Below are 55,692 nucleotides of genomic sequence, written 5' to 3'. Positions count from 1 at the left end.
CGTAGGCGGTGCCGTGGTTCAGTTCGGCGGAGGCCCGCAGAAAGGTCTCCACATACGGCGCCGCCGCGGCGGGCAGGTGGATGTCGACTCCGCCGGGCCTGACCGCCAGGTAGTCGAGGTCCTTGGAATGGTCGTGGTGCGTGTGGGTGAGGAAGACGGTTTCCGGCTGACGCCCTTCCGCCAGTCCGGCATCGAGCGCGCAGCGCAGTTCGGGGATGTGGAAGAACGTCTTGTCGTTGGCGCGCGAGTACCCGGTGAGGGTCAGCTCGGTGCCGGGTATGCGCCAGGTCTTCCACTGGCGGAACGGGTGTCCTCGGTCCAGCCGTTCGGGGTGGGCGGGTGTCCGCGAAGGGGCCGGTGTCATCGGTGCCTCCGTCGGACCGTCATGATCGGGTGAAGGCCCGATCGTAACGGGCGGCGCCCTGTCGCGGCCCGCCCTTTTCCTCCCTCGTCCCACCCTTCCCGATGCACCGGAACCGGTGGACGCCCGTTTCCCGAGGACCCGGGGACCGGGCCGGCCGGCCCGCAGAGCCCGGCCAACGACCCGGGCATGGACTTCGACCCCGACACGGAGCCGGCGCCGGGCGGCCCGGGCACCCGTCGGATGGACGCCGTGTCGGTCGCGCCCAAGGAGCGGGAGCTGTACCCGCCGCCGCGCGAGCAGTGGGTGTACGACTCCACGACCAAGCAGAACCTGCGCAAGGGCCTGACCCCGTTCCCGACGCCCGAGCAGGGCCGGCGCCTCTTCGTCGCGGCCCGGTCGAACGCGCCGCCGATCGCCCCGTACGCCGCCTCCGGGGCCACCGCCGCGACCGCCACGGCCCTCGCCACGACGCTGCTGCCGGGCATCGGGCGCAGCTGTCCGCGCGAACCGGACCGCACGCTGGGCACCGTGGCCAAGGCCGCCGACCGGCTCGACGAGGTGCTGGAGATCGCCAACGAGGAGGCCGGCGGCCGGCTCGTCTTCTACAACGTGCAGTTCACCGAGGCGAACGGCACGGACGCGGCTCCCGCCGTCGAGGCCGTCATCGAGTCGTTCGCCCCGGACGGCTCCGACGGTCCGGGGTTCACCCGCGGGGACCTGGACCTCATCGCTCATCGCCGGCAGCCGTAACGCCGGGCACGGACCGTCCCCTCCCCCGCCGTACCCTGAATCCCGTGCCGCCCCGCTCCCGCCTCCACCGTGTAGCCGTCCTCGTCCTGGAGGGCGCGAAGCCCCTCGACGTCGGAATCCCCGCCCAGGTGTTCACGACCCGCGCGAGCATGCCGTACGAGGTACGGGTCTGCGGCGCTGCTCCCGGCCTGGTCACCGGCGGCGACGGCTTGTCGTACCACGTCACCCACGGGCTCGACGCGCTCGCGTGGGCCGACATCGTCTTCGTCCCCGGCTACCGCTTCCCCGACCGCGAGGACCCGCCGCGGGCGGTCATCGACGCGCTGATCGCCGCGCACGAGCGGGGGGCGCGGCTCGCCGCCATCTCGACCGGCGCGTTCGCGCTCGCCGCCACCGGTCTGCTCGACGGCAAGCGCGCCACGACCCACTGGCACTACACGCGGGCCCTGGCCGCGAAGCATCCGCTCATCCGGCTCGACGAGAACGTCCTGTTCGTCGACGAGGGCAGCGTGCTCACCTCGGCCGGCGCCGCCTCGGGCATCGACCTCTGCCTGCACATCCTGCGCCGCGACCTCGGCGTGGCCGCCTCCAACCACGCGGCCCGGCGCCTGGTCGCGGCCCCCTACCGCAGCGGCGGCCAGGCACAGTACGTGCCGCGCAGCGTGCCCGAGCCGCTCGGGGAGCGGTTCGCCGCCACCCGTGAGTGGGCGCTGCACCAGCTGGGCGAACCGCTCACCCTGGAGGCGCTGGCCCAGCACGCGGGGGTCTCGCCCCGGACCTTCTCGCGGCGTTTCGCCGAGGACACCGGGTACACGCCGATGCAGTGGGTCATGCGGGCCCGGATCGACGTGGCGCGGGAGCTGCTGGAGCGTTCGGAGCGCAGTGTCGAGCAGATCGCGGACGAGGTCGGCCTCGGCACCGGCGCGAACCTTCGCCTGCACTTCCACCGCATCCTCGGCACCACCCCGACCGAGTACCGGCGCACCTTCACCCGTGGCGACTAGGGCCTGTCTTTCGGATCAGGCCGGATCAGCCCGCGGCGTCTGGTGCCGTGCATCGCAAGGCCGAGGAGGGAGTCCATGCGGAGCATCGACGACCGACGAGAACGCAGCGAGGTGCGGTGCCAGGCGTCGCGGGCCCGGCATGATCCGAAAGACAGGCCCTAGCCCGGGAGCCCGAAATCGCGAGTGGCGAGATCCTTACGAACCATGGCGATCTCGCCGCTGTCGCGGAGGGTGATCGGCAGCGAACCTGATGGCGAACGAAAGGGACATCGTCATGACTCGCATTGCCATCAACGGATTCGGCCGCATCGGACGCAACGTGCTGCGTGCGCTCCTCGAGCGCGACACCGACCTGGAGGTCGTGGCCGTCAACGACCTGACGGAGCCCGCCACCCTCGCGCGGCTGCTCGCGTACGACACCACGTCCGGCCGGCTCGGCCGCCCCGTGACCGTCGAGGGGAACGTGCTCGTCGTCGACGGACACCGGATCACGGTGCTGGCCGAGCGCGAGCCGGAGCAGCTGCCCTGGGCCGAACTGGAGGTCGACCTCGTACTGGAGGCGACCGGCCGCTTCACCTCGGCCGAGGCCGCCCGCGGCCACATCAAGGCCGGCGCGCGCAAGGTGCTCGTCAGCGCTCCGTCCGACGGCGCCGACGTCACGCTCGCGTACGGTGTCAACACCGACGCGTACGACCCGGCCCTGCACACGATCGTCTCGAACGCGTCCTGCACCACCAACGCGCTCGCCCCGCTGGCCTCCGTGCTCGACGAGCTCGCGGGCATCGAGCACGGGTTCATGACCACCGTGCACGCCTACACGCAGGAGCAGAACCTGCAGGACGGCCCGCACCGCGACCCCCGCCGTGCCCGCGCCGCCGGCGTCAACATCGTGCCGACCTCGACCGGCGCCGCGAAGGCGATCGGCCTCGTGCTGCCGCAGCTCGACGGCAAGCTGTCGGGCGACTCGATCCGCGTGCCGGTCCCGGTGGGCTCGATCGTCGAGCTCAACACCACCGTCGCCCGTGACGTGACGCGCGAGGAGATCCTCGAGGCCTACCGCACCGCGGCGCAGGGACCGCTGGCCGGCGTGCTGGAGTACTCCGAAGACCCGCTCGTGTCCTCCGACATCACGGGCAACCCCGCCTCGTCGATCTTCGACTCGGAGCTCACCCGTGTCGACGGCCGCCACGTCAAGGTGGTCGCCTGGTACGACAACGAGTGGGGCTTCTCGAACCGCGTGATCGACACGCTCACGCTCCTCGCCGCGGGCTGAACCGACAGCGGTCCCCGGTGGGGGCGCGCCCGGCGCCCGCGCGCGGTAGGTCCTGATCACCGATCCCGGTGAACGGACCGGCCGCGCGCGGGCGCTTCGGCGTACCCGCCCGGCCGCACCGGCGCTTCGTGCCCCTGCCGCTCGCTCAGCGCATACGGGGAAGGCGGAGGCTGAGCAGGACGGTCAGCGCGATGAGGCCGAGCTGGACGAGCAGGGTGGTGGACACGGCCGCGCGCATGCCGGCCGTCGGGACCAGCGCGAGGAAGAGGCTGCCGAGCGTGGCGACGCCGAGCGCCACGGCGGACTGCTGGGCGGTGATCATGACGCCGCTGCCCGCCCCGGCCCGGTCTGCGGGGACGTCCGAGAGCGTCAGGCGCATCAGCACCGGCATCTGGAAGCCCTGCCCCAGTCCTGCCAGGGCGATGCCCGGAGCGAGTACGGCCACGCCGAGGTCCGGCCAGCCGTGCCGCAGGGTGGCCAGCAGGAGGGCGATCCCGGCCGCCTGGATGACGCCTCCGGCGGTGACGATCCGGCTGCCGAAGCGGGTGATCAGGCGCGGACCGGCCAGTGAGGCTCCGAAGAAGGCGACGGCCATCGGCGCCAGCGCCAGGCCCGCCGTCACCGGGCCCATGTCCAGGCCTTGTTGGAAGGTCACGGCGAGCACGAACATGAAGCCGCCGAAGCCGACGGAGAACGGCATCAGGAGTGCCAGGCTGCGCCTCAGCGACTCCAGCCTCAGCAGGCTCGGCGGCACCAGCGGGGTGTGGCCCTTACGGTCGGCCCGGCGCTCGGTGAAGTAGAACGCCGCTGCGGCGACGGGGAACACGCCCAGCGAGATCCAGGTCCACAGCGGCCAGCCGGCGGCCCGCCCCTCGGTCAGTGGCAGCAGCAGCGAGACCAGCGACAGCGCGAGGAGCAGGGTGCCGGGCACGTCCACGGCCGCGGGCCGGCCGGCCCGGGTGTCCGGGACGGTGCGCACGGCCAGGAGCAGCCCGAGGAGCACCACGGGGACGTTGACCAGGAACACCGCGCGCCAGCCGGTTCCGCCGAGGTCCGCGGCGACCAGGACGCCGCCGAGGATCTGCCCGGCGACCATGGACAGCCCCCCGGTGGCCCCGTACAGGCTCATGGCGTGGGCGCGGCGGGGGCCCTCGGTGGTGGCCTGGATGGTGGCGAGCACCTGCGGCAGCATGAGGGCGGCGGCCGCGCCCTGGGCGACGCGGGCGGCGACGAGGGCCCAGGCGTTCGGGGCGAGGCCGCAGGCGAGCGAGGTGACGCCGAAGGCGGCCATGCCGACGAGGAAGAGCCGGCGGCGGCCGAGGCTGTCGCCGACACGCCCGCCGAGGACCAGCAGGACCGCGTACGCGACGCCGTAGCCGCCGACGACGAGTTCCAGGAGGGCGGGGCCGGCGGCGAGGTCGTGCTCGATGGACGGCAGCGCGACGTTGACGATGAAGAAGTCGATCAGGGGCAGGGCCGCGCCGAGGAGCACGGTGAACAGGCCGAGGCCGCTCAGGTGAGGCGCGGGGGCAGTGCGGACGGGGGCACTGCGGACGGAAACGCTGTGCACGGGGTCGCCGTGCACGGGGTTGCTGCGTACGGGGTTGCTGCGTACAGGGTTGCTGCGTACAGGGATCTGAGTCACCGTCCGACGATCTCCCGGCTGTCAGACGGGTACCAGAGTGTCGTTATCCAGGTACCAGGACTACCTGGCAACAGGATGGGCGGTGCGGCAGGCTGGGATCATGACCACTGTGGCTCCTGGAAGCGATGTTCGGCGGCACGAGCTGGCCGAGTTCCTGCGCACCCGCCGTGAGCGGATCACTCCCGAGCAGGTCGGGCTGGTGCGCGGGCCGCGCCGACGGACCCCGGGGCTGCGCCGCGAGGAGGTCGCGCACCTGTCGTCGGTGGGCGTGACCTGGTACACGTGGTTGGAGCAGGCGCGCGACATCCAGGTGTCGGGGCAGGTGCTGGACGCGGTCGCGCGGGCACTGCTGCTCGATGTGAGCGAGAGGGAGCACCTGTTCTCGCTGGCCGGGAGCCTCGACCCGGTGCAGCCGGCGGTCTGCCCCAGCGTGACGCCGTCCGTGCGGGCCATCGTCGACCAGCTGGGCCACATCCCGGCGTGCGTCCAGAACAGCCGGTACGACATCGTCGCCTACAACGCCACCTACGGGCGCCTGCTCGGCGACCTGGACGGCAAGCGGCCGGAGGAGCGCAACTGCATGTGGCTCGCCTTCACCGACCGGGAGTGGCAGGAATCGGTGGTCGACCTGCCGAGCACGCACCGGATCATGGCCGCGCGGTTCCGGGCGGCGATGGCCGAACACCTGGCGGAGCCCGCGTGGAAGACGCTGCTGGCCCGGCTGGAGGGGGCGTCGGCGGAGTTCCGGGAGGTGTGGGCCCGCCACGAGGTGGTCGGCGGGCAGGTCGCGAAGTCGAAGTACATCCGCAACGCGCACGTGGGCATGCTGTACCTGGAACACAACAACCTGTGGCTCGGACCGCGCACCGGCCCGAGGCTCGTGACGTACGTACCGCTGGACCAGGAGTCGCGCGAGCGCCTGGAGGAGCTGGAACGGCTGACGGCGCCGGCCGGTGCGGGGCTCCTCGGCTGACGCCTCGCCATGTCCGTCCGCACCGCTGACCGGATTCGTTCCGCCTGCGCGCGGACTACACCGTTGACGACCGCCGTGACGCCGACGGGCCATCCGCACCCGGGTCCTGGTCGAGGCGGGCCAGCAGGTGGGCGTCGAGGAACCCCCGCTCGGAGGCCGGGTCGTGGAGCAGCCGGGCGAAGGTGGTGAACCCGGCCCCGGCCAGCAACTCGGCGAACCGGTCCGCCGGCCAGCTGTAGGCGGGCGTCACCTTGTGGTCGAAGCGGACCGGCTCCGGTCCGTCGGTCGCGAAGAACGAGACCAGGAGCAGGCCCCCTCGCACGAGGACACGCGCCTGCTCGGCGAGCAGTGCGGGCAGTTCCCCGGGCGGCGTGTGGATCATCGAGTAGTGGGCCAGCACACCACCGAGCGTGCCGTCCCCGACCGGCAGGGCCTCCATCCGCGCCTCGTCGAACCGCAGCCCCGGATGGGCGCGCCGGGCGTGGCCGACCATGCCCGGGGAGAGGTCGAGTCCGAAGGCGTCCAGCTCCAGCTCGTGCAGCATGGCCGTCAGATGCCCGGGCCCGCACCCCACATCGGCCGTCCGCGGGTTCCCCGTCCCGCGCACCAGCTCGGCGAAGGTGGCGAGCATGGCCCGCGAGAACGGCTGCGTCTCCAGCCGGCCGGCGAACATCGACGCATAGAGCTCGACGACCCCGTCGTAGGCCGCCCTGGTCTCGTCCTGGTGTTCCGCCACGGGGAAGAAGCTAACACCGGCGCCGTTCGCGGCTCCCAGGGCCGTCTCTTGCGGATCTCGCCGGGCGTCGCGGGCCCGGCGAGATCCGCAAGAGACGGCCTAGCCGAACGGGCCTTCGGCCGTGAAGCGGCGCAGGAGGCGGGCGAACGTCTCGGCCTCGCCCGGGGGCCAGGAGGACAGGCTCGCCTCGATGTGGCCGGCCAGGCGCACACGCAGCTCCGCGACGGCCAGCCGCCCTTCGTCGGTCAGGACGAGGAGGTGTGCGCGCCGGTCGGTGGGGTCCGGTTCGCGGCGGATGAGGCCTGCGGCCTCCAGCCGGGAGGCGCGGCGGGTCACGCCGGAGCGGTCGACCCCCACGTCCTGGGCCAGGTCCGCCGCACTGCGGGAGCCGCTCCGGGCCAGGGCGCTGAGCACGGGGTAGGTCACGTCGTCCACGGCCTCACCCATGCCTTCCGTGAGCCGCTGATGCAGGTGCGTGCGGGTCGTGCGCTTGAGCAGGATGCCCAGCGCGTCTGCGATCTCGTTCCCGGTCTCGGTGTCCACAGCAGAAGAATAGCGTGCGCCGCGCACGCATCACTGCTACGGTTGCCGAAGAGCGTGCGTCGCGCACGCATCGCCGATCTGCTACGCATCGAAAGGCAGTCCCATGACTCGCACCGGTATCACGACCGCCCTCACCGACCTGCTCCTCAACCGCGACCTCACCGTCCAGGAGGCCGCCGACCGCCACTTCGCCCCGGAATACCGTCAGCGCACGGACGGCCAGTGGGCGGACCGGGCCGGCTTCATCGAGCACATCGCCCACCTGCGCACCGTCGTGGACCACGGCCGTGTCGAGGTCCACGAGGAGCTGTACGACGGCAGCAAGTACGCCGACCGGCACACCGTCCACGTCACGAAGACGGACGGTTCGACCGTACGCACCGAGGTCTACCTGTTCGGTGAGTTCGCGCCCGACGGGCGCTTCAGCCGCATCGAGGAGACCACCCTGATGCTCGAAGGATCCGAGTCCGACCGCGACCTCGGGAGCGCCCGCTAGGGCCTGTCGTTCGGATCAAGCCGGGCCGGCCTGATCCGAACGACAGGCCCTAGGGGGCGTCTTGCCGGTCAGGGGCGAAAGCGCAGGGGATGATCGGCGGGGACCTCGACCACGGCGATCCGCACGCCGTCGGGGTCGGCGATCCACATCTCGATCAGACCCCAGGGTTCGAGCTCGGGAGGTCGCACCACCTCGGCGCCCCGGCCGCGCAATTCCTCGTACGCCGCCTGCACGTCCTCGACCTGCAGCCACAACCGCAGGCCCGGCGCGGGTGGGGCCTCGGCGCGGCCGGACAGTTCGAGGAAGCCGCCGCCGAGGAAGTAGACCGTGCCGCGGTCGGGGCCGGTGCCGAACTCGCGGTGGACGGCCAGCCCGAGGGTGTCGCCGTAGAAGACGCGCGAGCGTTCGGGGTCCGTGGGGCGCAGCAGAACCCTGCTGCCCAGTACGTGCACCATGAACCCCGCCTTCCCTCACCCACGGTCCTGCCGCGTCCGCTTCAGCGGCTGCCAGCGCCTGCGCCGGGTGCGGGTGTGCTGGTCGAGTTCCTCCAGCAGGCGCTGGGAGCGCTTGTCCACGCCCAGCTCGTCCAGGACCCGGTCGATCTCGCTGAGCAGCGCGCCGCTCAGCTGCCAGTGTGCCGGGTCCTCGCGGGCGGATGCCAGCAGCAGGGCCGCGAGCCGGTCGCGGTGGGCCCTGGCGACGGCCAGTTCGCCGGTCAGGCGGGCCTCCGCGTCTTCCGCGTTGGCGCTGACCTGTGCGGTGATCAGCTGGGCGAAGCTTTCGACCGCGATGGCCGTGTGGCGCGTCACCTGACCCAGCGCGGCCGCGGCCGCGGGGTCGAAGAGCGGACCGTCGGGGCGGGCCCGGGCCAGGTCGGTCAGCGTGCGGCAGGCCACGCGGAGCACGACCGCGCAGATCTCCAGGGTGTCCAGGCCGGTGCGCAGCACCAGCCGGAAGAGCAGCCCCTCCTTGACCCGCGGATTGAGCCGGAGGCTGTCCTCGGCCTGCCGGAGGGCGGCGTCGACCTGGGCGATGTCGTTGTCGAGGCGGCGTGCCTCGTGCAGCCGGGCCGCGGCCTGCTCGACCCTGGCCGGTCCGGAGGGTTCCTCGCCGAGGTGGTCGAGCAGCCGGCTCATGCGCCCGGCGAGGTCGGTGATCGCGGCGCCGGCCGGGCCGACCCACAGGGGTGGCGCCAGGAGCAGGTTGACCAGCAGCCCGACCACCGCACCGATGACCGTTTCCAGGACCCGGTCCCAGGCGGTGTCCGCGACCTGGGTGACGCCGAGGACGAGCATGGCGCTGATCGCGACCTCGGGCACGAACTCGTCGACGCGCACCAGGTGGCCCACGACCAGGGAGGCGAGGATCAGCAGGCCGAGACTCCACCAGGTCAGACCGACCAGGGCACTGAAGCCGATCGCGATGAGCACGCCGACGACCACGGAGTTCACCCGGCGGATGCTGGTGGTGAGGGTGGAGTACAGGGTGACCTGGACGACGAGCAGCGCGGTGAGCGGGGCGGTCAGTGGGCTCGGCTCGCTGCTCAGGCGGAGTGCGACGACGTAGCTGATCACGGCGGCGGCGGTGGACCGCAGGGCTTGGACGGCGACCGGCTCACGGCGGCGGCGTGCGACCCGGGTGGCGAGGCTGCTGATCGTTTCCGGCATGCGGGGCGCCTTCCCGCTGCTGGGCCGGATGACGCATGGCGTGGCCGCCGGGCCCCGATCGGCCGAGGATGGGCCGTACGAGAAGGGCGACCCGGCCGCCCGCGGGCAGGCGGTGGGCGTCCGGGGGCGGTCCCGGTCGGTGAGATCCACGAGCGCGAGGGAGAAACAGCCATGAAGGGTACGGACGACAGGCATGAGAAGTCGGGAGAGGGTCGTGCGGAGCAGGCACAGGAGCACCCCGGTCCGGACCCGGTACATCCCGAGGCCAGCAAGCGGGTCGAGGGCAAGAGCCCGGAGGAACTGAGGCGGCGGCAGGAGCGGAAGACGACCCGTTCGGGCGACGACGACGCGGAGTAACGGCCCGGAGTGACGGCCCGGGGTAACGGCCCGGATTGACGGCCCGGGGTAACGGCCCGGGGTGACAGCGTCGGGCCGGACGGCCTGCGGGGCAGGGAGCGGCGGCGAGGTCCTACGGGCCCTCGTCGTAGGTCCCTGCCTCGATCTCCAGGGCGAGCTCCTGGAGGACGCCGATCGAGGAGATGTCGGTCCGCCCGCTGTCGTGCACCATCGCGAGGCTGGTGAATGCCAGGCTGAAGCCCGAGACCATGGTGTGCAGGGCCGGCCCGAGCGCCTCCGCCACCAGGGCGGCCACCTGCTGCGGAGTCGCGTCGGCCGGCACCCTGATCGACGGCAGCATCTCGTTCAGGAGCAGCGTGGCCACGCCGGCCGTCGGCGGCGACCCGGCGCCGTCCTCCCCGGCCTCGCCGTTCCCGTCGTCCTCCCCCGCCTCGGCGGCCCGGCGGATGTCCTGGGCGTCGGTGAGGATGCCGATCACTCGCTTGAGTACCTCTGCGCGTTCCATCTGCGGAGCGTAGCCCCGAGCCGCGGACCGGCGCCGGGGTTCGCCCCACCAGGCCCTTCCCCGGCTCCGTCTCACGGGGCATCAGCCCGGACCGGGGGCGGATGTGTATCCGCGGCCGCGCCGGGCAGACGCGCCGTGACGATACGGGATCGATGGAGGGAGCTGTTCCAGTCATGTCTGAGAACGTCTGGGCCTACCGCATCACCGTTGACCGCATCACCGACGTGGACCTGTCCGGCTACAAGGTGGAGGCGGCCGACGGCAGTATCGGAAAGGTCGACAAACACTCCGACGAGGCGGGATCGGCCTATCTGGTCGTGGACACCGGCCCGTGGATCTTCGGCAAGGAGGTCCTCCTCCCCGCGGGTACCGTCACGGGTATCGATGTGGAGGAGAAGCGGATCCGGGTCTGGCTGACCAGGGAACAGGTCAAGGACGCCCCGGAGTTCATACGGGACGAGCACCTGGAGAGCACCGACTACCGGCGGCTGCTGGACGGTTACTACGGCATCATCCCGCCGCGCTGGCTGTGATCCACGGCCGGCGGACGTGCCGGTGACGCAGGCGCCGGGCCGGTCTCGCGGCCCGGCGCCTGCGGTGCGCACGCGACCTGTGCCGGGCCCGGCTCCAGGCCCGGGTCCAGTTGCGGGTCCAGGTCCGGGTCCGGCGCATACTGGACATATGGCGAGGGTGACAACGGTCCAGCGGATCAGGCGGCAAGCCGGCGAGGCGGTCTTCCTGCGCGTCGCCGGGCCGGACGGGCCCCGGAACAGGGCACGGATCCACACGACGCCCGGACCTCGGTGGTTCGCACCGGAACGGCCGGTGCGGCGGGTGCACGGGGACGCGTCGATGTTCATCGGCGGGCTGGCCGCCCTGCTGCTCCAGTCCCTGCACCCCCTCGCGATGGCCGCCGTGGCGGCCCACTCGGGGTACCGGGGTGACCCGTGGCGGCGGCTGCACCGCACCAGTACCTTCCTGGCCGTCACCACGTTCGGCACGAGCTCCGACGCCGAGGCGGCGGTGGCCCTCGTACGGGAAGTGCACGCGCGCGTCCGGGGGCGAACGGCCGACGGCATCCCGTACCGGGCCGACGATCCCGAGCTGCTGACCTGGGTGCACATCGCCGAGGCGGACTGCTTCCTGCGGGCCCACCAGCGGTACGGCAGACGCCCGTTGGATCCCGCGGGCTGCGACGCGTACCTCGCCGACACGGCGCGCGTGGCCCGCGCGCTGGGGGCGGACCGGCCGCCGGAGAGCGAGCACGAGCTGGCTCTGCTGATGGCGCGGTACCGGCCCGGTCTGCGGCCGACGGCGGCCTCCCGGGACACCGCCCGGTTCCTGCTGACCGATCCCCCGCTGCCCGGGGCCGCCCGGTTGCCGTACGCGCTGCTGGGGGCCGCGGCCGTGGATCTGCTGCCGTCCTGGGCGAAGTCGGCCGTGGCCGCCGAGGTGCCCGCGGCCGCGCGGATACCGCCCCTGGCCGCTCGCGCGGGCGGCCGGGCCGTGACCCGGGCGATCCGCTGGGCGCTGCCGCCGGCTCCCCCGCCGACCCCGCCCGGCTGAGGGCGGACCTCTCAGTACTCCTCTCAGTACTCCTCGTCCGGGTAGCCCCACCGGATCTCCGGCTCGGCTCCTGCCGCCACCGCGGCGACCGTCGCCGCGAAGACGCCCTCGAAGTGCGGTCGCCACAGGTAGAAGCGGGAGATGCCGAGCGGGAAGTCGGAGTCCCCGGAGACGAAGTACGAGCCGCCGTCGTCCACCGCCACCCCGATGGTGACCTGGTCGGCTATGTCCTCCTCGTACATCAGCTCCTGCAGGGCGCGGACGATCGCCCAGGCCTGCGGTTCGCCGGCGACCCCGGTGACGGTGAAAGCAAGATCGATGTTGACTGACATGCCGGAAGAATAGGCGGGGCCACCGACACCGGGGGCGTCCGGCCACGGGCTTACAGGCCCTGGGCTACGGGCGGGTGGCGGTCACGAGGTAGTAGTCCAGGATCTGCTGCTCCCAGGCGGCCAGGAAGTTTCGGGGCCAGGTCCCCGGCGCCCAGAGCCGGGCGAGCCAGCGGTCCCAGCCGGGCCAGACCTGCGGGCCGATCGAGGAGACCCGCACGTCGGCGAAGCCGGCTTCGCCGAGGGCACCGGCGAGCCCGGACACCGGCCGCGCGATGTCCAGGCCGCTGGCGAACGAGTCGAGCAGCGCCGCGAGCCGCTTCGCGGGCTCGGGCGCCCCCTCCACGGTGAAGAAGCTGGTGACCGCCACCCGGCCGCCCGGGCGCAGCACTCGCGCCGCCTCCCGGGCGAACGCGGTCAGGTCCGGGAAGTGCTGGGCCGCCTCCACGCTGTAGAGGCAGTCGAACTCCGCGTCGCCGAGCGGCAGGTCCTCCGCGGCCCCGAGCGCGAAGCCGATCCGTTGCGGCTGCGCGGCGAGGAGCGGGGAGTTGGCTTCGCGGGCCCGCCGGAGCTGCTGGGGGTGGATGTCCACCCCGGTGACGGCCGTGGGCCCGTACTCCTCCAGCGCGAGGGCGCACCCGAGGCCGAGACCGCAGCCGACCTCGACGACCCGGCCGCCTCGGCGAGGGGCCACCGCATCGAGTACGTGCCGGTAGAGGTCCTGCTCGCTGCGGATCCGGTCGCCCTGCGACAGCGGCTGCCCGAGATCGACCGCCTTCCAGTAGCCGAAGTTGATGAACCCTCCGGCGAAGACCGGCACGGCGCTGAGATCGGCCGGCCCGTACGTCTCCCACACCTCGGGCCGTACGACCGGGGACGGCCGCTCCGCGGGGTCACCCGACGACACCACCCCACCACCTCCTCGTGACGGGGACGGCCTGCCCCCGGCCCTCAGTGTGGCGGGCGGACCCCCGGTCGCGACAGTGGACCTCAGCCCGTACGGATCGTTCGCTGTTTGCCGAAATCATGGGGCATCCTGGACTTATGAACGAAACGCATCCCGGAGCGACGTCCGCGGGCGGAGCGGCCCCCGCGGCCCTGCTGGCCGCCTTCGCCGCCGCCCTGGCCGACGAGACGCGGGCCGCGATCTGCATGACGCTGCTGGAGGGGCGCGCCTGGACCGCGGGCGAGCTGGCCCGGATCACCTCGGTGGCGCCCTCCACCATCAGCGGCCATCTGACCCGGCTGCTCGACGCGGGCATCTGCGTGACCGAGCGGCAGGGCCGCCACAGCTACGTGCGCATCGCCGACGGCGCGACCGCCCGCCTGATCGACGAGCTCGCCTCGCACGCCGTCCCGGACCGGGACGCGGCGCACGCCGTGCCCGTGGTCGCCGCGCCGGACCCGCTGGCCCGTGCCCGGACCTGCTACGACCACTTCGCCGGGCGGCTGGGCATGGCGGTGACCGACGCGATGGAGCGGCGCGGGCTGCTGCGCACGCAGGACGTGTTCGAACTGACGGAGGCCGGCCGCCTCTGGTGCGCCGAGGCGGGCATCAGCCTGGCCGGCGAGGGGCGCAGGCGGCTGGCGAGTTCCTGCCTGGACTGGACCGAGCGGCGCCGCCACCTGGGCGGCCTCGCCGGGGCGCGGCTGTGCGCGCGGGCATCGGAGGAGCAATGGGTGGTGCGCCCGGCGGGCGGCGGACGGGCGCTGGAGGTGACCGGTGCCGGGGAGCGGGCCTTCGGCGATCTGCTGGGGCTCACACCGGAGGCGTGGAGCTGAGCCCTGCCTCCCGACACGAAGGGGCATCAATTCGGTCGACACCGAAATGTTGCGGTCGTAGGGTGGGCTCATGACGTTCCGCTCGAGTTCGATCCCGCCCGGCGTCCTCACGGTCGGCGCCGTCACCTTCACGGTGTTCGCCTGGGCCTCCGCCTTCGTCTCCATCCGCAGCGCGGGGTCCGCGTACTCGCCCGGCGCCCTGGCCCTCGGCCGGCTGCTGGCCGCCTCGCTGGTGCTCGTCGTGCTGCTCCTGATCAGCCGCCAGGGCCTGCCGCCCCGCGAGGCCTGGCGCGGGATCCTGGTGTCCGGCGTGGTGTGGTTCTGCGGCTACACGATCGTCCTGAACTGGGGTGAACGACTGGTCGACGCAGGCACGGCGTCGCTGCTCGTGAACATCGGGCCCATCCTCATGGCGCTCCTCGCGGCCCGGCTCCTCGGCGAGGCCCTGCCCCCACGGCTCCTGGTGGGCATGGCCGTCTCCTTCGCCGGAGCGGTGGTCGTGGGCCTGTCCATGTCGTCCGGGAACGGCGGCTCCACCTCGGTGCTCGGGGTCGTCCTCTGCCTGCTCGCGGCAGTGGCCTACGCATCCGGCGTCATCGCCCAGAAGCCCGCGCTCTCCTACGGCACTCCCCTGCAGGTCACCACCTTCGCCTGCCTGACGGGAACCCTGGCCTGCCTGCCCTTCGCGGGCCTGCTGTTCGCGGAGCTCCCCGAGGCGCCGGTGTCCGCGACCCTGAACATGGTCTACCTGGGTGTGGTGCCGACCGCCCTCGCCTTCACGACCTGGACCTACGCCCTGGCGCGCATGCCCGCCGGAAAGCTGGGGGCGACCACGTACGCCGTCCCGGCCATCGTCGTACTGCTGAGCTGGGCCCTCCTGGGCGAGGTACCGGCCTGGCTGACCCTCCTCGGCGGGGCGCTGTGCCTGGCCGGTGTGGCCGTCTCCCGGTACGCGCCGCGCGCACCGCGGACTCCCGCCGCGGACAGCCCGCTCGGTGCGGGCCGGACCTGACCGCTCCCCGCCCCCTGCCCCCTCCCTTGCCCCTCCCGCGTGACCGCTCCCGCTACCGCACCTCCCACGAAAGGCACGCCCTCATGAGGATCCTCACGGTCGGCGCCGGCGCCGTCGGCGGCTTCTTCGGCGCCCGGCTCGCGACAGCGGGCCAGGACGTCTCCTTCCTGGTCCGACCGGCCCGTGCGAAGGCCCTGGAGGCCCGCGGCCTGCGCGTGTCGGGGCAGGGAGAGGAGCTCCGCCTCACACCGCATCTGGTGACGGCCGGCGCCGTGGGCGGACCGTACGATCTGGTCCTGCTCTCGGTGAAGGCGACCGCCCTGCACACGGCCCTGGCGGAGATCGAACCCGCCATCGGCCCCGACTCCGCCGTCGTACCCCTGCTCAACGGGGTCGCCCATCTCGACGCGCTCGTCGCGCGCCTGGGGGCCGGAGCGGTCCTCGGCGGCGTGGCGAAGGTGGTCACCACCTTGAACGACGAAGGCGACATCCTCCGCATGGCTCCGCCCGCGGTGATCCTGACCGGCGAGCTCGACGCACGCCCGTCGGCCCGGGTGGACTCGATCCGCGGCGTGCTGGCCGAGGCCGGCATCGACTCACCGGCGGCCGAGGACATCGTCGCGGCCATGTGGCACAAGTGGGTCTTCATCTCCACTCTCGTCGCCCTGACCTGCCTGATGCGCGGCACGGTCGGAGAGGTGAACGCCGTTCCGGGCGGGGCGGCCCTGGCCGCGGCGCTGATCTCGGAAACCGCGGCGGTGGCGGAGGCCGCGGGCCATCCGGTGACCGAGGCGGAGCTCGCCTTCACCACGTCGACCGTCACGAGCCCCGGCTCCCCGCTCACCCCGTCCCTGTACCGCGACCTCGTCGCCGGAGCGCCGACGGAGGCCGACCACGTCCTGACCGACCTCACCCTGCGCGCCCGCGCCCTGGGAGTGGCCACTCCCCTGCTGGACCTGGCCGCCCTCCAGCTGCGCGTCCACGAACACCGCCTCGCCGCGGGACGCCCCTGAGGCACCGGAGGCACCCGCCCTCACCCGGATGCCCGGCCCATTGGGCATCCGGGCCGCCGGGCCTTTGACTGGGAGGTCCGGAGGTCCGAACACCCGTGGAGGCATGGTGACGGCGGTCGCGTGGATGCGTGGTGCGGCAGGTGCGGTGGTGCTGTCGGTGGTGGCGCTCGGCGCCGCGGGCTGTTCGGACGGTGACGGCACCCCGTCGGGCGCCGTGTCGAGTGCGGCGTCGGCGGTGAAGTCCGCCGGCGAGGCGGTCTCGTCGGCTGCGGCCGAGGCTTCGAAGGCCGCCGAATCGGCGGCCGCCGTCGCGAAGGGCAAGCTCGCCGAGGTGAAGGACGGGGTCGATGCCAAGGACGAGGTGACCTTGGGCTCGGTGACCACCGACGGCGACGGATACACCACGGTCCCCGTGACGGCACGGAACAGCGACGACGCGACGAAGTCCTTCGCGGTGCAGGTCGACTTCAAGGACGGGAGCGGCAATCTCGTCGACACCGTGGTCGTGACGATCACGGACGTAGCAGGGAAGGGCACGGGGCAGGGAACGGCCCGCAGTACGCACAAACTGTCGGGCACGGTCTCGGCTCGGACCGGTACGGCCCTGCGCTACTGACCCCGAACCGCACCCGGCCGCGCGCCCTTCCGGGCTCAGCAGTTGTTGCCCACCGCGTCGATCTTCGAGCCGAAACGGCCGCTGTAGTTGCTCGCGTAGTCGCCGCTGTGGACCGGTCGGCACTCCTTCCCGGTCGCCCAGTCGATGAAGGCCCCGCTCCGGTTGGCCCGGAACGACCCCACGTGGTCCACGAACCTGCTGGGGAGGTCCACGTAGCCCCCGCGCCAGACGTAGAGCTCGCCGGTACCGTCCTGGTACCGCCACAGACAGATCGCGTTGGCGGGGCACGCGGGCAGGGCCTGCGCGGGTGTGGTGGAGGTGAGGGAGACCAGCGCCACCGCGCCGGCGACGAACAGGGTGCGTAAGTGATGTGCCCTCATGAGGGTCCTCTCTTCGTACCGTTTGTCTCCCACCATCCTCGCCCCGGCGCCGGTGCGTGCGGCAACGTCCCGATCCGCCGGCCTTCTTCACCACATCTCCCCGAGCGGTGCGGCGATGCCTCCGTGATGCTGGCCGGGCAGCTGCGATGCTCGACCGGCTCCGTGCCCCCGGATGCCCTGCCGTTCGGCGGTCTCTACGCGGCCTCCGACGACCTCGACGCGATCGTCGCGGAGTTCCTGACCGACGAGAGCCCGGGCTTCGTCCTGTGGTCGGACGTTGAGGACCTGCAGGACGTACGGAAGGGCGGAACAGGCCGAGACCGAGCCGGAGATCCCCTTGAGCGTCTGGGTCGGCGACGTCGGTGACGAGGTCGGCACGCGTTCCGGCCGTCGGTGATCATTCTCCCCCGGCACAGCAACACCCGTGACCGCCGATAGGGGACATCACCGTTGACGGAGCCGGCGGGCGACGGCAAAATGGCCGATTGCGTGGCCTACGCCGAACCTCCCGCGACCGTCCCCGGCACGGTCTCCCGTCGGAGGCAAAGGGACCAGCGTCTCAGGTCGTTGTTGCAGCCCGATCGCCTCGGGCGAGGTTGCCGGGGAGCCGTCGCTCAAGGCGTGGAAGGCCACGATGACAGCCCGTAGCAACTTCAAGCGCCAAGTGCGTGCCCGCACCGCCAAGACAGGCGAGTCCTACACGGCCGCCCTCCGGCACTTCCGTCCGGCTCCCTCAGGAGACGTCATCTCGGAGGCGGGGAATCCCAAGAGCGTGCGGTTCGCCGTAGCGCAGACCCCCGTGCGCGATGACCCCCGAGACGTTCGAGCGCTGCGCGAGAGTGGCCGTGAGGTCCGCACTCTGATGCGCGAGGCCAGTGCTCAGGGGGCGAGGATCGTGCACTTTCCGGAAGGCGCGATCTGTTTTCCCAGCAAGCGTGTCATGTCCGTCGGCAGCCCGGACGCGGTCGGCCCGGCGGACTGGGATCGGTGCCAGTGGCCGGTGCTCCGTTCGGAGTTGGCTGCGATCGCCGGGCTGGCGCGCGATATGCGGCTGTGGACGGTCATCGCCTCGGTGCACCGCTTGACCGGAGCGAACCGCCCGCACAACAGCCTCTACGTCATTTCCGATCGCGGCGAGGTCGTCACGCGCTATGACGAGCGCCTGCTGTCGCACACAAAGGTCTCGTACCTGTACTCGCCGGGCGTCTCCCCCGTGACCTTCGACGTCGACGGTGTGCGCTTCGGCTGCCTGCTCGGCATGGAAGTCCACTACCCGGAGTTGTTCGCCGAATACGAGAAGCTGGATGTCGACTGCGTCCTGCTTTCAACGACCGGCGTCTCGCCGGGTGCAGTCGCCACGCAAGCCCAGGGCCACGCCGCGGTCAACGGCTACTGGGTCAGCCTTTCGGTGCCCACGCAGCACAGCGCCACCGCACCATCCGGAGTCATCGCGCCCAACGGTGACTGGCTCGGGCGATGCGCCGCAGACGGCTCGCCATCCGTAGCCGTCGTGAACCTTGACGACAGTTCTGAGGCTGCCGCCGAATCAGTAACCCATGCGCGTCCCTGGCGTCGTAAGTCGCGTGCGGGCATCTACGCCGAGCACCAGGTGACCGACCCGCGCAGCGAGAACCGAAGGGCAGCCTTCTAGGGGGGTGCCCGGCCGATCATGCGTCTGCTTCATACCCGCGATGTTGAAGGGGCATGGGGCATGGGACGGGTGGACTGAGCCGTTTCGTTCGTGTCGGACGGTGAGGCGGCGGTAGCCGAAGAGCCAGGCGATCGGCCGTTCGATCTTCGAGCGGTGCCGACCGAGGCGTTCGCCGGACTCGATGCCGGGCCGCGCGATGCGCGCGAAGAGCCCGCGCTCGCGCAGCCAGGCCAGGTGCTCCCAGGGTTCATCGGGAACCAGCCGCTTCGACATCAAGTCCCGTCTGACCTGGTCACGTTCGGCGATAATGCCGGGCCGTCTGACCTTTTGCCCACGTCATAGCGGGTGGCGGGGTGCCGGTTCTTCGAGCCGAGTGGCCTGCCGGGGCCGGGCCGGTAAGGCCCGCGCTGGTGCCTTACCCGCCGATTGCGAAGAGCAGTCCCTTTTGATCACTGCTCAGTGACCTTCGTATGGCGTTGACCAGCCGCACCTGCGCCTCGGCAGGTGCCTGCCTGGCCTGCTCGAACTCTTCTGGACTCACCGGGTCACGATGTGGGTCGCGCCCTCGCGCAACTTGGTCCAGGAAGGAGTTGATGGCGCGGCCGAAATCATCGACCTCGGTTGCGACTTCCAGAGGTGCGACCAGGCTTACGCGCATCAAAGCCGCACTCCACTGGCCCCAGTCGTAATCCCAGCCACGCTGGTCGCCGTGCGCCCGCCTGAGTTCCATCGTGAACTTGGCGTAGTGACTGAACAGCTCCTGGTAGGCGACAAGCTGCTGGTCACGTAGCCACTGACGATCCTGAGCGCGACGCGTGACGATACCGCCGATCAGAACTCCCACCGTGGCTGCAAGAGCCCCAACGGCCGTCGTCACCAGCGTGTCCAGCATCAGCCCCCCAGCCGCCCTCAACCTTTGGCGAGATGAACCTACGGGACATCAGTCTTCGGGGACAACGGTCAGCTTCGACAAGATCGGGCAGGAACCCCTTGAAGAACAAGCTAAGCCTTGATTGGTGCGGCCGACCTGGCGGCCTGCTCGATCTTCGCGCAGTAGGCCGCACGGGCTTCCTCGTCGATCTGCTTCTCGTGTTCGGCGCGCAACCCGGTCCGGCCGTCGAGGCCCTCGCGCAGGACATCGGCGTGCCCGGCATGCCGGATGGACTCGCCGAGGACATGGACCATGATGGCGAACAGGTTCGTGTCGGCATGAGGCTCCGGCCACCACGGCACGTGGCCGGGGGCGTCGAGGGGAAGCTCGTTGATCGTCGCGTCCGAGTGTTCCCACGTGCGCTGATAGAACCCGATGATCTGATCACGGGTCTCGTCCTCGGCCGCCCACAGATCGCTGCCGTTGGAGTCCTGCCACCGGGGCAGCGGTTCCGGGGAAGGGCGGTCGAAGACCTCGCCGAAGTACCTGGCCTCGACGGTGGCCACGTGTTTGACCAGGCCGAGGAGGTTGGTCCCGGTCGCTGTCAAAGGCCGGCGGGCGTCGTATTCGGACAAGCCGTCGAGTTTCCAGAGCAGCGCCTTGCGGTCCCGCCGCAGTCTCCCGTGCAGGTTGTCTTTCGCGAATTCATCGATCATGCGGCATGAGCCTGCCATGGGCTGCTCGGGGTCTCAAGATCCCGTACGTGGTCCGCGACGACTGGCAGAGCCGAGGCCTGCTCCAGGGGGCATGTGACGACGGGACGCATGCCGAAGCCCTGTTCGCCGTTGGCGCCCGACGGTTCACTCGCGTTGGTCCGGCTGGTCGGCAGTCGTGCCCCCGCCCTCGGATCGAGGCCGGCGTCAGCGGCTCGTTCCGGCCCCACGTCGCGTCGGTGACCACTCATCGGACAGGCATGGCCGGTCAACCCGGATGGCTCCTCGCCGTTGTCCCCGCCGGCGCCCTGGGTGCGGTATACGTCCTCTGGGGGGTGACCCGATGCCGGTGAAGGGAGTGGGTTGCGTGGAACGAACCACCTGCTGTGTGGTGGGAGGAGGGCCCGCCGGGATGGTGCTGGCCCTGTTGCTGGCCCGGGCCGGGGTGGACGTGACCGTGCTGGAGAAGCACGGTGACTTCCTGCGCGACTTCCGCGGGGACACCGTGCATCCGTCCACCCTGTCGCTGCTGGACGACATCGGCCTGGCGGATCGCTTCGCCCGGCTGCCGCAGCGACGGGTGAGTTCGGTACAGCTGCCCATCGGCCCGGACCGGTCCCTCGTCACGGTCGGGGACATCGGGGCGCTGCGGGGTAAGTACAACTACATCGCCATGGTGCCGCAGTGGGACCTGCTCGACCTGCTCGCCGACGAAGCGGGCCGGGAGCCCTCCTTCCACCTGCGCATGAACACCGAGGCAACGTCCTTCCTGATCGAGCGTGGCAGGGTCACGGGCGTGCGGTACCGGACCTCGGACGGCGGCACGGGCGAGCTCAGGGCCTCGCTGACCGTGGCCTGCGACGGACGCGGCTCGCTGGCCAGAGCGCTGCCCGAGCTGGGGCTGGAGGACTTCCCGTGCCCCATGGACGCCTGGTGGTTCCGGGTGCCGCGCCGCGAGGAGGACCCCAGCGGGCTCGTCGGCGGCCTCGGCGACCGGCTGTTCGTCGCCCTCATCGACCGCGGCGACTACTGGCAGTGTGCGGCGCTCATCCCCAAGGGGTCCGACGCCGGGCGCCGCGCCGAGGGCCTGGAGTCGTTCATGGCGCAGTTCACGGAGGCCGTCCCCTGGCTGGCAGACCGGGCCCATGCCGTCACCTCCTGGGACGAGGTCAAACTGCTCGACGTACGGCTCGACCGGCTGCGCCGCTGGCACCGCCCGGGGCTGTTGTGCATCGGCGACGCCGCCCACGCCATGTCCCCGGTGTTCGGCATCGGCATCAACCTCGCCGTGCAGGACGCGGTGGCCGCGGCCCGCCACCTCGTGGGCCCGTTGCGCGACGGCACCGTAGGGCTCCGGGACGTACGCCGCGTGCAGTACCGGCGCCTGCCCACCACCGTGGCGACCCAGGGGCTCCAGCGCCTCGCGCACGCCAAGGTCATCGGGCCGCTGCTGGCCGGCGGTGACGCGTTCGGGAACCCCCGGCGGGCCAAGCGGCTGACCGAGCTCCTCACCGACTCACGGCGGCTGAACCGGCTGCCGGCCTACTTCCTCGCCTACGGGGCCCTGCGCGAGCGGCCTCCGAGCGAATCACTGCGCTGACCTCGCCTCGGCCCGCCTCCGCCTCACCTCGCCGTCGGAGGCCGAAAAGCGACGTATCGGGATCGTCGGGCCGATAACCTCGCTCCCACAGCGAGGACGACACGCTCCGGGAGGCCTCATGAGTGAGCAGCAGCCGACCCTTCTGCCCTACGCCGACCCCGCCTTCGTCGCGGATCCGTTCCCCCTGTACCAGCAGCTGCGCGAGGACGGCCCCGTGCGCCGCGTCGTCGTCGCGGGTGGCCTGGACGCCTGGCTGGTGACGCGCTACGAGGACGGACTCGCGGCCCTGTCCGACGCCCGCCTCAGCAGCGACGTACGCGACGCCTCGGACGGCCGGATCCTGCGGCAGCTGCCGGAAACGGAACGCGATTCGATGCTGAGCAACATGCTCCGCAGCGACCCGCCCGACCACACCCGCCTGCGCCGCCTGGTCTCCAAGGCGTTCACCGCCCGCCGCGTGGCGGGAATGCGGCCCCGGATCCAGGCCATCACCGACGGTCTGCTGGACGCGGTCGCCCCGGCCGGACATGCCGATCTGGTCGCCGACTTCGCGCTTCCGCTCCCGGTCACGGTGATCGGCGAACTGCTCGGGGTCCCGGTGGACGAGCGCCGCGACTTCCAGCACTGGACCGACCAGATGCTCAGGCGGGGAGCGGAGCCGCCGGATCCCTCCGTCGTGAACGAGGCCTGGCAGCACATGCGCGCCTACCTGACCGGGCTCATCCACGCCAAACGCGCGCACCCCGGCGACGACCTGCTCAGCGGCCTCGTCACCGCCCGCGATGCGCAGCAGCGGCTGAGCGAGGACGAGTTGATCGCCATGGTGTTCCTGCTGCTGGTCGCCGGCTACATCACCACGGTCAACCTGATCGGCACCGGCATCGCCACGCTGCTGGCCCACCCGGGCCAGCTCGACCTGCTGCGTTCCGACCCCGAGCTGCTGCCGGGCGCGATCGAGGAGTTCCTCCGCTACGACGGCCCGGTGAGCCCCGGCATCGCGCGGTTCGCGCGCGAGGACATGGAGATCGCCGGGGTGGCCGTCCCGCGCGGCGCGACCGTACTGATCGGCTCGGCCGTCGCCGACCGCGACCCGAAGCGGTTCCCCGACCCGGACCGCCTGGACATCACCCGCCAGGACAACGCCCACCTCGCGTTCGGGCACGGCATCCACTACTGCCTGGGGGCTCCGCTGGCCCGGCTGGAGGGTCAGATCGCCATCGGTACGGTCCTGCGCCGGCTCCCCGGGCTCGCCCTCGCCACGGACCCGGACGGGATCCCCAGGCGCCCGGGCGGACTACGCGGCCCGGAGAGCCTGCCCGTCACCTTCACCCCCGGCGGCTGAGGCCGGCCCCCTGGCCCGGAATACCGGGCGCCCTAGCCGCCCTGCTCGGAGAAGTGCTGGTAGTCCGGAGGGGTCCAGCGGCCGCCCCAGTACCAGCCGATCTCCCGGAAGGCCCGGGTCACGACCCCGTCGGGGGTGATCATCCCGGGGCGGGTGCGGCCGCGGTCTAGGTGGATGCGGCCGTTCGGGGGATGGCTGGTGCCCCGGACGTCGACGTACGGGTTCTCGACCGGGTTGATGTCGATGGCGTCGCCCCAGGAGTGCCGGGACAGCCGGCCCGGGTCTCCGGTGACCGGCCGGCAGTTGAAGGCGGAGGTGTTGTCGTCGGCCATCGCCGCGGTGTCGCTGCCGCCGTACTCGGCCATCACCCGCATGCGGCGGATCGGGAAGCGGGCGGCGAAGGCCTTTCCGAAGGCCCGCAGGACGGGGGCGACCACGTCCTCGTGGACCACCAGTTCGCCGGTGTGCACCTTGCCGTCGAAGCCCCAGTGGTTCATCCGGACGAGCCTCAGCCGCCCCGGCGGCACGGGGCAGCCGGGGTGGTAGGTGGTACCCAGTTTCTCCGGGGGGACGGCCGTGACGTGCGCGGACAGCGTCTTCACCTCGGGCTCGGGCGCGACCTGGAAGCGCGACTCGGACCTTGCCCCGGTACACGACAGTGCCGTCGCGCACAGGGTGCCGGTCAGGGCGACGCAGGCGAGGCGATGGCTCACCGTTCCACCGTAGGTTCGCCCGGCCCTCCGGGCATGCCGGAGGGGGTGGCTCCAGGGTCGGGCGGGCGGGGGCGGGCCCGGGCGGCGAGTACGGCGACGTCGTCCTCCGCGTGCTGGGCGTCGAGGCCGTCCACGACGGCGTCCACCACCGCGTTCACGCCCGCCCCCACCGGGGGCCGTACGCCCACCAGCCGGGCCAGCGAGACGTCGATGTCCTCGCCCCGCCGTTCCACCAGCCCGTCGGTGAACATCAGCAGGGTCTCCTGCGGGGTGATCGCGCGCGTGACGGCTTCGTAGCCGCCGATGCCGGTGCCCAGCGGCGGGCCGACCGGGACGTCGACCAGCGAGGCCGAGCCGTCCGCCCCGAAGACCGCCGGCGGCAGGTGGCCGGCACTGGCGAACATCGCGACGCCGCGCGCGGGATCCACCCGTACGAGCAGGCAGGTCGCCGGCCTGCGGGCCGCGTCTCCGGCGGCCAGGACGTCGAGCTGGCGCAGTACGCGGTGCGGGGCGAGGTCCGTCGACGCCACGTCGCGCAGGGTGGAGCGGTACGCGTTCATGTCCACGGCCGCGTCGAGCCCGTGGCCCATCACGTCTCCGACCACGAGCAGGGTGCGGCCGTAGTGGAGGCGGATCGTCTCGAACCAGTCGCCTCCCACCAGCGCCCGGGGGCCGGCCGGCAGGTAGCGGCTGGCCACCTCCAGGTTGGGGTGCGGCCGGCCCGGCTCCGACACGAGCGCGCGCTGGAGGTGCGAGACGGTGTCCTCGGTGGCGGCCAGCTGCCGCGCGTGCCCCAGGTGCACCGCCGCCAGCCGGGCCGCGAAGTGGACCGTCGCCGCCTCGTGGTCGCCGAACCCCGCGCGGGCCCGTACGGCGGTCAGCATGCCGTGGACCTGTTCCCCGTCCGGCAGCGGGACGGACAGGACGTGGACGGGCACGCCGCCCGCGACCGTCGCCCACTCGGAGAGCTGATGGCCGCCGTCCGACGCCCGTACCGAGGGCGCTGCGCCGGCGCCGGCCGTCAGCAGCCCGACGGATCCCGCCGTCGCCACGCGGCGGGAACCGCCGTCCTGCGCCAGGAGATCCACGGCGACCGCGTCGCACACGTTCCGGGACAGGAAACCGGCCAGTTCCCGGCAGGTGGTCACCGCGTCGAGGGTCGTACCGATCTGCCCGACGGCGGCCTCGGCCGCCCGGACACGTGCCCACAACCCCTCGGGCCCACCCGTAGGCCCGGTGGGCCTCCCGCCACGCTCCGGCAACGGACCTCCTCGCCACGGACCGCCGAAGCAGCCATTCCAGCAGGAGTACCGGTCACAGGCACGCGCGCCGCGCCCCGCGGTCGCCGGGCACGCGGGCCTTCGGAGGCACGGGCGGGATCCGTCGACGTCTCACGCCGTCAGGTCCGGGGAGCACCGGGCGTGGCGCGCCAGGTCCCTCGAACACGTGCCCGGGGCGGTCAACTTCCCTGCCGCGCTAGGGCGATGGCCCCCGGCTCCGGTGCCCGCCGCCTGGGCCCGAGGGCGTATCGTGCCCGCATGCCCGCTGATCCGATTCGTATCGTCTCCCGCGATTCGCCGATGGCCCTCGCCCAGGTGGAGCGCGTCCGCGCCGAGCTCGCCGCACTCCACCCGGGGATCACGACCACCGTCCTGCCGGTGAAGACCACCGGCGACAAGTGGATGGGAGACCTCTCCCAGGTCGAGGGCAAGGGCGCGTTCACCAAGGAGGTGGACGCCGCGATCCTGGCCGGTGAGGCCGACCTCGCCGTGCACTGCGTCAAGGACGTCCCGGCGGACCGCCCGCTGCCCGCCGGAACCGTCTTCGCGGCGTTCCTGGAACGCGACGACATCCGCGATGCTCTGATCCACCCGGAGGGACTCACCCTCGACCGGCTCCCGCCCGGTACCCGCATCGGGACCTCCTCCGTGCGCCGGATCGCCCAGCTCGCCGCCGCGTACCCGCACGTGGAGTGCGTACCGATGCGCGGGAATGCCAACAGGCGTCTGGAGAAGCTCGCCGCCGGTGAGGCGGACGCGCTCCTCCTGGCCGTCGCCGGCCTCCACCGCATCGGCCGCGCGGACGCCATCACGGAGGTCGTTCCGGTGGACACCCTGATGCCGCCGATCGGCGCCGGCGTCCTCGCGCTCCAGTGCCGGGAGGACGACGCCGACCTCATCGACACCGTGAGCGCCCTCGGCCACCCGGACACGCACCGTGAGACGGTCGCCGAGCGGATGCTCCTCCATGTCCTCCAGGGGCACTGCAACAGCCCGATCGCGGGGTACGCGCGGGCGGAACGCGGAGGGGATCTGTCCCTGCGCGCCTGCGTGTTCTCGCCGGACGGCAAGGAGGTGCTGAACGCGCACGAGTGGGCGGGCCGCCTCGACCCGGCCACGCTCGGCACTTCCGTCGCCGTCGCCCTCCTCCGGCAGGGCGCCCGAGAGCTGATCGACAGCATTCCGCACTGACCCCGCCCCCGTGCGGGTCGGTAGGTCCGGACGAACCCGCCGTGTGCCGACGGCCGGGCCCGGCCCGCCTCGGCAACCCGGCAACCCGGTACCCCGGCACCCCGGTACCCCGCACTGCCCAGACCCCCGTCCGGGGCAGTGCGTTCACCGGGGCCCGGCCGGCATCACACCGGGCTCGGCCCCGGCGCGGCGGGCAACCGCGCCGGGGCCCGCACCAACGCGGCCAGCGCGAAATCGTCTCGGGTCAACTCCACGGACACTCCTCGTAGAACGGGTCACTGGCAGGTCCCCCGCAGGGGAAGTCGCCTTCGGACAGCGGCTCTTCGGTGCGGTGCACCCGGCCGACGGCCCGGCTGTCCGTACCCCGCGAGAACGATCACCACGCTACGGCCGCGCGAACCGCCGGGCCCAGGGCAGCTCGCGCCAGCCAGGGGACCGTCCGCGCCACGGGGGGACATTCCACGCCGAGTTGGGGACATCCGGCGCCAGACCGAGCGGATGATCTGGTGATTTCCGCTGGTCTATGCTCAGCCCCTGTGATCACGCAAGCACACCACGGAACCACCTCCTCCGCCATCACCCGGCTGAGCGTCACCGCGGCGCGCCTGTTCGGCATACCCGCGCACGGGTACGCGCACCTGCCGGGCCTGGCACCCGAGCACCTCGACGACGACCTGTGCCGGACACCCGCGGCCACGGGCATCCGCATCGCCGAGCTGACGACCGTGCGCGTACCCTGGCCCGAGCTGTCCCTGCTGCTGGCCGAGCAGTCGGGCGTCGGCACCCTCGGCGTCTGGGACTACCTGATCACCTCGGCGCCCACTCCGCTCGAAGGCATCCGGGACGCCGCCGCCTACCTGTCGGTCGTCGCCGACCCCGGCACCGACACCTTGCGGATCACCGAGGACGGCGAACAGATCGTCATCAGCCATGTCAACGCGGCGGATCAGGGCTACGAGCCGGCCTGCGCCATCCGTGCCTACGCGCTCGGCCTGTACCAGCGGCGTCTCAGCGCTGCCGCGCGGCGCTCCCTGGTCCCCCTCCGTGTCACCCTGGCCGCCAGGACGCCCCGCCGGCACGACGCCCTGATCGAGCTGTACGGCACCCGCACCATCGAGTTCGAGGCCCCGAGCAGCTCCCTCACCTTCCTCGCCTCCGACCTGACCGGGCCGACACCGCACGCGCAGCCCGGCCTGTCGACCGTGCTGCGAAGACACGCCGACCAGAGCCTCGCCGCCGCGGTCCCGCTGCACAACTGGCTGGACCTCTTCCGCACCGCGCTGGCCTCCGTCCACGACGAGAGCGTTCCGACGCTGCCCGCGGTGGCCCGGCGCATGGCCGTCAGTACGAGAACCCTCCAGCGCCGCCTCGACGAACACGACACCACGTGGAGCAACGAGGTGGAGGCCGCGCGCCGGGACCACATCACACGACTGCTCCACGGCACTGACCTCAGCGTCTCCGCGATCGCCGCTCGCAGCGGCTACGCCGACGCGCGCGCCCTGCGCCGGGCGGTACGGCGCTGGTACGGCACGACGCCCGCCGTTCTGCGCCGGACCGGGCGGCCGGGCCTGGCCGGCGCGTCCGGGGAGCCCGCGCCGGAAAGCCGCGGCCCGGTGGCGCGGCCCGCGACATGATCGGCCGCATGGGCGACGCCGGGACCGGCGGCGCGCCGCCTGCCTCCCTCGCCGTGTGACCAAGAGGCCAGAAAGTTGGGCTGACCTAACTCTCCGCGGGCGCCGGGCATCGCGGGAGTTCCGGGCGGTCCTTCGTCCGTACGGCCGGCAGCCACGCCCTGGCGTCCGGGTCCGGGCCTGGCAGACGGACCCTGAACCAGTGCGTGGACTGCAGGTCCGACTCGTCGACGACGGCCTCGCCGCGCAGCAGTTGGCAGTCGGTGTCGAGGACGTCGGCGTGCCAGACCCGGGTCGGTACGACGTTGCCCGCGGTGTAGGGCCGCAGGGGGTCGACCGCCAGGCCGAGACTGCACCGCGGGTCCCGGTCCGCCCGGTCCTGGCAGGCCCGTTCGGCGTTGAACACCTGGATCCGGCGGGGCGGTTCCTCGGCCGCCTCCCCGGCGGTGTACGTCCAGACGGCGGAGGAGACCGCCCCGCACACCACCACGGCGAGGAGGGCGGCCCGCGCCGTCCGCCCGAGGCGGACCGGCCGGATCCGGCGAGCCGGCCCGGGCTCACCCGCCCCGTGGTCGGTGATCCGCTCCAGCAGGCTCGCGGCGGTGTGCGCGGCGCGGGCGGCGTGCGTCGGCGCGAGGCAGTCGGCGGCCAGCGCCCGCCAGAACTCCGGGATCCCGTGGGCCATGCGCAGCGGCGCACGCCCCGCCGCGTACTCCTGAACGGCGGCTCCGCGTGCCACCGGGGTGGCGCCGGGGAACAGCGGGGCGCCCGAGGCGAAGACCTCGTGGATCACGATGCCCAGGGCCCAGATGTCGGCGCTCGGACGGATCTCCACGCCCTGCTCCCCCAGCTGGGCCTTCCAGCGCTCGGGCGGGAGGTAGTCCAGGGTGCCCATCGGGGGCGCGTACCCGTGCGTACCGGTCAGCTCGGTGGCGAGCCCGAAGTCGGCGAGCTTGACCGAACCGTCCGCGCCGACGAGGACGTTCTCGGGCTTGAGGTCGGCGTGCACCCAGCCGACGCGGTGCAGGTGGGCCAGTCCCTCGCAGATCCCGGCGATCAGCCGGCCGCCTTCGGCCTCGGTCACCCCGGAGTCGAGGAGGTCCCGCAAGCTGCCCGTGGCCCGCTCCATGACCAGCACGACGGCCCCGTCCAGGGCCGGGTGGTCCGGTGCGGTCAGGACGGTGCTGTCGAGCAGCCGGACGAGCCGCGGGTGTCCCGCGCGGACTCCGATCTCGACCTCGCGCCGGGCGGCCTCGGCCACGTTCCGGGCCTGGCGCGGGGCGAGTCCGGCGGTCGGCATGATCTTCAGAGCGACCTCCGCGGGCTCCCCTCGCGCGGCTGCGGCCCGCGCCGCGCGCTCGTCGGCCCGGCGGCCGGCGTAGACCGTGGCCCAGCCGCCGGCCCCGATCGGTTCGGTGACCGCCCAGTCGCCCACCCGGTGGCCCCGGGGCAGCAGTTCGGTGTGGCTGCTGCCCCACGGGGCGCCCAGGCCCTGCACCCGCGTCACGTCGCCTACCGCCCTCGTGCGCCCGATTCGGCCCGGGGCGGCAGCAGCGGGAGGTGCTCCTCCCGCACGATGCCGAACCGCAGGGCGATCCCGACGACCGCGTCCCGCTTGCCGTTCCGGCGGTCCGCGGCGCCGGTACGGGTACCGGCCTCGGGTGCGGCAACGGCGGCGGCCGGGACAGCGATCCGCAGCTTCTCGTCGGCCAGGTAGTCGATGTGCGAACTGACCGCGCGTGCCGTCAGCCTGCCGCCGGTGGCGTGCCCCCGCAGACGCTCGACGACCTGCGGGGTGGTGGGCACGGAGACGGGAGACCGGTCGCGCAGCCAGGGCTCGCAGAGGGCGACGAGTACCAGGAAGTAGGTGGCCGTCTCGTCCAGGGAGTACGCCGTCACCGTGCGGCCGGCCCCACTGCCGCCGGTGCCGGGCGGATCCAGGTAGACGTGGTCGGGGGCGAACACCTGGAACGAGACCGTGGTGCCGCGGCGCGTGGGCAGCACCACCCGGGCGAACTCGAAGGGGATGGGCGCCCCGGCCCGTCGCGGCGACACCCGCAGGTACTCGCCGGCTCCCTCCGGGTTCTCCACGAGATAGCTCTGGGTGGTGCTGTGGTTGGTCAGTTGCCAGTGGTCGTCGGTGACCCGGATCTCCCCGGCCAGCCGGGAGATCGCCTCGTCGGCGAGGCGTAGCTCGACCGGTGTGGTCGAGGATCCGCGCCCGAACCGTGCGACCTCGCCCGGCCCGAGCCTTAAGGTCACCGCATCGCCGCCCGGCTCCCCGTCGGCGGTGCCGCCGCTCCCCTGCGGCAGATGCACGACTATGCCGCTCACCGTTCCCCCTGTCCGACATGTTGACAAGACGTCGGACTGGGAACGTTACCGGCTGCAAGCGCGGCTGCACGGTGGGACATCGGCCATTTCCGCAGGCGCCCCGCGGTGGCTTCAGCGGCCGGGAAAGCCTGGCCGGAGCGGTGCGACCGGGCGGTCACCGAAGGCGTTCCACGGGCGCCGGGCGCCGCTCGGCCGTTCCCGCAGGCGGGTGCGTATCCGGCCATCGGCGGTGACGCCCGAGGACTGGGCGAAGGCCTCCAGAGGGATCTGCGGTCGGCGGGTCAGTTGACGGCGGGGCCGGCCGTGTCGCTGACCCAGGCCCAGTCGGACCAGGTGGAGAAGCCGGTCTGCCACCTGTGGAACACACCGGCACTGCTGGTCCCGAAGACCTCGATGCGGCCGTCCGCATTGGTGGTGGCGGTGATTTCCGTTCCGCCGCCGCCGAATTCGGTCCACGGGCTGTACGGGGCGTTGACTCCGGTCTGCCAGGCCTGCACGGCCGTGGTGCCGTTGATGGCGAAGACCTCGACACGGCCGTCGGCGGTGCGGTCGCTGGTGAGCTGGGAGCCGGCCGGGCCTCCGGAGGGTTCCCACTCCGACCAACCGGTCGCACTCGTCTGGTACTTGTGGAAGACACCCACCGGTCCGGAAGCGAAGACCTCCAGGCGGCCGTCGGCGTTGTGGTCGACGGTGAGGTCGTGTCCACCACCCCCGAAGGTCTCCCAGGAAGACCAGCCGCCGTTGACGGCCGTCTGGTACTGGTGCTGGAAGGTGTCCCCGTTGACCGCGAACACCTCCAGCCGCCCGTCAGCAGACTTCTCCATCTCGATACGGCCGAGGGCCGGTCCACCGCCCGTCGGCTCCCACTCGGACCAACTGCCATTGGGCGCACTCTGATACCTGTGGAAGATCCCGGCCGGACCCGAGGCGAACACCTCGATACGACCGTCCGCATTGGCACCCGCCGCAATATCCCGACCGCCGCCGCCGAAGGATTCCCACCCGGACCAGCCACCGGAAGGCGCCAGCTGATAACGGTGCTGGAACGTGCTGCCATTGATGGCCAGGAGTTCGAGCCGGCCGTCCGCGTTGGGTGAGAGGGCGAGCTCGGCGTTGCCCGGGCCGCCCAGGTTCTCCCATGCGGACCAGTCGCCGTTGGCGGCCGTCTGCCAGACGTGGTGGACACCGTCCGCGCCCGCCGCGAACACCTCCAGCCGGCCGTCCGCCGACCGCGCCGACACCACCCGGCCCGACTCCACCGGATGCACCACCGGAGCGGGACCGGGTCCACCCGGATGTCCGAGCCGCGCCACCGCCGCGCGTGCCTCGTCCATGTGGCGCCAGTGGTGCCCCCGGTTGTACGTCGACCACGGCTGCCAGTTCGTCCCGCCGGAGGAGATGCGGAACGCCTCGTTCGCGTTGCACTGGGCATCGTAGGCACAGGCGTTGGTGACATCGGGGTGGTAGAAGTCGTTGATCTGCCACAGCCCGCGATCGGTCGACCCCTCGGCGTCCACGTTGCCCTGCCGGTTGGACGCCCCCGGATTGCAGCTGGACTCGGCCAGTGCGATCGCGACGGCGAACTCCAGCGCCTCGCCCCGCCAGCCCGCGCTGTAGCCGACCTGGGCGCAGAGGTCGCTCGGGGCAGCGTACGCGGGTGAGGCTCCGGCGACCAGCCCTGCGGCGACGAGCAGCGAGGCCAGGGCCGAGGCGGCCAAGCGGTGGCCGGTGCGCCGCCGTGGCGGTGTCGTTCCGAGGTGTGAGGAGCCTTGAGTGCTGGACAACCGCTGCCCCCTTCGGGCGTGGTGTGGGGTCAGTTGACGGCGGGACCGGCGGTGTTGCCGACCCAGGCCCAGTCGGACCAGGTGGAGAAGCCGGTCTGCCACCTGTGGAACACACCGGCACCGCTGGTCCCGAAGACCTCGATGCGGCCGTCCGCATTGGTGGTGGCGGTGATCTCGGTGCCGCCACCACCGAAGTCGGCCCATTCGCTGTAGGGCGCGTTGACTCCGGTCTGCCAGGTCTTCATGGCCACGCCGCTGGTGATGGCGAAGACCTCGACACGGCCGTCGGCGGTGCGGTCGCTGGTGAGCTGGGAGTCGGCGGGGCCGCCGGAGGGTTCCCACTCCGACCAACCGGTCGCGCTCGTCTGATACTTGTGGAAGACACCCACCGGTCCGGAAGCGAAGACCTCCAGGCGGCCGTCGGCGTTGTGGTCGACGGTGAGGTCGTGTCCACCACCCCCGAAGGTCTCCCAGGAAGACCAGCCGCCGTTGACGGCCGTCTGGTACTGGTGCTGGAAGGTGTCCCCGTTGACCGCGAACACCTCCAGCCGCCCGTCAGCAGACTTCTCCATCTCGATACGGCCGAGGGCCGGTCCACCGCCCGTCGGCTCCCACTCGGACCAACTGCCATTGGGCGCACTCTGATACCTGTGGAAGATCCCGGCCGGACCCGAGGCGAACACCTCGATACGACCGTCCGCATTGGCACCCGCCGCAATATCCCGACCGCCGCCGCCGAAGGATTCCCACCCGGACCAGCCACCGGAAGGCGCCAGCTGATAACGGTGCTGGAACGTGCTGCCATTGATGGCCAGGAGTTCGAGCCGGCCGTCCGCGTTGGGTGAGAGGGCGAGCTCGGCGTTGCCCGGGCCGCCCAGGTTCTCCCATGCGGACCAGTCGCCGTTGGCGGCCGTCTGCCAGACGTGGTGGACACCGTCCGCGCTCGCCGCGAACACCTCCAGCCGGCCGTCCGCCGACCGCGCCGACACCACCCGGCCCGACTCCGCCGGATGCACGAGGGGAGCGGGACCGGGGCCGGGGCCCTGGCCGGGTGTGCAGGGCATCTCCACCCCGCGTTCCGCGAGGTAGGGGACGGGGTCGGTGCGGATGCTCGTGTTCGCGTCGGCCCAGACCCGCAGGTGGAGGTGGGGGCCGCTGGACTGGCCCTCGCTGCCCATGAGAGCGATGCGCTGTCCGGCCGTCACACGGTCGCCGACGGCGACGTCCCGCTGCTGCATGTGCCCGTACTCGGTCACCGTCCCGTCGCCGTGCCGGATGCGGATCCACTGGCCGTAGCCGGGTTCGTAGCCCGAGATGGTGACCTCGCCGTCGCCCACGGCGTGGATCGGGGTGCCGTAGTCGTTCGCGATGTCGATGCCGTTGTGCGCCTGGCTGTAGTACTGGGATATGAAGCCGGACGTCGGGCACGAGGCGGCGAACCCGGCGGGCCGGGCCGCGGCCGTGGACGGGGCGACCAGCGCCGGCAGTACCGCGGCCGCCGCCGACAGAACCAGTACCGACACACGTCGGGACATACCGAGAAGCACGTGACGTTCCTCCCCCTGGGTCGTCGGGCCGGTCAGGCCTTGCGGAGCCGCGCGATGATGCCGTTGATGTCGTGGTCCAGCAGGTCGTGGCGGACGAAGTGACCACCGGGCACCTCGTGCGACTCGTGCGGGATCCCGGCGCGGTCGAGGAGGCTGCGGAACTCCCGCTGGCCGGCGAGCACCTGGGTCTCGTTGGCGGTGTCGAACCAGCTGATGGGGTCGGGACTGGTGCCCGCGACCAGGAAGACCCGCTTGTTGCGGTAGCTCTCGATGCGCTGCACCGGGTTGTCCGCGTTCACCCGCGCCTCGTCCCACAGCGGCGCGCCGTAGACCGTACCGCCGCCCAGGTCCAGGGCCGCGGAGGAGAGGTTGGCCCAGTGGGTCACGAGGCCGTTGTCGCGGCGCATGCTGGCCGGGCCGGAGTGGGCGCTGACCGAGGCGAAGTGGCCCCAGTACTTGGCGGCGTACTTCAGCGCGCCGAAGCCGCCCATCGAGAAGCCGCCGACGGCCCGGCCGTCGTACTCGGCGAAGGTGCGGAAGTTCGCCTCGACCCACGGCAGCAGCTGAGCGATGTGGAAGTGTTCCCAGTTCCGGGGACCGACGTTGGAGCTCACCGGGTTGGAGTACCAGCCCGCGTGGCCGCCGTCGGGCATCACCACGATGATCGGCTTGCCGGCCGTCCAGTCACGGATGCGCTCACGGTCGAAGGTGATGAAGTCCTGGTCCGTGCCCCCTCCGTGGAAGAGGTAGAGGACGGGATAGGTGCGCCCGCTCCAGTGGTAGTCGTCGGGGAGCAGCACGTTCACCGCCGGGTCCCAGCCGATGGCGTCGGTGTCGAACCGGTAGTACCACATCCGGTGGTCGTTCTCGTTGCGGTCCACGATGCGCAGGCCGAAGCCGTCACCGACCGCGGCGGCCGGGGAGGCCGCCGACAGGACGCCCCCGGCGCCCAGGGCCATCGCGGCCGAGAGCCCGCCGGCGGTCTTGAGGATGTTCCTGCGGGTGGGGTGGTTCGCGGCCAACGGGGCCTCCTGGTCGCAAGGGTGCGACGCCGGGCGGTGGCTACGGACCCGGCGCGCAGCGGTGTGGGCTGGCGGTTGGGAACGTAGCAACGGGGCCCGGGACCAGGGGATCCGGAACATTGCGGAATGACAGGCGGGCGGGGCTCGGGTAGGGCTGGTCCAGCTGGGACGGGCCCGGTGCGCTGGGGTGCGCTCGGCGGGCCCGGTGCGCTGGGTAGGCTCGGCGGGCCGGGCGGGCTCGGTGTGCTGGGCCGTCCCGTGCGGATCTCGGCGGAGGGGTGCTGCCGTGTCGTCCGTACGGCGCGCTGCCCGCCCGCCTGCGGGGCGGCGCCGCCGGCCCGCCCTACCGTAGGCGGCATGGCCCCTGACGAGACGCCCCCGGCCGGGTCCCCCGGAGGCGCCATCCCCGGCGCGGACGACGAGCAGGCCTTCGATCGCGATCCGCGCTTCGCCGCCGCGCGGCTGAAGGAGCGTCTGTACGCGACGATCACCATGATCTCGGTGGTGATCGGACTCGCGGGCTCGGATCACATCAGCGCCCCCGGAGCCGCCGCGACCGTTGTGACCGCCGCGGTGGGCCTCTGGCTGGCCGCGCTGGTCGCGGACCAGCAGGCCCACCGTGTCGTCCACGGCCGGCTGGCGACCGGCCACGAGCTGCGCCGCATGCTGTCCGTCAGCAGCCCTCTGCTGCTGTCCGCCGTGGGACCGCTGGTCCTGATCGGTGCGGCGGCGCTCGGGGTGATGGCGGTGGACACCGCCCTGCTGGTCTCGGCCGGGGTGAGCGTCGCCGGGCTGTTCACCTGGGGCTGGTACGGCGGCATCCGCATGGGTGGCGGCACGGGCCTGGCCCTCCTGGCCGGCACCCTGGACGCGGCCATCGGCACCGCGGTCGCCCTGGTCAAGGCCGCTGCCGGCCACTGATCGCCGCCACCGGCCCGCCCGGGAGTCCCCCCGCTGCGGCGAGTGCGCGAGAATCCCGGACCCGCCGTAGCGTGGAAGCATCAGAGGCACTCCGTGGTGAGGGGCGATGCGCCATGACCTGGGCTTCGTGGACGACGACAGGAGTCTTCGCCGGACGAGGCGGAGTACGCACCGAGGAGGCGGGAGTCCTCACGGGCGACCTGACCGTGCACACCACCTGGTCGAGCCCGGAGGCCCATGTGGCGGTGCAGTACAGCGGCGGCTCGGACTGGTTCACCGTGACCGGCAGTCCGGTGCGCTGCGAATCCGAGGAGTTCAGCCGCCTCCTGCATCAGACGGTGGTGGACGCCGTACGCGCCGACGGGGCCGCCACGGTCCCGCAGGACCTGCCGGCGGAAGCCCACCGGGTCCCGCGCGCGCCGGCTTCCTGATCACTTCGCCTGGGCGAGCCGGACTGCGTCGGCGCCGGCCGGGAAGCGCAGCTGGCCGGTCGTGTCGTGGGCGGCCCGCCACACGGTCTCGGCGACGTCGCTCTCCCTGGTGTACAGGTCCTGGCCCGTGAACTCCTCCATGACCTTCTTCGCGAAGGCCGCGTAGGGCGCCGGAACCAGTGCGTCCGGCGACTCGCCGTGCGTCGCCCTGTGCGCGAAGTTCGTCGTCAGGCAGGCGCCGGGCTCGACCGTCTTGGCCTGGACTCCGAAGGGCGCGAGTTCGAGTGCGAGCGATGCGGTGAACCCCTCGACGGCCATCTTGCTCGCCTTGTAGACGGCCGAGAGCGGCATGTGGCCCAGCACCACGCTGGAGGTCACGTTGACCACCACGCCGGAGCCTCGCTCGCGGAACCCGGGCAGTACCGCCTGCGTCATCGCCATCACGCCGAACGTGTTGGTCTCGAAGACCTCCCGCACCCGGGCCATGGGGGTGCCTTCGAACACGCCGATCGAGGGGACGCCCGCGTTGTTGACGAGGACGTCGACGGGCCCCGCCGCCTTGAGCGCGGCGCTGATGCTCCCGGGCTCGGTCACGTCGAGTTCGACGACGCGGAGCCGGTCCGACTCGGGCAGGACGCCCGCGCGCGGCGTCCGCATGGTGGCGATGACGTTCCACCCCTGCGCGTGGAAGTAGCGGGCGGTCTCCGCCCCGTAGCCGGAGGAGGTACCGGTGATCAGAACGGTCTTCATGATGTGCCCCTCGCGATGTGATGGGATCCGCGGCGGACAGGCATTTTCCTGCTCCACGGAAGAACTTCTGATCCCATTGAATCGCTCTGACCTGCATAAACAGTAGAACTATCCTCGCCTCTCCTTGCACGATCCTCTTCCGTCAGGGCAGGGCGACGACGGGGATCGGGGCGCGTGCGGTGTTCCGCAGTCGGGCCGCGTCCCGGCTCGGGGGTGCGCCGAACTGGCGGCGGTACTCGCGGCTGAACTGCGACGGGTTGTCGTAGCCGACGCGGTGGCCGACCCCCGTGACGTCACCCGGGTGCGTGGCGAGCAGCAGCCGGGCCTCCTGGAGCCGGATCTGTTTCTGGAACTGGATGGGGCTCATCGCGGTCACCGCCTGGAAGTGGCGGTAGAAGGCGGACACGCTCATGCCGGACAGCCGTGCCACGTCCTCGACGCGGAAGGGCTCGGTGTAGTGCTCGCGGATCCAGCGCACGGCCCGGGAGACGTGGCTGAGGCCGCTGTCGGCGAGGCCGAGCTGGCGCACCGCCGCCCCCTGCTCGCCTGTGATCAGACGCCACAGGATCTCCCGCTTGACCAGCGGGGCCAGCACGGCACGGTCCCGGGGTTCGTCGAGCAGGCGCAGCAGCCTGACCACGGCGTCGAGCAGGGCCGGCGGGGCGTCGCTGACGGCGATCCCCGACGGCGCGGCGCCCGAGCCGGTACGGGGGGTGTCCCCGGGACCGGCCTGCAGCAGCAGTTCGGCGACGGCGGACGGTTCGAGCACGAGGCCGAAGCCGAGGGCCGGCCGGTCGGGGGCGGCCTGGGTGAACTGCCCGGTGACCGGCAGGTCGACGGATGCCACCAGGTACTGCCCGGCTCCGTACTCGTAGACCCTTTCGCCCAGCGCGAGCCGTTTGGCGCCCTGGGCGATGACGGCCAGGACGGTGCCCGACATGGAGGGCGCGGGCGGATCCGGCCGGTCGACCTTCGAGATCAGGACGCCGTCGACGGCAGTGGTCCAGTCGGGGCGGGCGTGCCGCGCCAGCAGGGTGCGGAGCTCTTCGAGGCACATGCGTCCATTGCAGCACCCTTTGGCTTCCTGCCTCCCAGGAACGCGAGGATCATGCAAGAAGCAGCGCGCATCGTTCTACGTTCTCGCAGGTCGGGGCGTTGACCGGATCAGCCCTCTTTCTTCCCTCCCTCCGTCATGACCCGATCGTGAGGGGAGGGCCCAGCCGACGGACAGCCGCCGTGCCGGGCGCGGCCTCTGGTTCACTGCCATGCACTTGTCCCTGGGATGTCGGTTGTCCCTGGGATGTCGGTCTCGGACGGCCGTGCTCGCCGCGCATGGCCGAGAATGACCGACGCGCATCAGAACCTAGGGGGTGGCCGCGCCGAACCACGTGGGCAGCCGGTCGATCAGATCCTGCTGGTCGTCGCCGACCCACGCCACATGGCCGTCCGGCCTCAGCAGCACCGCGGGCACCTCCAGTTCCTCGCTGACGTCGACGACGTGATCGACACGGTCGGCCCAGCCCGCCACCGAGAGCCGGCCGGTCTGGTCCAGCAGCAGGCCGCGGCCGCCGTGCATCCGCTCGTAGAGGCTCCCCCGCTTCAGCACGATGTCCCGCATCCGCCGGCCGAGCAGTTCGTGGCCCTCGCCGAAGTCGTAGCGGAGCCCGATGGCTGTGATCTTCTCGATCAGGTACCGGTTGACGTTCTCGAACTCCATCAGCTCGGACAGCAGCCGGCGCACGGCCTGGGCGCCGGGCTCCGTGGACATCAGCTCCATCTGCGCACGGGTGTTGTCCAGCACGGCGGCGGCCGCCGGATGCCGTTCGGCCTCGTAGCTGTCCAGCAGCCCCTCCGGAGCCCAGCCGCCCACCTCGGCCGCCAGCTTCCAGCCGAGGTTGAAGGCGTCCTGGACGCCGAGGTTGAGTCCCTGGCCGCCGGTCGGCGGGTGGATGTGCGCCGCGTCGCCGGCCAGCAGCACCCGGCCGACCCGGTAGCGCTCGGCCTGTCGGGTGGCGTCGCCGAACCGCGACAGCCAGCGCGGTGAATGCGCGCCGAAGTCGGTGCCGCCGACGGCCCGCAGCCGTTGCTTGAACTCCTCGAAGGTCGGCGCGACGGCCCGGTCCGCCGCCACCCCCTCGGCGGGCACGACGACGCGGTACACCCCGTTCCCGAAGGGCGCCGCGCCGAACCGGAGCTGCGTCTTGCGCACCTCGGCCATCACGGCGGCCAGCGTCTCGGGCTCCGCGGTCAGCTCCATCTCGCCCAGCAGCGTCTCGACCCGGGAGGGCTCGCCGGGGAAGCCGACGCCGAGCAGCTTGCGCACCGTACTGCGGCCGCCGTCACAGCCGACGAGATGGCGCGAGCGCAGCCGCGTACCGTCGGCCAGCTCGACGCTCACCCCGTGCTCGTCCTGGCTCAGCCCGACCAGTTCGCAGCCGCGCCGGATCTCGGCGCCGAGCTCGGCGGCGCGCTCGGCCAGCAGGCGATCGGTGATCGTCTGGGGGATGCCGAGGACGTACGAGTGGGCGGTGTCCATCCCGTCCGGCCACGACGTGCCGAGGCCGGCGAAGAAGCCGCCGACCTCGTAGCGCCGGCCGTGCGCGAGGAACCGGTCCAGCAGGCCGCGCTGGGCCATCACCTCGATACTGCGCACGTGGAGGCCGAGTGCGCGGACGTACGGGGTCGGCTCCGTCTCCTTCTCCAGCACGAGCACGTGCACACCGTGCAGCCTCAGCTCGCAGGCCAGCATCAGACCGGTCGGTCCACCGCCGGCCACGATCACGTCAATCATCAAGATCCCCCATTCGACAAGGTTGCGTCTCGCCAGCCGCTCCGCGTCCCGCGGACCCGTACGCCGGTATGGCCGGACGTACTTCGCGAATCCCTGATTTCTGCAGGTGCTGGCTTCGATGGGTGATTCTGCGGCACGACAGGGGTCTTGCCGCAAGGCCCCCGGTGCGCTATACCTTGAGAGTGGCAAGGAGTGAGTGACCTCCTTGCCTTCTCTTTTTTGCCGTCCGCTGTGACCGCCCGGCGGGGGATGTGGTGCCGGAACGGCGTGGGCCGGGTGGACGGAACGCGGCGGGGGCGACCGCCCTGTGGTCGCCCCCGCCTGTTCATCGCGGCTCAGAAGTCACGCGCCGTTCCCTGGTCTCAGAACTGGAGCGCCCACGAGTCGATCTTGCCGGTGTCGACGTTCGCGTTGTCGTTCACGCGGAGCTTCCACACTCCGTTGGCGACCTCGGCGGAGGCATTGACCGTGAAGGTCTTGATGATGTTGTCCGCGCTGCCGCCGGTGCGGTTGTGCAGGGTGTAGACGGTGCCGTCGGGCGCGACCAGGTCCACCTTGAGGTCACCGGTGTAGGTGTGCTTGATGTCGACCGCGACGGCCAGTGACGCCGGGGCGGTGCCGGCGACCCCGCCGACGGTGACGGGCGATTCGACGGTGGCGTTGTCGTTGATCGCGTAGTCGGCGGTGTTCTCGAACCGCTTGCCGGGCGGGACGGTGCCGCCGTCACCCACGTTGAGCAGCAGGTTCGGGGAGCCCGTGCCGGGGCTGGTCACCACGTTCGGGGTCGCGGCGCCCACCAGACCGTCGCGGACCTGGGCGGGGGTACTGGCCGGGTTCTGCGACAGGTACAGCGCCGCCGCGCCGACCACGTGCGGAGTGGCCATCGAGGTGCCGGAGATGGTGTTGGTGGCCGTGTCGCCGGTGCCCCACGAGGAGGTGATGGAGGAGCCCGGCGCGAAGATGTCCAGGACGGTGCCGTAGTTGGAGTAGCTGGCCTTGGCGTCGGTGTTGGTGGTGGCGCCGACCGTGATGGCCTCGGCCACGCGCGCCGGGGACTTCGTCGAGGCGTTGGTGGACTCGTTGCCCGCGGCGACGCCGTAGGTGATGCCGGAGGCGATGGAGTTGCGCACGGCCGTGTCGAGCGCGGAGTCCGCGCCGCCGCCGAGCGACATGTTGGCCACCGCCGGCTTGACCGCGTTGCGGGTCACCCAGTCGATGCCCGCTACGACCTGGGCCGTCGTGCCGCTGCCGTTGTTGTCGAGCACGCGGACGCCGACGATCTTGGCCTTCTTGGCCACGCCGTACGCGCCGCCCGCGACGGTGCCGGCGACGTGCGTGCCGTGGCCGTGGCCGTCCTGGGCGGTGTTGTCGTTGTCGATGGCGTCGTAGCCGTAGGAGGCGCGGCTGCCGAAGTCCTGGTGGGTGATGCGGACACCGGTGTCGATGATGTAGGCGGTGACGCCCTCGCCTGCCTTGTCCGGGTAGGTGTAGCTCTGGTTGAGCGGGAGCGCGCGCTGGTCGATGCGGTCCAGGCCCCAGGACGGCGGGTTGGGCTGGGTCGCGTCGACGGTGAAGACACGGTTCTGCACGACGGACTTGACCGCCGGGTCGGCGGCGAGCTTCCGTGCCTGCGCCTCGGAGACCTCGACGGAGTAGCCGTTGAGGGCGGCACTGTAGGTCTTGTCGATCTTCGCGCCGTACCGCTTGGCGACGGCCTTGCCGCTGTCGGCGGTGGAACGTGCGGCGGAGTCCTTCAGGGTCACGATGTAGCTGCCGGAGACGGTTCCGGCGGCACCGGCGTTCTCGATGACGCCCTGCGCGCCGCTGTCGGCCGCCGAGGCGGGTAACGCGGCGGCCGCGCCGAGCGCGAGGGCGGCGACGGCGGTCGCGCCGATGCCGGCGAGCCTCCGGCGGCTGTGACGCATCACGGACATGTGGGGGGTCCTCCTCTGGGTGGGCACTGCGGGGTGGAACGGCGGCCTGACGGACATAGGCATGCCCATGACAATGTGCCCGGCAGGCCGTCGCCTACGAAAGGTTGACCCAGCCCTGACGCACCCACAAGAGGCCCACGGATGCGTAACATCCCTGCCATGCCCCGGTCATGATTGAGCAAAGGTGCCCCGCACATGACGTAGGCACGGCCCGGTCGGACCGGCCCCGAGTCGGGCACACGCGCCGCCGCACGGACTGCGCCCCGGTCCTGCCCGGTGCGTGGCTGCCCCTGGGACCGCGATTTCCCGCCGGACCCGGCCGCGGTGCCCGCACCGGCCGAGAGGGCCGAACTCGGCGCCGCTGTACGGGTCCGGGCCACCGCCGCCTGGGACGTTCTCGGCGTCCCCGGAGGAGGAGGCCGGCCCGGCCGCGCCGCCGGCCCGGCGGGTTCACGCCAGACGGGACCTCCTCGCGCCGAGCCCGCCGTACGAGGGCCGGGGCGCGGAAACGCACGCGGATCCGGCCGTGCGGCGTGCTCCGGAGCCGGTGCCGGCGGACGGCGGCGGCCGCCCGTGGATGCCCCCGTCCGCGTACGGCGCCCGGGCCGGGCCGAGTTGTGAAATTTTCGTGCCCGCGGACCTCGCCCGGCCCGGCCTGTGGTCCAGAGGTACCCCGACGCCTCCCCCGGACGGGGGAGGCGGGTGCGACAGACGGGGGACGCGCCCCTCGGGGTCACCTTCCAGGATGGGATTGCGGCCGTCGGAAGGGGAGTTCGGGTGGAACGGTGGGATCGGGTCGGGCGAGGCGCGGCCCACGGGCGGCCGGCGGCACGGCGGGCATCGCGCACCCGGCCGAGCGGATCACCGACTGGTACGCGCTGGGGGCGGTCTCCGGTTTCTGGGCGCTGGCCGGCTCCGCCGCCGTCGGGATGATCGCCCGGGCGCGACCGGCCCGTCTGCCACGCCGGCTGCCTCGGGTGTTCGGCTGGGTCGGGTCGGGCTCACTGTTCGCGTGGAGCGGCCGGAAGCTGCCCATCACGCTGTACATGGCGTGGGCCGACCCGGTGGGCGCACGCCCGCCCGAGGACCTCGCCGTCGCGGTGGAGCTCACGGGTGCGCGGTGCCGGCGGGCGCGGCGATGCTGCGGACACGCGGGCGCCCGCGTGTCCGCGCCGCCGAGCCGCACGCCCGAGACGATGCCGCCCCGTGGCCCGGGGCGTGACGCATGCGGGCGCGCCGGGCCCTTTCCGCGGCGGGTACGAAAGCCCCGGCGGACACGGGCAGGCGATCACGGCCTTTCGGTCCCGCTCACCGGTCCCGGCCGGCGATGAGCCGCGCTCCGTCCACGTCCGTGAACCCGCATGCCGACGCGATGAACCAGAACTCATCGCCGGTCCACTCACGCGCAACCGTCTCGATCCCGCTCCCGGCTGCGACGACCACCACCCGAGGGCGGCCCCTCAGGGGGCGAGGTGCCACCACTGGTCGTCGTACTGGTCGCCGCAGGAAACCTGCGCCGCGGGCCGGGTCGCCTCGCGGCCCTGGACCACCAGGCACTTGGCGTTGACGGCATTGCGCAGCATGAACTGGTCGGCCCGGTCGCCTCTCCCCCACTGCAGTTCCCAGTGCTGCCCGTCGTGCCGGGCGGCGGTGCAGGCGAGCTGACGGGCCGGGGCGAAGTTCTCCGAGCCCGCCACGGCCAGACACCGGCCGCTGTGCGCGTTGCGCAGTGTGCGGGTGTCGCCGCCGTCCTGCGGGGCGAGCGTCCAGGTCCGGTCGGCGGCGCCGGTGCAGGTGTCCTGCACCGGGACGAGGCCGTCGTCGGTGCCCGGCACCCGTAGGCACAGCCGGCTGTCGCCGTTGACCAGCCGCCCGGTGAGGACCGACGGATCCGCCGTGCCCGTACCGGGGCGCGGTGTGGGAGCCGTGGCCGTTGCCGTGCTCCCGGGCGGCGGGGCCGCGGCCTCGGTGTCCGGGTCGCCGCCCACCCGGACGGCGATCACGGTGGCCACGCACACCAGGGCCACCGCGCAGGCCGACAGGATGCCGGCGCGGTGCTCGTGGAAGTTGACCTGGAGGTTCCCGCTGCCGCGCTGCACTCCGGCTGGGCCGCGGTAGGTGTCGCCGCGGCGGTCGTCTTCGCGCCCGCCGTCGCTCACGGGCGGGAGTCGAACCGGTTCACCTGGACGTTGCCGTCCCCCGACACCACCGCCGTCGGGCCGAGGAACACGTTCCGCGTGAATCCCCCGGCGGCCGGGCGCGCCGCCCGCGCGGCCTCGTCGAGCAGGGCCCGGAGCTCCGTGACGGCCGCGGCCCGTTCGTCCGGTTCCAGCTGCTCCAGCAGGTCCTCGGTACGGGTCCGCCAGGCCGCACCGTGCCGGGCCCGTTCCTCGTTCCCGTCCCCCTCCGGCCCGCTGCCGTCCTGCCCGGCTGCCGTCAGCTCGGCCGCGGTGCGGTCCAGGCGTTCCAGCTGGACGGTCTCCTGCCGGCGGTCTCCGCGGCCGAACAACCGGGCCAACCGGTTCCGCAACGCCAGCCAGGCGTCCGTTCCGGCGGCCTGTACGACGCCCGAACCCACCGAAGCCGCCAGTGCGACCATCGCCTCGTCCAGCATGAAGCTCCCCCTTCGCCGTCCCCGGGCAACAGCGTCAACGGTAGCCCCGCCCGGCCAGGGGTCAACAGCACTTCCGGTGGCGGGTATCGTCGCGGCGACGAGGGGAATCCGATGACTTCAGGCACGCCCGCCGCGACCGGAACCTTTTCCATCGGCGGCGAGTACCCGGTGTCCCGGCTCGGGTTCGGCGCCATGCGTCTGCCGACCGCCCACGGTGCCGCGCGGGACGGCGCCGTCGCGGTGGCCCGGCGCGCCGTCGCGTTGGGGGTCGGGCTGATCGACACCGCGCATCTCTACGGATGGGGCGCCAACGAGGAACTGCTCGCCGAGGCCCTGCACCCGTACCCGGACGGCCTGTTGATCACCACCAAGGTCGGGGTCGTCCGGACCGACGGCCCCGAGGGCTGGGGCTACGACGCGCGGCCGGACAGCCTGCGCGTGCAGGTCGAGGAGGGGCTGCGCCGGCTCCGCACGGAACGCGTCGGCCTGCTCCAGCTCCACCGGATCGACCCGAAGGTGCCGGTGGCGGAACAGGTGGGGGCGCTCCGCGAGCTCCAGCGGGAGGGGAAGATCGGGCACATCGGCCTGTCCGAGGTCACCGCCTCACAACTCGCCGAGGCCCGGCGGACCGCCGAGATCGCGAGCGTGCAGAACCGCTACAACCTCCTGGACCGGGAGTACGAGCCGGTCCTGGAGGCCTGCGAGGCCGCCGGTATCGCCTTCCTCCCGTGGCGCCCGGTCGCCGCGGCAACACCCGCTCACACCAAGGAACTTGGCGCGATCGCCACCGAACTGGGCGCTACGACGCCACAGCTCCTGCTCGCCTGGCTGCTCGCCCGCTCCCCGGTCATGGTGCCGATCCCCGGGACCGCCTCACTCACCCACCTCGAACAGAACGTCGCCGCGGCGGATCTCCGGCTGGACGGGGCGCAGCTGCGAAGCCTCGCCGGCCTGGCCGGCCCGGAGGGGACGGTCTGAGGGCTGTCCCGCAGTCACCTCACGGAAATGCCTTCGTGCCGCCTCGAAGGTTGCAGTTCAACGGACTGGTCGACCGGAGGGAACACACCGACGCACCCTCGCGGGTCGCGTACCGACTCACCGCACGGCCCGGAACCCCCTTTCGACGCCCGGATGTGAGAGCCGTCCACGGCTGCCGCCCTGAAGAAGTCCGGAAGGTGCGCGCTAGTCGGCCGGCCGCTGCGGGGTGCTGGCCACGCCGGAGGCGCGGCCGCTGAGTTCGGCGTCCAGGGTCTGCTGGGCCGTGCGCATGGATGCGGCGTACTTCGGCTCGGACATGCGCCGCCAGGCCTCGTCCGGCGCGACCTCCTCGACGCGGCTCACCACCCACCAGATGTTGCCGAACGGGTCCCGCACCCGGCCCCCGCGGTCCCCCCACGCGCTGTCGTCGGCCTCGGTGACCACGCGGGCTCCGTGGGCGACGGCGGCGGCCATGGCGGCGTCCGCGTCGCGTACGTAGATCCGCAGCATGGAGGGCGTCACCGGCCAGTCGGGCTGCCGGTCGAAGGCCAGCACGACCGTGTCGCCGACCCGGATCTCCCCGTGGCCGATGCTGCCGTCCGCGACCGCGACCCGGGCGATCTCCTCGCCGTCGAACGCCGCGGCGATGAAGTCGAGCAGCGCGCCCGTGTCGTCGGTGACGACCCATGGCGCGACGCTGGTGTACCCCTCGGGGGCGAAGTGGTCCATCGGCTTCTTCCTCTCCTGTCGCTCCTCGTGACCCCACCACCGTAGGCGTGAACGAGGTCAGTTCTTGTCCTCGTTCGGGTGTCGATCCCCCACGGCGGTGCGGTCTGCCCGGGCGGGTGTGTCGGTGGTGGCCGGGACGCCTTCCGTCCGGCACGGTGGGCGCGATCGGTGGCCGTCGCGCGTCCCGTGCGACGGCCACGCAGCGCGCGGGAGAGGTTCGCATGACCGAGAACGGCAGTTCCCCGACCAGCCGCCGTGCCCTCCTGGTGGCCGCCGGATCGGCCGGGGTCGCGGCGCTGACGGCGGCCTGCTCCGGCCCGGCCGGGAGCCGGGGGGCGGCAGGGCAGCCCTCCGCGTCACCGACCCTAGCGCCGTCGCCCGGTGGCAGCACCCCGGCCTGCGTCCTCGCCGTGGAGGCGGGTGCCGGCCCGTACTACCTGGACCTGGACCGGGTCCGCTCCGACATCACCGAGGGCCGCAAGGGTGTGCCGTTCCGGCTGGACCTCACCGTCGTGCGGGCCTCGGCGGGCTGCCGGCCGGTCACGGACGCCGCGGTCGACATCTGGCACGCCGACGCCTCGGGCGCCTACTCCACCGGCGGATCCGCCTTCCTGCGCGGTACGCAGGTCACGGACGCCGCCGGGCGCACTACGTTCCGCACGATCGTGCCCGGCTGGTACGCAGGGCTGGCGCCGCACATCCACTTCAAGGTGCGCCCCGACCGCCGTACCGAGACGACCTCGCAGTTCTTCTTCCCCGAGGACCTCCTGGTGCGGGTGTACGCGCGGCCGCCGTACGCGGAGCGCCGCGCACCGCAGCACCCCAACGCCCGTGACAGCCGCTACCGCGCCTCCGGGGCCGCGATGACGCTGGCCCTGGTCCCCGACGGGGAGGGCTACCGCGCCGCGTACACCGTGGGAATCGCCTGAGCGTCAGAGGAGGGCGAGGCCCTCGATGAGTTCGGCCCCGGGGATCTGCGCGAACAGCTTCCCGGGGGCGATGAGCTTGCCGCGCCGGCGTCCGCTGCCGACGAGTACGTACGCCATGTCGGCGACCGCCGCGTCCACCAGGAGCGGCCAGTCCCCCGGCAGGCCGAGCGGGGTGATGCCCCCGTACTCCATGCCCGTCAGCTCCACGGCCGTCTCCATCGGCGCGAAGGACACCTTGCGCGCGCCCAGGTGGCGCCGGACGGCGCCGTTGACGTCGACCCGGCCGGCGGAGGGCACGAGGCAGGCGGCGAGGGTGACCGCGCCGCCGCGCCGGGCGGCGACGACCACGCAGTTCGCCGACCGGTCGAGGAGCTCCGGCCCGTAGTGGGCGACGAAGGCGGCGGTGTCGGCGATCTCGGGGTCGGTGTCCACGTAGACGATCTGCTCGGCGGGCACGTCACCGGCCCAGCCGCGGACCGCTTCGGCGACGGGCGGGGTGAGTTCCGCGAGGCAGTCCGGAGCCGGCACCGCGTTGTCGAAGGACCCGATGGGAGCACGCATGCCCGCACGCTAGCACCCGTCAACGGGTCGGCGCGGTCGCCGGTTCGGGGTGGTCGAGGACCACCCCCCGCTCGTCGAACTCGATGTCGCTGTGGAGTTGCCGGACGAGGCGATGGCTGATCACCGGCCGAGTCCGGGGTGTGGCCCCCGCGTCAGCCGACCTGGATTCCGATGACGCAGGTGTCGTCGTCCGTGTCGGACCGGCTCTCGGCGAGGAGGCGGTCCAGCTGCCGGTCCAGGTCTCCGGCGCCGGCGGCCGCCGCGTTCATGAGGTGGCCGAGCGAGTCCTGCACCGAGGAGTCCCGCCGCTCCACCAGCCCGTCCGTGTACATCAGCAGGGTGTCGTCCGGTTCGAGCCGCACCTCCCGCTCGGCGTAGGTCACTTCGGGGAGCGCGCCGAGGAGCAGGCCCTCGATGAGCGGGAAGGCCTCCGCCTCGCCGCCGCGGACGAGTACGGGCGGCAGGTGCCCGGCGCGCGCCCAGCGCATCACCCTGGTGCTGGGGTCGAAGAGCCCGCAGACCGCGGTGGCCGTCACGTGCTTGGCGAGGTGGTGGGTGACCGTGTTGAGCCAGGACAGCAGCTGGGCGGGGCCCGCTCCGGTCACGGCGAGGCCGCGCAGCGCGTTGCGCAGGACGACCATGCCGGTGGCCGCCTCGATGCCGTGTCCGGCGACGTCGCCCACGGAGAGCATGACCAGCCCGGAGGGCAGGACCACGGTGTCGTACCAGTCTCCGCCGACGAGCGACTCGGTCTCGGCGGGCCGGTAGCGGACGGCGACGCGCAAACCGGGTGCCTCGACGGCCTGCGGGGTGGGGGGCATGATCGCGTGCTGGAGCTGCAGGGCGAGGCGGTTGCGTTCGGCGGACTCGGCCTCGGTGTGGGCGAGTTGGTCCCGGGTCGCGGCCAGGGCGACCTCGGTCCAGTGCTGTGCGGAGATGTCCTGGTAGGCACCGCGGACGGCGTGAAGGCGCTGGTCGGCATCGAGGACTGGCTCGGCGACGACGCGGATGTGCCGGGTGATGCCGTCGGGCCTGCGCAGGCGCAGGTTGACGGAGGCCGGACGGCGGTAGCGCAGCACGGCCCGCAGGAAGCGGTCCAGGGCGGCGGAGTCGTCGGGGTGGGCGTAGCCGGGCAGTTCCCGCAGTCGCACGGGCGGGGCGGTGGCCGGCAGTCCGTGCAGCGCGTACAGCTGCGCGTTCCAGGTGATCCCGCCGGTGACGAGGTTCTCCTCGAAGCCGCCGATCCGGCCCAGGCGCTGGGCGTGCTGGAGGAGGTCGGCCAGTCGTGCCGTCTCGTCCTCGACGCGCCAGATCAGCAGGACGGCGGCCCCGTGGCGGCTGACGCTGATGTCCGCGACCGAGGTGAGGGGGATCTGATCGACGAGCGCGGTCAGGCTCATGCGTTCGGCGCGGAAGGGCTCGCCCGTCGCGTGCACGCGCTCGATGATGTCGAAGAGCCCGTTCTCGCCCCCGGCCATCGGATAGGCCTCCAGCAGCAGTGCGCCGTTCACGTCGCCGCGCGGCCGCCCGGCGGGATCGACGAACCGGCTGCCGGCGTGGCGGATGCGGAAGTCGGTCAGCCGGCCCTCGTGGTCGAGTACGGGGGTGAGGACCACGGCGGGGTCGTGCAGGCCCTCGGAGAGGTCGATCAGCTCCGCGACGTCCGGGAGCACCGCGTCGAGCGTGCCGGGATCGACCGTGGGGGCGGTGTCCATGGTGCGGGCGCACAGTTCGGCGAGGGCCTCGACCTGGCGTTCGATCTGCGGGGGCTGCGGCGCCAAGGGCTGCGGCCAGCAGATTTCCAGGACGCCGTGGATCCGTCCGCCGGTCCCGGCCGGTACGGCCATCCGCCCGCCGTCGGGCCGCTGGAGGTGGCCGATCGAGGGAGGTCCGTCGTGCTGGAGCCGGGCGAGGGTGACCAGTCGGCGCTCGCGCAGCGCGAGGCGGGCGACAGTGGAGACGCCCGGGGGTACGTGGCGCCAGCGTGCGGCTTCCCCGGGCGGGAAGCCGGCATGGCCGGCGAGGGCCAGGGAGCCGTCGGGGGCCGCGCTCCAGACGGCGACGGCGACCGCGCCCAGGGGCCCGAGGGCGTGCGTCAGGAGGGACTCGGCCACCGCCTGGGTGTCGTCGGCGGCGGCCAGTACCCCGCTCTCGGCGGTACGCAGCCGCACGGAGACCGCGGTGGACCGCTCGGCCGGTTCCGGCGTGCCGGTGCGCCGGGCGAAGGCGGCGGCGACCTCGCTGACGTGGTCGCGGGAAGCCTGGTTGACGATGTCGGCGGCGAGTTCCAGGACGGACAGCCCCGTCTCGCGGGACAGCTCGTCGAGCTGGCGTGCCGCCGCGGCGGGGGTACAGCTCAGCTGTCCGATCAGGATGCCCTTGGCCAGCTCGACCAGGGCCCTGCCGTCCGCGGCGGCGTGCGCCTCCCGCACCTCGCGGCGGAGCCGTTCCACGGTGGCGACCAGGCGTCCCAGGGGGGCCGGCGCGTGGTGCGGGACCGTGTTCCGGGACGGCACCTCGGCAACCGTTCCCGGGAAGCGGGCGTCGTCGGTCCGCTGTGTGCCGGGCGTCATCCGGTGAGCCAGTGCCGGACGCGGGCGATGAGGTCGTCGGCGTCGACCGGCTTGGTCACGTAGTCGCTGGCTCCGGCGGCGAGACTTTTCTCGCGGTCGCCCGGCATCGCCTTGGCGGTGACCGCGATGATGGGCAGCCCCGCGTAGGCCGGCATCCGCCGGATCTCGGCGGTCGCCGCGTAGCCGTCCAGTTCGGGCATCATCACGTCCATCAGGATCAGGTCGACGCCCTCGTTGCGGGTGAGGGTGTCGATCCCCTTGCGGCCGTCCTCCGCGTGCAGGACGCGGACGCCGTGCAGTTCCAGCACCCCGCTGAGGGCGAACAGGTTGCGCGCGTCGTCGTCGACGACGAGGACGGTGCGTCCGGCCAGGTCGTCGTCGAGCGGCTGGGCTCCCTGCCGGTCCTGCGCCTCCTCGTGGACGAGGGGCAGTACGTCCCCCGGCCGGTCGGCGGACAGGTGCAGCACGATGCGTTCCCGGAGCTCGTCCAGACTCGACAGCAGTTCCAGCCGGCGCGACGCGGCCCGGTCCCGCAGCGCCCGCTCCTGCCCGCTCTTCAGGCGGGGGTTGTTGTGCGCGAGGACCGGGAGGGAGGAGAGCGCCGGGTCTCCGTCGAGCGCGTCGAGGAAGCGCAGGGCCTCGCCGCCGGGCATGTCGAGTTCGAGCACGACGCAGTGGAAGGAGTGCGAGGCCAGGGCGGCGGCGGCTTCCCGTGAGCTCGTGGCGTTGACCACCTGGACGGCCTCGCGGTGGTCCCCCGTCGGCAGATGGCCGGGGGTGAGGTCCCGGTCGGCGCTCTCGGCGACGAGGGAGAGCAGGCCGTGGGGACGCTCCTCGATCACCAGGAGGCGGCGGGCCCGCCGCTGCGGCGGGACCGGAACGGCCGCGCCGGCGGCGCCCGCCCGTACGGGATGTCCGGCGGCGCCGGCGTGCCGGGCCGTCGCGGGGGCCTCGGGCGCGCCGGGGGGCCCGGAGGCCCCGGGGAGGGGTTCCTCCTCGTAGTCCGCCCGGCTGACCGGCAGGTAGAGGGTGAAGGTGCTGCCCTGTCCCGGTGTGCTCTCCGCGATCACGGCTCCGCCGAGGAGTTGGGCGATCTCGCGGCTGATGGAGAGCCCGAGCCCGGTGCCCCCGTACTTGCGGCTGGTGGTGCCGTCGGCCTGCTGGAAGGCGCCGAAGACGGACTCCAGCTGCTGCTCCGGGATACCGATGCCCGTGTCCCGTACCCGGAAGGCGAGCATGGGCGCGCGGCCGGGGAGCCCGGCGGGGACCTCGGGCGGCGCCGCGGGTTCGATCCGCAGCTCGACACCGCCGCGCTCGGTGAACTTGACCGCGTTGGAGAGCAGGTTGCGCAGGATCTGGCGCAGGCGCGCGTCGTCGGTGAGCAGGTCGGCCGGGGCGTCGGGAGCGGTGGTGACGGTGAAGTCGAGGCTTTTCTGCGTGGTCAGCGGGCGGAAGGTGGCGTCGACGTACTCCAGCAGCTGCGGCAGGTACACCCGCTCGGGATTGACGTCCATCTTCCCCGCCTCGACCTTCGAGAGGTCGAGGATGTCGTTGATCAGCTGCAGCAGGTCCGAGCCCGCCGAGTGGATGATTCCCGCGTACTCGACCTGCTTCGGGGAGAGGTTGCGGGTCGGGTTCTGGGCGAGCAGCTGGGCGAGGATGAGGAGGCTGTTGAGCGGTGTCCGCAGCTCGTGGCTCATGTTGGCCAGGAACTCGGATTTGTAGGTGGAGGCGCGCGACAACTGCCGGGCCCGGTCCTCCAGTTCCTGCCGGGCCTGTTCGATCTCCAGGTTCTTGGCCTCGATGTCGCTGTTCTGGCTGGCGAGCAGGGCCGCCTTCTCCTCCAGCTCCGCGTTGGAACGCTGCAGTTCCACCTGCTGGACCTGCAGTTCCTCCGAACGTGCCTGGAGCTCCCCGGTCAGCCGCTGGGACTCCTCCAGGAGTTCGTCGGTACGGGCGTTGGCGACGATGGTGTTGAGGTTGACGCCGATGGTCTCCATCAACTGGCCGAGGAAGTCCCGGTGTACGGGGGTGAAGGCGGAGAACGAGGCGAGCTCGATCACCCCGAGGACCTGGTCCTCCACCACGATGGGCAGGATGATCAGGCTGCCCGGGGAGGTGTGGCCGAGCCCGGAGGAGATGACGTAGCCGCCGGGGACCTGGTCGGTGGCGATGATCCGGTGGCTGCGCGCGGCCTGCCCCACGAGGGACTCCCCGAGGGCGAATCCGGTGCCCTTTCCGGTGCCTGCGGGGCGGCCGTAGGAGCCGACCAGGATGAGCAGCGGGCCGTCGGGGCCGTCCTCGGCGAGGTAGAAGGCCCCGTACTGGGCGGCGACGAGCGGCGTCAGTTCGTCCATGACGAGTTCCGCGACGGCGGCGAGGTCCCGGTGGCCCTGCATCATGCCCGAGATCCGGGCCAGGTTGGACTTGAGCCAGTCCTGCTCCTGGTTGGCCCGGGTGCTCTCCCGCAGCGAGCCGACCATGGAGTTGATGTTGTCCTTGAGTTCGGCGACCTCGCCCGAGGCGTCGACGGTGATCGAGCGGGTCAGGTCGCCCTCGGCGACCGCGCTGGCGACCTCGGCGATGGCCCGGACCTGGCGGGTGAGGTTGCCGGCCAGCTCGTTGACGTTCTCGGTCAGCCGCTTCCACGTGCCGGAGACGCCCTCGACCTCGGCCTGGCCGCCGAGCCGGCCCTCGCTGCCGACCTCGCGGGCGACGCGGGTGACCTCGGCGGCGAAGGAGGAGAGCTGGTCGACCATGGTGTTGATGGTGGTCTTCAGCTCCAGGATCTCCCCCCGCGCGTCCACGTCGATCTTCTTGGACAGGTCGCCGTTGGCGACGGCCGTGGTGACGAGCGCGATGTTGCGGACCTGGCCGGTGAGGTTGTTCGCCATGGAGTTGACGTTGTCGGTGAGGTCCTTCCAGGTACCGGCGACGTGGGGAACCTGTGCCTGGCCGCCGAGCCGGCCCTCGGTGCCGACCTCGCGGGCCACCCGCGTCACCTCGTCGGCGAACGCGGACAGCGTGTCGACCATCGTGTTGATGACGCCGGCCAGCGCGGCGACCTCGCCCTTCGCCTCCACCATGATCTTCTGCGAGAGGTCGCCGCGGGCGACGGCGGTGGCCACCTGGGCGATGGAACGGACCTGGCCCGTCAGGTTGGACGCCATGACGTTGACGTTGTCGGTGAGGTCCTTCCACGTGCCGGAGACCCCGCGCACCGTGGCCTGGCCACCCAGGTTGCCCTCGGTGCCGACCTCGCGGGCCACCCGGGTCACCTCGTCGGCGAAGGCGGACAGCTGGTCGACCATCGTGTTGATGGTCTCCTTCAGCTCCAGGATCTCCCCCCGCGCGTCCACCCGGATCTTCTGCGTCAGATCGCCCTGGGCCACCGCGGTGGTGACTTCCGCGATCGAGCGCACCTGGGCGGTCAGGTTGTCGGCCATGACGTTGACCGACTCGGTCAGGTCCTTCCAGGTGCCGGACACGCCCTTGACGTCCGCCTGGCCGCCGAGCCGGCCCTCGGTGCCGACCTCCCGCGCCACGCGGGTGACCTCTCCGGCGAAGGCGGACAGCTGGTCGACCATCGTGTTGATGGTCTCCTTCAGCTCCAGGATCTCCCCGCGCGCGGTGACGTTGATCTTCTGCGAGAGGTCGCCCTTGGCCACGGCGGTGGCGACCTGGGCGATGGAGCGCACCTGGGCCGTGAGGTTTCCGGCCATGAAGTTGACCGAATCCGTGAGGTCCAGCCAGGCGCCTCCGACTCCCGGTACGTCCGCCTGGCCGCCGAGCGTTCCCTCGGTGCCCACCTCGCGGGCCACCCGGGTCACCTCGGACGTGAACAGCGACAGTTGGTCGGCCATCCCGTTGAACACGGTGGCGATCTCGCCGAGCAGCCCGTCCGCCGTATCGGGCAGCCTGGTACGGAAGTCTCCGTCCCGTACGGCCGTCAGGCCGGCCAGCAGCTGGCGCAGTTCCGATTCGCCGACCCTGTCCTCGCCAGGGAGCGCCGGCGACCTGCCCGGTGCCTCCCTGCCCGTCCGCTCAGCCATCCGCCAACCTCACTCTAGAAAACGACCGTGCCGGTGCGGGGGACAGGAGGTGATGGGGATCCGCCATCGCCGCACGACCGGTGATGAAGGCTACCGTCGACGCAAGCCCACCTGATCACCCGGTCACGGTGACGACCGGCGGGATGACAGCACGGCGGTACGGCGACGCTGCGGACGCGGACCGGGTGAGGCGCGGGCCGGACGCGTCGGTCACGCCCCGCCGACGGCGTCCTCGACGCTCGGGTGGAGGGAGAGGACGGTATCGGCGCCCGTCAGGGCGAAGAGACGGCGGAGTTGCTCGCCGGGGGCGGCGATGCGCAGCGTGGTGAGGTGGTGCAGCCGCAGCAGCAGGTTCAGGAACGAGGAGTCGCCGAAGGTGATGGAGCCCGCGTCCAGGACCACCACCCGGTGCTGATCCGCGGCAGAGGCGAGCGCGTCCTCCAGCGGGGCCAGCGTGTCCTGGTCGAGCTCCCCGTGCGCCGCCACCACCCACCCGGCTCCGGCCAGGTAGCCCTCCCCGACGATGCCTTCGTGGTACGCGTCCCCTGCTCCGGTCATGTCCGCCTCCCCGGATCGTCACCTGTACGGCTTCCGCAAGGGAGTATGCCTGCTCGCCGGCCGGTCGCGGGCGCCAAGCCCCGCGGCACACGCACCCGGAGGCCGGCGCCACCTCATCGGCGGTGGCCGCGGACAAGAAGTTTCCGCGAGGGCGTGTAAGGAGGTGAAGTCCGGGCACAAGCGCCCGAGCAGCCGTCAGTCAATCGGGAGGGAACGGCCACCATGTCTCGCTCGGCCACCGCCGCAGTCCCCATTCGTGCAACAGACGCGTATATGACGCCCGCTGTGCCCGGCACCGTGGGAGCCCCACGGCAGGACGTGGATCTGCCCGAGGTGAAGAACGCCCGGGAGATGGCGCCTGCCGACGCCCGCCAGCTTTCGAAGCTCTTCTTCCTGAGGCTCGGCGCCCTGGAAGAGGGCACGCGCGAGTACCAGTACGCCCGCAACACCCTGATCGAGATGAATCTCTCGCTCGTTCAGTTCGCCGCGCGGCGCTTCCGCTCCCGCGTGCTGGGCGGGGGTCTGGACATGGACGACATCATCCAGGTGGGAACCATCGGTCTCATCAAGGCCATCGACCGCTACGAGCCCGAACGCGAGGTCGAGTTCTCCACCCTCGCCCTCCCCTATATCACCGGCGAGATCAAGCGTTACTTCCGTGACACCACCTGGGCGGTGCACGTTCCGCGCCGTCTGCAGGAGCTGCGTACGGAGCTCGCCAGGGCGCAGGAGGCCCTGACCGAGGTACTGGGCCGGTCCCCCACGGTCAAGGAGGTCGCCCAGCACCTCGAACTGACCGAGGAGCAGGTCATCGACGGGCTGGTCGCCGCGAACGGCTACACGAGCGGCTCCCTGGACACCTCCGCCGACAGCGACGAGCCGTCGACGACGACGAGCCGGACGACCCGTCCGCTGGCGGACCGGCTCGGCGACGTGGATCCCGCCATGGAACTCTTCGAGGAGTTCCACACCCTCGCGCCCCTCCTGGAGCAGCTGGACGAACGTGATCGGCTGATCCTGCAACTGCGCTTCGGCGAGGACAGGACTCAGGCGGAGATCGGCGTGGAACTGGGCATCTCGCAGATGCAGGTCTCGCGCCTGCTGTCCCGGACCCTGGCCCGGCTGCGCGCCGGAATGCTCTCGGTGTAGGCAGCGGCCATGCCCTCACCTCATCGGCA

52 protein-coding genes and 2 pseudogenes (1 of these 54 running past the window's edge) are annotated in these 55,692 nt (G+C 72.3%); 22 read left to right on the top strand and 32 right to left on the bottom strand.

Translation table 11 applies throughout. The features are described 5' to 3' along the window. Positions 1 to 364, bottom strand: partial view of an MBL fold metallo-hydrolase gene (locus ACFY0D_RS06400; protein ID WP_390797255.1) — the 5' portion only. It extends 596 nt beyond the left edge of the window; 364 of the gene's 960 nt are visible here — the first part of the coding sequence; the start codon lies at positions 362 to 364; its stop codon lies beyond the left edge, outside the window. 186 nt (positions 365 to 550) lie between these two features. Between ACFY0D_RS06400 and ACFY0D_RS06395 the strand changes: the two genes are divergently transcribed. The 3 genes from ACFY0D_RS06395 (at position 551) to gap (ending at position 3,391) form a co-directional block, all read left to right on the top strand. Further along, the gene (locus ACFY0D_RS06395) at positions 551 to 1,114 is read left to right on the top strand and encodes a hypothetical protein (RefSeq protein WP_390797422.1); all 564 of its coding nucleotides are present in this window, start codon (positions 551 to 553) and stop codon (positions 1,112 to 1,114) included. Between the two features lie 35 nt (positions 1,115 to 1,149). Then, positions 1,150 to 2,118, top strand: coding sequence for a GlxA family transcriptional regulator (locus ACFY0D_RS06390; RefSeq protein ID WP_390797417.1), 969 nt, complete (start codon positions 1,150 to 1,152; stop codon positions 2,116 to 2,118). A 274-nt stretch (positions 2,119 to 2,392) separates the two neighbouring features. Further along, positions 2,393 to 3,391, top strand: a complete 999-nt coding sequence (gene gap / locus ACFY0D_RS06385; RefSeq protein WP_351151722.1) for a type I glyceraldehyde-3-phosphate dehydrogenase — start codon at positions 2,393 to 2,395, stop codon at positions 3,389 to 3,391. Between the two features lie 145 nt (positions 3,392 to 3,536). On the opposite strand, the gene ACFY0D_RS06380 is transcribed toward gap, so the two are convergent. Next, positions 3,537 to 4,961, bottom strand: coding sequence for an MFS transporter (locus tag ACFY0D_RS06380; RefSeq protein WP_390797416.1), 1,425 nt, complete (start codon positions 4,959 to 4,961; stop codon positions 3,537 to 3,539). 175 nt (positions 4,962 to 5,136) lie between these two features. On the opposite strand from ACFY0D_RS06380, the gene ACFY0D_RS06375 reads away from it, so the two are divergent. Then, positions 5,137 to 6,009: a helix-turn-helix transcriptional regulator gene (locus ACFY0D_RS06375; RefSeq protein WP_390797254.1), complete on the top strand. Its 873-nt coding sequence runs from the start codon at positions 5,137 to 5,139 to the stop codon at positions 6,007 to 6,009. 55 nt (positions 6,010 to 6,064) lie between these two features. Here the strand turns inward: ACFY0D_RS06375 and ACFY0D_RS06370 are convergent, their stop codons facing one another. Beyond that, entirely contained in the window at positions 6,065 to 6,745 is a 681-nt protein-coding gene (locus ACFY0D_RS06370; RefSeq protein ID WP_390797253.1) for a class I SAM-dependent methyltransferase, read from the bottom strand. A 99-nt stretch (positions 6,746 to 6,844) separates the two neighbouring features. Next, the gene (locus ACFY0D_RS06365) at positions 6,845 to 7,288 is read right to left on the bottom strand and encodes a MarR family winged helix-turn-helix transcriptional regulator (protein ID WP_390797252.1); all 444 of its coding nucleotides are present in this window, start codon (positions 7,286 to 7,288) and stop codon (positions 6,845 to 6,847) included. A gap of 103 nt (positions 7,289 to 7,391) precedes the next feature. Between ACFY0D_RS06365 and ACFY0D_RS06360 the strand changes: the two genes are divergently transcribed. After that, positions 7,392 to 7,784: a nuclear transport factor 2 family protein gene (locus ACFY0D_RS06360; protein ID WP_390797251.1), complete on the top strand. Its 393-nt coding sequence runs from the start codon at positions 7,392 to 7,394 to the stop codon at positions 7,782 to 7,784. A 68-nt stretch (positions 7,785 to 7,852) separates the two neighbouring features. On the opposite strand, the gene ACFY0D_RS06355 is transcribed toward ACFY0D_RS06360, so the two are convergent. Further along, positions 7,853 to 8,239, bottom strand: coding sequence for a VOC family protein (locus ACFY0D_RS06355; protein WP_390797250.1), 387 nt, complete (start codon positions 8,237 to 8,239; stop codon positions 7,853 to 7,855). A 15-nt stretch (positions 8,240 to 8,254) separates the two neighbouring features. Next, positions 8,255 to 9,451, bottom strand: coding sequence for an aromatic acid exporter family protein (locus ACFY0D_RS06350; protein ID WP_390797249.1), 1,197 nt, complete (start codon positions 9,449 to 9,451; stop codon positions 8,255 to 8,257). A gap of 171 nt (positions 9,452 to 9,622) precedes the next feature. On the opposite strand from ACFY0D_RS06350, the gene ACFY0D_RS06345 reads away from it, so the two are divergent. Further along, the gene (locus tag ACFY0D_RS06345) at positions 9,623 to 9,808 is read left to right on the top strand and encodes a hypothetical protein (protein ID WP_314246155.1); all 186 of its coding nucleotides are present in this window, start codon (positions 9,623 to 9,625) and stop codon (positions 9,806 to 9,808) included. A gap of 112 nt (positions 9,809 to 9,920) precedes the next feature. Here the strand turns inward: ACFY0D_RS06345 and ACFY0D_RS06340 are convergent, their stop codons facing one another. After that, on the bottom strand, positions 9,921 to 10,313 hold the full coding sequence (locus ACFY0D_RS06340) for a hypothetical protein (RefSeq protein ID WP_390797248.1): 393 nt from the start codon (positions 10,311 to 10,313) through the stop codon (positions 9,921 to 9,923). 173 nt (positions 10,314 to 10,486) lie between these two features. Here ACFY0D_RS06340 and ACFY0D_RS06335 point away from each other — a divergent pair, with 173 nt between their 5' ends. Both ACFY0D_RS06335 and ACFY0D_RS06330 read left to right on the top strand, forming a co-directional pair. Then, positions 10,487 to 10,846, top strand: a complete 360-nt coding sequence (locus tag ACFY0D_RS06335; protein WP_390797247.1) for a PRC-barrel domain containing protein — start codon at positions 10,487 to 10,489, stop codon at positions 10,844 to 10,846. 148 nt (positions 10,847 to 10,994) lie between these two features. Further along, entirely contained in the window at positions 10,995 to 11,879 is an 885-nt protein-coding gene (locus ACFY0D_RS06330) for an oxygenase MpaB family protein (RefSeq protein ID WP_390797246.1), read from the top strand. A gap of 23 nt (positions 11,880 to 11,902) precedes the next feature. Here the strand turns inward: ACFY0D_RS06330 and ACFY0D_RS06325 are convergent, their stop codons facing one another. Beyond that, on the bottom strand, positions 11,903 to 12,211 hold the full coding sequence (locus tag ACFY0D_RS06325; protein WP_390797245.1) for a hypothetical protein: 309 nt from the start codon (positions 12,209 to 12,211) through the stop codon (positions 11,903 to 11,905). Between the two features lie 64 nt (positions 12,212 to 12,275). Beyond that, complete coding sequence (locus tag ACFY0D_RS06320) at positions 12,276 to 13,118, bottom strand: class I SAM-dependent methyltransferase (protein WP_390797244.1); 843 nt, start codon at positions 13,116 to 13,118, stop codon at positions 12,276 to 12,278. A 134-nt stretch (positions 13,119 to 13,252) separates the two neighbouring features. Between ACFY0D_RS06320 and ACFY0D_RS06315 the strand changes: the two genes are divergently transcribed. The 4 genes from ACFY0D_RS06315 (at position 13,253) to ACFY0D_RS06300 (ending at position 16,631) form a co-directional block, all read left to right on the top strand. Continuing rightward, entirely contained in the window at positions 13,253 to 13,990 is a 738-nt protein-coding gene (locus ACFY0D_RS06315) for an ArsR/SmtB family transcription factor (protein WP_390797243.1), read from the top strand. A gap of 70 nt (positions 13,991 to 14,060) precedes the next feature. After that, complete coding sequence (locus ACFY0D_RS06310; RefSeq protein ID WP_390797242.1) at positions 14,061 to 15,002, top strand: DMT family transporter; 942 nt, start codon at positions 14,061 to 14,063, stop codon at positions 15,000 to 15,002. 83 nt (positions 15,003 to 15,085) lie between these two features. Then, positions 15,086 to 16,015, top strand: coding sequence for a ketopantoate reductase family protein (locus tag ACFY0D_RS06305; protein ID WP_390797241.1), 930 nt, complete (start codon positions 15,086 to 15,088; stop codon positions 16,013 to 16,015). A 103-nt stretch (positions 16,016 to 16,118) separates the two neighbouring features. Next, on the top strand, positions 16,119 to 16,631 hold the full coding sequence (locus ACFY0D_RS06300; RefSeq protein WP_390797240.1) for a hypothetical protein: 513 nt from the start codon (positions 16,119 to 16,121) through the stop codon (positions 16,629 to 16,631). Positions 16,632 to 16,666: 35 nt separating this feature from the next. On the opposite strand, the gene ACFY0D_RS06295 is transcribed toward ACFY0D_RS06300, so the two are convergent. Beyond that, positions 16,667 to 17,011 (bottom strand): peptidase inhibitor family I36 protein, encoded by a 345-nt coding sequence (locus tag ACFY0D_RS06295; RefSeq protein ID WP_390797239.1) that lies wholly within the window; start codon positions 17,009 to 17,011, stop codon positions 16,667 to 16,669. 634 nt (positions 17,012 to 17,645) lie between these two features. Between ACFY0D_RS06295 and ACFY0D_RS06290 the strand changes: the two genes are divergently transcribed. Beyond that, complete coding sequence (locus tag ACFY0D_RS06290; RefSeq protein WP_390797238.1) at positions 17,646 to 18,662, top strand: carbon-nitrogen hydrolase family protein; 1,017 nt, start codon at positions 17,646 to 17,648, stop codon at positions 18,660 to 18,662. Between the two features lie 81 nt (positions 18,663 to 18,743). On the opposite strand, the pseudogene ACFY0D_RS06285 reads toward ACFY0D_RS06290, so the two are convergent. The 3 genes and pseudogenes from ACFY0D_RS06285 to ACFY0D_RS06275 form a co-directional block, all read right to left on the bottom strand. Next, positions 18,744 to 18,866: pseudogene (locus tag ACFY0D_RS06285) on the bottom strand (IS5/IS1182 family transposase); the annotation flags it as partial. Between the two features lie 211 nt (positions 18,867 to 19,077). After that, positions 19,078 to 19,554, bottom strand: coding sequence for a hypothetical protein (locus ACFY0D_RS06280; RefSeq protein WP_390797237.1), 477 nt, complete (start codon positions 19,552 to 19,554; stop codon positions 19,078 to 19,080). A gap of 110 nt (positions 19,555 to 19,664) precedes the next feature. Further along, on the bottom strand, positions 19,665 to 20,249 hold the full coding sequence (locus ACFY0D_RS06275; protein WP_390797236.1) for a DinB family protein: 585 nt from the start codon (positions 20,247 to 20,249) through the stop codon (positions 19,665 to 19,667). Between the two features lie 364 nt (positions 20,250 to 20,613). Between ACFY0D_RS06275 and ACFY0D_RS06270 the strand changes: the two genes are divergently transcribed. Both ACFY0D_RS06270 and ACFY0D_RS06265 read left to right on the top strand, forming a co-directional pair. Continuing rightward, positions 20,614 to 21,846 (top strand): FAD-dependent oxidoreductase, encoded by a 1,233-nt coding sequence (locus tag ACFY0D_RS06270; RefSeq protein ID WP_390797235.1) that lies wholly within the window; start codon positions 20,614 to 20,616, stop codon positions 21,844 to 21,846. A 118-nt stretch (positions 21,847 to 21,964) separates the two neighbouring features. Continuing rightward, the gene (locus tag ACFY0D_RS06265) at positions 21,965 to 23,188 is read left to right on the top strand and encodes a cytochrome P450 (protein ID WP_390797234.1); all 1,224 of its coding nucleotides are present in this window, start codon (positions 21,965 to 21,967) and stop codon (positions 23,186 to 23,188) included. Positions 23,189 to 23,220: 32 nt separating this feature from the next. On the opposite strand, the gene ACFY0D_RS06260 is transcribed toward ACFY0D_RS06265, so the two are convergent. Both ACFY0D_RS06260 and ACFY0D_RS06255 read right to left on the bottom strand, forming a co-directional pair. Then, positions 23,221 to 23,901 carry a M15 family metallopeptidase gene (locus ACFY0D_RS06260; protein ID WP_390797233.1) on the bottom strand — a complete coding sequence of 227 codons (681 nt, stop codon included), beginning with the start codon at positions 23,899 to 23,901 and terminating at the stop codon, positions 23,221 to 23,223. Further along, positions 23,898 to 25,112, bottom strand: a complete 1,215-nt coding sequence (locus ACFY0D_RS06255) for a PP2C family protein-serine/threonine phosphatase (RefSeq protein ID WP_390797232.1) — start codon at positions 25,110 to 25,112, stop codon at positions 23,898 to 23,900. The genes ACFY0D_RS06260 and ACFY0D_RS06255 overlap by 4 nt, the downstream gene beginning before the upstream one ends. 327 nt (positions 25,113 to 25,439) lie before the next feature. Here ACFY0D_RS06255 and hemC point away from each other — a divergent pair, with 327 nt between their 5' ends. Both hemC and ACFY0D_RS06245 read left to right on the top strand, forming a co-directional pair. Continuing rightward, entirely contained in the window at positions 25,440 to 26,372 is a 933-nt protein-coding gene (hemC, locus tag ACFY0D_RS06250) for a hydroxymethylbilane synthase (RefSeq protein WP_390797231.1), read from the top strand. A gap of 536 nt (positions 26,373 to 26,908) precedes the next feature. After that, positions 26,909 to 28,009, top strand: a complete 1,101-nt coding sequence (locus ACFY0D_RS06245; RefSeq protein WP_390797230.1) for a helix-turn-helix domain-containing protein — start codon at positions 26,909 to 26,911, stop codon at positions 28,007 to 28,009. Between the two features lie 85 nt (positions 28,010 to 28,094). On the opposite strand, the gene ACFY0D_RS06240 is transcribed toward ACFY0D_RS06245, so the two are convergent. The 5 genes from ACFY0D_RS06240 to ACFY0D_RS06220 form a co-directional block, all read right to left on the bottom strand. Then, positions 28,095 to 29,513: a serine/threonine-protein kinase gene (locus tag ACFY0D_RS06240; RefSeq protein WP_390797229.1), complete on the bottom strand. Its 1,419-nt coding sequence runs from the start codon at positions 29,511 to 29,513 to the stop codon at positions 28,095 to 28,097. Between the two features lie 5 nt (positions 29,514 to 29,518). After that, positions 29,519 to 30,340, bottom strand: coding sequence for a serine/threonine protein kinase (locus tag ACFY0D_RS06235; RefSeq protein ID WP_390797228.1), 822 nt, complete (start codon positions 30,338 to 30,340; stop codon positions 29,519 to 29,521). 281 nt (positions 30,341 to 30,621) lie between these two features. After that, entirely contained in the window at positions 30,622 to 32,058 is a 1,437-nt protein-coding gene (locus ACFY0D_RS06230; RefSeq protein ID WP_390797227.1) for a hypothetical protein, read from the bottom strand. 95 nt (positions 32,059 to 32,153) lie between these two features. Continuing rightward, positions 32,154 to 33,671, bottom strand: a complete 1,518-nt coding sequence (locus ACFY0D_RS06225) for a peptidoglycan DD-metalloendopeptidase family protein (RefSeq protein ID WP_390797226.1) — start codon at positions 33,669 to 33,671, stop codon at positions 32,154 to 32,156. Between the two features lie 32 nt (positions 33,672 to 33,703). Beyond that, positions 33,704 to 34,630: an alpha/beta hydrolase gene (locus ACFY0D_RS06220; protein WP_389797632.1), complete on the bottom strand. Its 927-nt coding sequence runs from the start codon at positions 34,628 to 34,630 to the stop codon at positions 33,704 to 33,706. A gap of 420 nt (positions 34,631 to 35,050) precedes the next feature. Between ACFY0D_RS06220 and ACFY0D_RS06215 the strand changes: the two genes are divergently transcribed. Beyond that, positions 35,051 to 35,614, top strand: a complete 564-nt coding sequence (locus ACFY0D_RS06215; RefSeq protein ID WP_390797225.1) for a hypothetical protein — start codon at positions 35,051 to 35,053, stop codon at positions 35,612 to 35,614. Positions 35,615 to 35,727: 113 nt separating this feature from the next. Beyond that, entirely contained in the window at positions 35,728 to 36,045 is a 318-nt protein-coding gene (locus ACFY0D_RS06210) for a hypothetical protein (protein WP_390797224.1), read from the top strand. Here the strand turns inward: ACFY0D_RS06210 and ACFY0D_RS06205 are convergent, their stop codons facing one another. From ACFY0D_RS06205 to ACFY0D_RS06175, 7 genes and pseudogenes are all read right to left on the bottom strand, one after another. Next, positions 36,046 to 36,795 carry an SDR family oxidoreductase gene (locus ACFY0D_RS06205; protein ID WP_390797223.1) on the bottom strand — a complete coding sequence of 250 codons (750 nt, stop codon included), beginning with the start codon at positions 36,793 to 36,795 and terminating at the stop codon, positions 36,046 to 36,048. Between the two features lie 142 nt (positions 36,796 to 36,937). Continuing rightward, complete coding sequence (locus ACFY0D_RS06200) at positions 36,938 to 37,852, bottom strand: AraC family transcriptional regulator N-terminal domain-containing protein (protein ID WP_390797222.1); 915 nt, start codon at positions 37,850 to 37,852, stop codon at positions 36,938 to 36,940. A gap of 306 nt (positions 37,853 to 38,158) precedes the next feature. Further along, positions 38,159 to 39,586: a rifampin monooxygenase gene (gene rox, locus ACFY0D_RS06195; protein WP_390797221.1), complete on the bottom strand. Its 1,428-nt coding sequence runs from the start codon at positions 39,584 to 39,586 to the stop codon at positions 38,159 to 38,161. A gap of 362 nt (positions 39,587 to 39,948) precedes the next feature. Beyond that, complete coding sequence (locus tag ACFY0D_RS06190) at positions 39,949 to 41,520, bottom strand: S8 family serine peptidase (protein WP_390797220.1); 1,572 nt, start codon at positions 41,518 to 41,520, stop codon at positions 39,949 to 39,951. 1,308 nt (positions 41,521 to 42,828) lie between these two features. Beyond that, positions 42,829 to 42,954 (bottom strand): annotated as a pseudogene (locus ACFY0D_RS06185) (DUF5713 family protein); the annotation flags it as partial. A gap of 26 nt (positions 42,955 to 42,980) precedes the next feature. Next, entirely contained in the window at positions 42,981 to 43,679 is a 699-nt protein-coding gene (locus tag ACFY0D_RS06180; RefSeq protein ID WP_390797219.1) for an RICIN domain-containing protein, read from the bottom strand. Then, positions 43,676 to 44,134 carry a hypothetical protein gene (locus ACFY0D_RS06175; protein ID WP_390797218.1) on the bottom strand — a complete coding sequence of 153 codons (459 nt, stop codon included), beginning with the start codon at positions 44,132 to 44,134 and terminating at the stop codon, positions 43,676 to 43,678. Before ACFY0D_RS06175 ends, ACFY0D_RS06180 begins: the two co-directional genes overlap by 4 nt. A 111-nt stretch (positions 44,135 to 44,245) precedes the next feature. Between ACFY0D_RS06175 and ACFY0D_RS06170 the strand changes: the two genes are divergently transcribed. Continuing rightward, entirely contained in the window at positions 44,246 to 45,112 is an 867-nt protein-coding gene (locus ACFY0D_RS06170) for an aldo/keto reductase (RefSeq protein WP_390797217.1), read from the top strand. Between the two features lie 204 nt (positions 45,113 to 45,316). Here the strand turns inward: ACFY0D_RS06170 and ACFY0D_RS06165 are convergent, their stop codons facing one another. Beyond that, positions 45,317 to 45,841: a VOC family protein gene (locus ACFY0D_RS06165; RefSeq protein ID WP_390797216.1), complete on the bottom strand. Its 525-nt coding sequence runs from the start codon at positions 45,839 to 45,841 to the stop codon at positions 45,317 to 45,319. A gap of 221 nt (positions 45,842 to 46,062) precedes the next feature. Here ACFY0D_RS06165 and ACFY0D_RS06160 point away from each other — a divergent pair, with 221 nt between their 5' ends. Next, on the top strand, positions 46,063 to 46,770 hold the full coding sequence (locus tag ACFY0D_RS06160) for an intradiol ring-cleavage dioxygenase (protein ID WP_390797215.1): 708 nt from the start codon (positions 46,063 to 46,065) through the stop codon (positions 46,768 to 46,770). 3 nt (positions 46,771 to 46,773) lie between these two features. On the opposite strand, the gene ACFY0D_RS06155 is transcribed toward ACFY0D_RS06160, so the two are convergent. From ACFY0D_RS06155 to ACFY0D_RS06140, 4 genes are all read right to left on the bottom strand, one after another. Beyond that, positions 46,774 to 47,331, bottom strand: coding sequence for a YbaK/EbsC family protein (locus tag ACFY0D_RS06155; RefSeq protein ID WP_390797214.1), 558 nt, complete (start codon positions 47,329 to 47,331; stop codon positions 46,774 to 46,776). 152 nt (positions 47,332 to 47,483) lie between these two features. Then, on the bottom strand, positions 47,484 to 49,904 hold the full coding sequence (locus ACFY0D_RS06150) for a SpoIIE family protein phosphatase (protein ID WP_390797213.1): 2,421 nt from the start codon (positions 49,902 to 49,904) through the stop codon (positions 47,484 to 47,486). Next, positions 49,901 to 53,956: a HAMP domain-containing protein gene (locus ACFY0D_RS06145; protein WP_390797212.1), complete on the bottom strand. Its 4,056-nt coding sequence runs from the start codon at positions 53,954 to 53,956 to the stop codon at positions 49,901 to 49,903. The genes ACFY0D_RS06150 and ACFY0D_RS06145 overlap by 4 nt, the downstream gene beginning before the upstream one ends. 210 nt (positions 53,957 to 54,166) lie before the next feature. Further along, entirely contained in the window at positions 54,167 to 54,514 is a 348-nt protein-coding gene (locus ACFY0D_RS06140; RefSeq protein WP_390797211.1) for an STAS domain-containing protein, read from the bottom strand. 222 nt (positions 54,515 to 54,736) lie between these two features. On the opposite strand from ACFY0D_RS06140, the gene ACFY0D_RS06135 reads away from it, so the two are divergent. Further along, on the top strand, positions 54,737 to 55,663 hold the full coding sequence (locus ACFY0D_RS06135) for a SigB/SigF/SigG family RNA polymerase sigma factor (RefSeq protein ID WP_390797210.1): 927 nt from the start codon (positions 54,737 to 54,739) through the stop codon (positions 55,661 to 55,663). Positions 55,664 to 55,692: the final 29 nt, after the last annotated feature.

It is taken from the genome of Streptomyces sp. NPDC001502 (assembly GCF_042894785.1).
Taxonomy (GTDB): domain Bacteria; phylum Actinomycetota; class Actinomycetes; order Streptomycetales; family Streptomycetaceae; genus Streptomyces; species Streptomyces kutzneri.
This window is presented reverse-complemented; position numbering and strand designations above follow the sequence as displayed.

Bases quoted from the DNA above. Each gene is read 5' to 3' on its own strand.
- ACFY0D_RS06395 (WP_390797422.1), top strand. From the start codon at position 551: ATGGACTTCGACCCCGACACGGAGCCGGCGCCGGGCGGCCCGGGCACC.
- gap (WP_351151722.1), top strand. From the start codon at position 2,393: ATGACTCGCATTGCCATCAACGGATTCGGCCGCATCGGACGCAACGTG.
- ACFY0D_RS06375 (WP_390797254.1), top strand. From the start codon at position 5,137: ATGACCACTGTGGCTCCTGGAAGCGATGTTCGGCGGCACGAGCTGGCC.
- ACFY0D_RS06360 (WP_390797251.1), top strand. From the start codon at position 7,392: ATGACTCGCACCGGTATCACGACCGCCCTCACCGACCTGCTCCTCAAC.
- ACFY0D_RS06355 (WP_390797250.1), bottom strand. From the start codon at position 8,239: ATGGTGCACGTACTGGGCAGCAGGGTTCTGCTGCGCCCCACGGACCCC.
- ACFY0D_RS06350 (WP_390797249.1), bottom strand. From the start codon at position 9,451: ATGCCGGAAACGATCAGCAGCCTCGCCACCCGGGTCGCACGCCGCCGC.
- ACFY0D_RS06345 (WP_314246155.1), top strand. From the start codon at position 9,623: ATGAAGGGTACGGACGACAGGCATGAGAAGTCGGGAGAGGGTCGTGCG.
- ACFY0D_RS06340 (WP_390797248.1), bottom strand. From the start codon at position 10,313: ATGGAACGCGCAGAGGTACTCAAGCGAGTGATCGGCATCCTCACCGAC.
- ACFY0D_RS06335 (WP_390797247.1), top strand. From the start codon at position 10,487: ATGTCTGAGAACGTCTGGGCCTACCGCATCACCGTTGACCGCATCACC.
- ACFY0D_RS06330 (WP_390797246.1), top strand. From the start codon at position 10,995: ATGGCGAGGGTGACAACGGTCCAGCGGATCAGGCGGCAAGCCGGCGAG.
- ACFY0D_RS06325 (WP_390797245.1), bottom strand. From the start codon at position 12,211: ATGTCAGTCAACATCGATCTTGCTTTCACCGTCACCGGGGTCGCCGGC.
- ACFY0D_RS06315 (WP_390797243.1), top strand. From the start codon at position 13,253: ATGAACGAAACGCATCCCGGAGCGACGTCCGCGGGCGGAGCGGCCCCC.
- ACFY0D_RS06310 (WP_390797242.1), top strand. From the start codon at position 14,061: ATGACGTTCCGCTCGAGTTCGATCCCGCCCGGCGTCCTCACGGTCGGC.
- ACFY0D_RS06305 (WP_390797241.1), top strand. From the start codon at position 15,086: ATGAGGATCCTCACGGTCGGCGCCGGCGCCGTCGGCGGCTTCTTCGGC.
- ACFY0D_RS06300 (WP_390797240.1), top strand. From the start codon at position 16,119: ATGGTGACGGCGGTCGCGTGGATGCGTGGTGCGGCAGGTGCGGTGGTG.
- ACFY0D_RS06295 (WP_390797239.1), bottom strand. From the start codon at position 17,011: ATGAGGGCACATCACTTACGCACCCTGTTCGTCGCCGGCGCGGTGGCG.
- ACFY0D_RS06290 (WP_390797238.1), top strand. From the start codon at position 17,646: ATGACAGCCCGTAGCAACTTCAAGCGCCAAGTGCGTGCCCGCACCGCC.
- ACFY0D_RS06280 (WP_390797237.1), bottom strand. From the start codon at position 19,554: ATGCTGGACACGCTGGTGACGACGGCCGTTGGGGCTCTTGCAGCCACG.
- ACFY0D_RS06275 (WP_390797236.1), bottom strand. From the start codon at position 20,249: ATGATCGATGAATTCGCGAAAGACAACCTGCACGGGAGACTGCGGCGG.
- ACFY0D_RS06265 (WP_390797234.1), top strand. From the start codon at position 21,965: ATGAGTGAGCAGCAGCCGACCCTTCTGCCCTACGCCGACCCCGCCTTC.
- hemC (WP_390797231.1), top strand. From the start codon at position 25,440: ATGCCCGCTGATCCGATTCGTATCGTCTCCCGCGATTCGCCGATGGCC.
- ACFY0D_RS06220 (WP_389797632.1), bottom strand. From the start codon at position 34,630: ATGGCCCTGGGCGCCGGGGGCGTCCTGTCGGCGGCCTCCCCGGCCGCC.
- ACFY0D_RS06215 (WP_390797225.1), top strand. From the start codon at position 35,051: ATGGCCCCTGACGAGACGCCCCCGGCCGGGTCCCCCGGAGGCGCCATC.
- ACFY0D_RS06210 (WP_390797224.1), top strand. From the start codon at position 35,728: ATGACCTGGGCTTCGTGGACGACGACAGGAGTCTTCGCCGGACGAGGC.
- ACFY0D_RS06205 (WP_390797223.1), bottom strand. From the start codon at position 36,795: ATGAAGACCGTTCTGATCACCGGTACCTCCTCCGGCTACGGGGCGGAG.
- ACFY0D_RS06200 (WP_390797222.1), bottom strand. From the start codon at position 37,852: ATGTGCCTCGAAGAGCTCCGCACCCTGCTGGCGCGGCACGCCCGCCCC.
- rox (WP_390797221.1), bottom strand. From the start codon at position 39,586: ATGATTGACGTGATCGTGGCCGGCGGTGGACCGACCGGTCTGATGCTG.
- ACFY0D_RS06190 (WP_390797220.1), bottom strand. From the start codon at position 41,520: ATGTCCGTGATGCGTCACAGCCGCCGGAGGCTCGCCGGCATCGGCGCG.
- ACFY0D_RS06175 (WP_390797218.1), bottom strand. From the start codon at position 44,134: ATGCTGGACGAGGCGATGGTCGCACTGGCGGCTTCGGTGGGTTCGGGC.
- ACFY0D_RS06170 (WP_390797217.1), top strand. From the start codon at position 44,246: ATGACTTCAGGCACGCCCGCCGCGACCGGAACCTTTTCCATCGGCGGC.
- ACFY0D_RS06165 (WP_390797216.1), bottom strand. From the start codon at position 45,841: ATGGACCACTTCGCCCCCGAGGGGTACACCAGCGTCGCGCCATGGGTC.
- ACFY0D_RS06160 (WP_390797215.1), top strand. From the start codon at position 46,063: ATGACCGAGAACGGCAGTTCCCCGACCAGCCGCCGTGCCCTCCTGGTG.
- ACFY0D_RS06155 (WP_390797214.1), bottom strand. From the start codon at position 47,331: ATGCGTGCTCCCATCGGGTCCTTCGACAACGCGGTGCCGGCTCCGGAC.
- ACFY0D_RS06150 (WP_390797213.1), bottom strand. From the start codon at position 49,904: ATGACGCCCGGCACACAGCGGACCGACGACGCCCGCTTCCCGGGAACG.
- ACFY0D_RS06145 (WP_390797212.1), bottom strand. From the start codon at position 53,956: ATGGCTGAGCGGACGGGCAGGGAGGCACCGGGCAGGTCGCCGGCGCTC.
- ACFY0D_RS06140 (WP_390797211.1), bottom strand. From the start codon at position 54,514: ATGACCGGAGCAGGGGACGCGTACCACGAAGGCATCGTCGGGGAGGGC.
- ACFY0D_RS06135 (WP_390797210.1), top strand. From the start codon at position 54,737: ATGTCTCGCTCGGCCACCGCCGCAGTCCCCATTCGTGCAACAGACGCG.